The sequence below is a fragment of the Streptomyces sp. KPB2 genome (assembly GCF_003950055.1).
In the GTDB taxonomy this organism is placed as follows: Bacteria; Actinomycetota; Actinomycetes; order Streptomycetales; family Streptomycetaceae; genus Streptomyces; species Streptomyces salinarius.
Genome location: NZ_CP034353.1, coordinates 7,756,864 through 7,814,534, shown reverse-complemented (window position 1 = coordinate 7,814,534; position 57,671 = coordinate 7,756,864). Strand labels below are relative to the sequence as shown.

Genomic DNA, 57,671 nt, shown 5'->3' with positions numbered 1-57,671 from the left:
CGGTGAGCGGGCGGCCCCGTCCGACGCCGTAGACATTGTTCGTGCTGACCTGCACGAACCGCTCCGTGCCCAAGGCCTGCGCGGCGCGGCCCAGGGCCACCGCGGCGTCCCGGTTGACGGCCCACGCCTCCTCGTCCGGCACGCCGCGGAAGGAGGCGGCGACGTTCACGACCGTGTCCACGCCGGCGAGCGCCTCACGGAGTGTCTCCTCGTCGCGCATGTCTCCCACGGCGACCTGGGCGCCCAGGTCGGCGAAGCGCTTGCCGCGGGCCGCGTCCCGCACCAGGACGCGTACCTGCTCGCCCGGCTGCCGCTGGGCCAGCAGCCTGGGCACGAAGCGGCGTCCGATCTGTCCCGTCGCGCCGGTCACCAAAGTCAGCATGATCTGCTCCTCACCTGCCGTGTCATCCGTCGTCGACCACCCTCGTCCGCTGCGGGGCGAGGGGGGAGAGACCTCTCCATCAGGGGACCGCGAGTCCCTGGATAACCCGGTCGGCCTCCCGCACCCTGGAAGGGTGAACCGCGCCCAACTCGCCGACTTCCTGCGCCGCGCCCGCTCCCGCCTGCACCCCTCCGACGTGGGCCTCACGGCCGGAGCACGCCGCCGCACACCGGGGCTGCGCCGCGAGGAGGTCGCCCAGCTGGCCGGCATGTCCGTGGACTACTACACGCGGCTGGAACAGTCCCGGGGTCCGCGCCCGTCCCGCCAGATGCTCACCGCGCTGGCCCGCGCCCTGCGTCTGACGGAGGACGAACACGACCACCTCTTCCACCTCGCCGGTGAGGAGCCGTCGCGCCGGGAGGCGACCGGCGCGCACGTGCGCCCGGGCCTGCTCCTGGTACTGGACCGGCTGCACGACACCCCGGCGATGGTGGCGACCGACTGCGGCGAGGTCCTGGCCCAGAACGCGCTGTCGCGGGCGTTGAGCGGAGACGTCCTCGCCCGCCCGCCCCGAGGACGCAACATGATCCGCCACTTCTTCCTGGATCCGGCGGCCCAGGAGCTGTTCCCGCCCGAGGACCGCCCCCAGCGCGCCCGCGAGCAGGTCGCCGGTCTGCGAGCGGTGGCCGCGTCCCGCCCCGCGGACCCCGAACCCGCCGCCCTCGTCGCCGAACTACGCGCCAGGAGTGCGGAATTCGCCCGTCTCTGGGACGAACACGAGGTCGCCGTACGGCGCGCCGCCACGAAGCGCTTCCGGCACCCCGCGATCGGCATCCTCGAACTGGACTGCGAGGTCCTCGTCAACTCCGACCACAACCAGCAGCTCGTCATCCACACGGCCCGCCCGGGCACGGAGTCGTACGAGCGCCTGCAGTTGCTGCGGGTGGTGGGTCTGCAGAACCTGGCACCGACGGACCCGTGACCGTGGGGGCGCCGGTCGCTCAGCGGCAGCGCTCCTTCCGGCCCCCAGCCGGTGGCCGTCCGTGCCGTCGGCCACGACCGGGGGTGGTGTCTACACGATGTCGAACTCGTTGCCCTCCGGATCCCGCATGGCCGCGGCATAGAGCCCCATGTCCGGCTCGTCCTTGATCCTCAGCACCGTGGCACCGGCCTCGACCAGCCCGTCCACCGCTTCGCCGACCCGCCGCGCGCGGACGTCCAGCGGGACGACGCGGCCGCCGCCGACCTTCAGGTCGAAGTGCCAGCGGTTCTTCGCGGTCCTCTGCTCCGGCACCTGCTGGAACCAGATGCGCGGTCCGCGGCCCGCCGGATCGACTATCGACTCCGGGATGTCGCCCGCCCCGGCCGGCAACTCCTCCGCGGGCACCCCCATCGCCTCCCAGTAGGCACGCCACGTGGGATGCCCGTCCGGCGCGGGCCGAACCATGTTCCTTCCCACGCCCGGTCAGGGGTGGGTGCCGCGTGCCGTCTCGTCGACGCCGAGGGTGAAGACGTCCGGGCGGGCGTAGTGGCCGACGGGGTCGAAGTCGAAGCGTGAGCGTGCGAGGTCACCGAGGTCGAGCTCGACGGTGAGGATGCCCTCGGCGTCCCTCAGCGGGCCCGCCAGCACCTCCCCGAGCGGGGAGACGACGGTGGATCCGCCGCCGATGAGCACGGTGTCCGGGTCGTCCCCCTGGACCGGGTGGACGTCGGCGGGCAGTGCGGACCTCAGCAGGTACTGGTTGGCGCTCAGTACGAAACAGCGGCCTTCCAGCGCGATGTGCCTCATGGTGGCCTGCCAGCTCTCGCGGTCGTCGACCGTGGGCGCGCACCAGACGTCCACGCCCTTGCCGTACAGCGCGGTGCGGAACAGCGGCATGTAGTTCTCCCAGCAGATCGCCGCCGTGAAGGCCGCCCGCCCGGCGTGCAGCACGGGCATGGTCGAGCCGTCGCCGCTCCCCCAGATCGTCCGCTCCGCCGCGGTGGGCATCAGCTTGCGGTGCTTGCCGAGGTATCCCCGCGGGCCGAAGTAGAGGGCCACGCAGTACAGGGTCGCGCCCGCACGCTCGACGGCGCCGACCACGGCGTGCACGCCGAGTTCCCGGGTCACGCCGGCCAGCCGCCGCACCTCGGGGCCGGACACCTCTACGGCCGACTCGAAGTACCGGCGGAACAGCTCGCGGCCTTCGGGGGTGCGGCTGCCGACGGTCACGCCGAAGTCCAGGCCCTTGGGGTAGCCGCCGAGGTACGCCTCGGGCAGCACGACCAGCCGGGCGCCCCGTCCGGCCGCGTCGCGGATCCACCGCTCCGCCGCGGCGAGGTTGGCGGGGGTGTCGAAGAGGCGTGCGCCGGCCTGGACCACGGCGGCGACGAGCGTGCTGGATGACGTGGGGGCGGGCTCGGCCCCGGCCGTGCGGAACACCGTTCCTCCTGGGGAGCAGATGGGCGGCCTGTTCGCCGTCCGTCGACGGTAGCGCCTCGCGGCAGGCCGGCCGGTGCCGGTCCGGACGCGGCGTTCGCGGGCTCCTGTCAGCGCTTGCGGTCGTAGACCAGCGCGAGCGTGCCGTCTTTGCCGGCGGACTGCCCGACGAGCGTCCACCCGCCGGCGGGCAGGCCGTCCTCGAACAGGCGCGGTCCGCCGCCGAGGAGTACGGGGAAGACGGTGAGCGCCAGGCGGTCGACCGCGTCCGCCCGGAGCAGCGCCTTGACGACGCTCGCGCTGGAGAGGACGAGGATGTCGCCGTTCCGGGTGGCCTTGAGGTCTTCGGCGACCTGGGCGGTCGGCTTGTCGACGAGCGTCGTCCGTTCCCACGGTGCCGTGTCCAGGGTCGAGGACAGGACCACCTTCTCCGTGCCGACGAGCCACTCGGCGAAGGCCTCGTCGCGCGGGTCGGCACCCTCCATGCCGATGACGGTGGGCCAGAATCCGAGGAACCCCTCGGCGTTGACCCGGCCGAGCAGGGCCGTCGTGGCCGTCTCCCACAGGCCGGTGAGGTGGTCGCGGGCCACGTCGGACACCGCGTAGGGCATCACCCAGCTCATGTCGAGCGGGTTGTCCGGTGCGGCGTAGCGGCCGTCGAGGGAGAGGGCCATGTTGGTGACGATGCGGGCGCCGGTCTGCTGGTTCATCTCGTGCTCCTCGTCGAGGGGAAGGGCTCAGTGCGGGGACGGAGCCGGACACGGGATCTCGACATCGACGCTACAGGTCGAACTCCAGGTGCTCGATGTCCGTGAAGCGGACCTCTTCCAGGCTTCCGGCGCGACGGCCGCCGTCCTGGAAGTACACCTCCTTGAGGGCTTCCGCCGCGATCTCCCGGAGCCGCTGCTCGCCGGAGCCGGACTCCTGCGCGTCGAAGAGGCGGGCGGCGTACTGCGGGGGCAGGGCGACGGTCAGGTGCCGGACGCGGTCCTGGTCCGTCGAGCCGATCGGCGCGGTGTAGCCCATGCGGGCGCGCGTGTCGATGACGATGCCGTCGGTGGTCGCCGCCCTCGCCCTGGCCCGGGCCCTGATCTGCGGCTGCCAGCGCTTCTTCACCTCGCCCTCCAGACGGGCGGCGAGGTCCGGACGGGGCCTTCTGATCTGGCCCTTCACATAGCGTTCGACGGTGCGCTGGGAGATCCGCAGCAGCTGGGCGACCGCCTTCGTGCCCTTCAACTGCCGGACCAGGTAGCGCATCTGCGCAGGCGCGGTCTTGGGCGCCGGGCGGGTGAACGCCTTCTGTACGGCGGCGTCCAGGCCGTCCGCGAACATGCTCATCGACTGCGTGCTCCCCTACTCGCCGTGGTCGACGTCGGTGACGGTGCCGTCCTTGATGTACCGGGCGAGGTTGAGGTCCGGGGCGTCGAACCGGTCGCGGACCTCTTCGCCCCACAGGACGCTCTGGGTGCCCTCGTGCTTGACCAGGCCGGGGTTGACGCCGAGCTTGAAGCCGCCCGGCAGCGGCTTGCCGTCGCGGTAGGGCAGGAAGTCCAGCGGGCTCTCGCCGCCTGCCGCGTAGACGACGCAGTCCGACAGGACGGCGACGGGGTACTGGCCGGTGAACGCCGCATGCTTGACGATCTTGCGGTGGAGGTTGATCCGGGTGCGGGAGATGACCGCCGCCCGGATGTCCGGCCGCCACGTGGGCCGGGACAGGGCGCGCCAGGGCTGCCCTGGCTTCCAGCCCTCCCCGCGCGGGCGCTCGCGGAGCTTGCCCAGGCCGCCCTTGACGGTCGCCTTGACGGCGGAGGCGACGACGGCGAGTTGAGGGTCGCGGTCCTTGTAGCCGTCCATCGCCCTGAGGAAGTCGGCCGGCGGCATGTCGGGGACAACGCCGAGGTCGGCCATCGTGGCGAGGTAGGCGTCGCGCAGCCGCTGGTACCAGCCGTCCAGGTAACGGCCGCTCTCGTGGCGGACGTAGGCCTCCAGCGGGCGTACCTCGTATCCGAGTTCCACGGCGTAGGCGACGGTGGGCGTGGCGTACCAGGACGGCCCTTCCGGGCGGTCGCCCTTCGGCGTGAACGGGGAGGGCAGGAGGCCGCCGTCCAGCTCCACCCACTCCTTGCCGGCCTTCACCCTCGACAGGTCGACGTGGGACAGGTCCACCAGCCACGAGCCCGGCAGCTTGGGGTCGAACGCGGGCTCCTTGACGCGCGTCGGGGCTCCGAGGCCCACGTTCAGGCCGTTGGCGCCGGCCGCGAAGGCCATGTTCACGTCGATGCCGACCAGGTGGCGCAGGGTGCACTCGTCGTCGGTCATCGGCCGCGCCCAGTCGTACGCCTCCTCGAAGAGTTTCTCTCCCGGGCCGCGGACGTAGAAGCGCGGCAGGTCCTTGAGGAGGGGGTGCCCGTCGGGGGCCTCGCAGGGCGCGCAGTCGACCGGGTCCTTGCCCAGGCTGCCGGGGTTGTGCTCGGAATGCCGCCTGCCTGCCGCGTCGGGTTCGGAGGCGCGGGTCGGCGGGTGCAGTGCGGTCATCAGCTCCAGGCCCGTCACGGCGGTCGATCCGCGCGGCGTCATCACGCGCGAGGCGTACAGGCCCAGCACGCGGGCGAGTTCGGCGGGCGGAAGCTGTGCGGTCGTGCCCCAGTGCCGGGCATCCAGTGCGTGCCACGAGGGAACGCACAACTGCACGCAGGCCCGCTCCGAACCCTGAGCCGGACGGTAGACCCTCGCCCACGGGCCGAAGCCTCGCTTGGTCAGCTTCCACTGCGCGCGGACCAGTTGCTTGACGACCTTGTGGTTCTCCGGGATGCGCCCGGCGAGCCGCTCCTCGTCGTTGAGAGCGGTGGGCAGACCGTAGCGCTCGAGGGCGGACTCGGTGAGCACGAGCAGCGGGTCGGCGTCCTTGCCGGGCCCCGCCAGTCTCGCCTGCCCGAGCCGGGCCTCGCGCAGCGTCCATTCCACCAGGGCCGCGAGGCTCTTGGCAGGCACGTCCAGAATCAGGCCCCCGGTGCAGTACGCCGAAACCCGGCCGTCGGCGTCGGCGTCGACGACCGCCAACGGACCGTTCTCGAACCGCGGTTCGACACCTGCCGGTGCGCCGGCCGGGGCCGCCTTCCGCACGCCCGGACGGTGCGACGTCGATGCCGGCCCGGTCGCACGCGCCGGTCGGGGTGCGGTGGCCGAAGCCGTGGCGCCGGGGGCGGAGACGGAGGGCGGCGTGTTCCCGGTCGCGGGCGTGGCCGCCTCTTCGACGGCCGGGCCGGTGGACGGGGCCTCGGTCCGGCCCGGGACCCGCGTGGCAGCGGGCGTGCCGGGCGCCGGGACGGCAGGCTCCTCCGGTGTGGGGTAGAGCTCGGCGAGCTGCCTCAGCAGCCGGGCGTACGCCTCACGTTCCGGACCGCGCGGCTCGACCGGCTTCTTCACCGACTCCCAGCCGGACACCGTGGCCCGCCGCACCTTCAGCGCGGCGGCGACCTCGTCCAGCGTCAAACCGTGCGCCGTGCGCAACCGCTTGCGCTCCGCCGCCGACGGCAGCGCGGAGCGGGACGCGACGAGTGCGTCGACCGCGTCGAACAGCTCGGACATGGAGCACCTCCTGAGCACAGCACTCTAGCGTTAACCGTACGCATCACGTATGCATGACGTACGGAACGCGTATGCCGTGCTCGCGGGCGAGAAGGACGGCTCGTACCGAAGCGGGGCGTCAACCGAGCGGGACGTGCCCTCCGCCCCGGTTGCCGACGTCCAGATGAGCCGCGATGCGCGCGATCGTCCGGACGTTGTCTTCAAACCGATGCGCCCGCATGCCCGTCGCCCGGGCGGCTTCGACGTTTCCCGCGAGATCGTCGATGAACAGACACTCCTCCGGGCTCGCCCCCAGGCTGGTCCATGCGGCCTCGAAGGCACGCGGGTCCGGTTTCTCGATGCCGATCTCGTGCGAGTACACGATGTGCTCGACGAGTTCGTCGAAGTGGTACCGCGCCGTCTCACGCTCCCGGGCGCCGACGAAACTGTTGCTCAGGATGCCCAGTCCGCAGCTTCCGCGCAGCCCTCGCACATGGGCGATGAGCTCCTCGTTGGGCGTTCCCAGGTACTCCGTCCAGAGGTCGGCCATGAAGGCTTCCGCCTCGGGGGCATCGAGTCCCAAGCGGGCTTCCACCTGCTGGTGAACCTCGCGTTCACTGATGCTCCCGACCCTGCCCGCTTCCCACACGTCGCGCATCCGCTCCCGCACGACGCCCGGCGGAAACCCCAGCCGCTCCTCCCACCGCCGTCCCCATCCGGTGGGCGGCGTGATCTCCAGAACGCCACCGATGTCGAGAATGACGCAGGCCACCAATGCTCCGCCTCCTTGTCGCCCGGTTCACCGGCGAACGCGCACCGCTCGCTCGTGTGATCCACGGAGCCACTGTCGTGCTTCCCCCTGGGCCAAGGTCAAGCGCACGGAGCGGATGCCGGTCTCGCCCGACTGGTGCCGACCCGCGGTCGAGGCCGGTCTCGCCTGCGGCGGTGGGCCGGCGACCTTGCGACTTCGGCGGTACCGAGAGAAGTTGACTTCTTGGCCACCGCGACCTGACGGAAAGAAGGAACAGCCCAGTGAGCACCCGTGACCAGATACCGGCTGCGCACCTGCGCGTCGGCGTGATCGGCATCGGACAGCGCGCGGACATGGCCGCGCTGGTGAACCGGTCCGGCACCGCCCGGATCGTGTCCTGCGCCGACCCGGACCCGCGGGGCCAGGAGGACGCCCGGCGGCTGTTCGGCGCCGACGTCGTGGTGCACGACCGGTACGAGAAGATGCTCGACGACGAGCTGGACGCCGTGTTCGTACTCACCCCCGACCATCTGCACACCGGGCCCGCGCTGTTCTTCCTCGCCGCGGGTGTGGCGGTGTTCGTGGAGAAGCCGCTGACCATCACCGTCGCCGACTGCGACACGCTGCTCGAGGCCGCGTTCCGCTCCCGCACCCGGCTCTACGTGGGCCACAATCTCCGTCACCTTCCCATGCTGCGGCGGATGCGCGAGCTGATCGACGACGGGGCGATCGGCCGCGTGCGCGCGGTGTGGTGCCGCCACTTCGTCGGCCACGGCGGGGACTTCTACTTCAAGGACTGGCACGCCCAGCGGGCGAACACCACAGGTCTGCTGCTGCAGAAGGGCGCCCACGACCTCGACGTCATCCACTGGCTCGCCGGTGGCTACTCCCGCAACGTGGTCGCCCAGGGGGCGCTGGCCGTCTACGGCGACAACCCGCGCCGGGCCACGCAGGAGACCGTGCCGCCCGGCCTGCGCATGCCCGACTGGTTCGACCCGGACGTCTGGCCGCCGTCCGCCCTGCGCGACCTCAATCCCGTCGTCGACGTCGAGGACATCAGCATGATGCTGACCCGCCTGGACAACGGTGTGCTCGCCAGCTACCAGCAGTGCCACTTCACGCCCGACTACTGGCGCAACTACACGGTCATCGGGGACGAGGGCCGGCTGGAGAACTTCGGCGACGGCATCGACGGCGATCCGGCACGGGTCGACGTGTGGAACCGTCGCCGCTCCGGCTACCGCGCCGACGCCGACCTCTCCGTACCCGTCGTGGTGCCGGCCGAGGAGACGCACGGCGGCGCGGACCGTGCGCTCGTCGAGGAGTTCCTGCGGTTCGCCGCCGCCGGGGGTCCCACGGAGACCTCACCGGTGGCCGCCCGCGAGGCAGTCGCCTCCGCGGTCGCCGCGACCACCTCGCTGCGTTCGGGCAGCACACCGGTCGACGTTCCCCCGCTGGACCCGAAGATCGTCCGCTACTTCGAGGAGCACCAGCCCACCGGGGCGTCGGCGGAGCCGGTCTGAGGGACCGGTCACCAAGCCGTTTCACTACCGGCCCGGCCCGGTGCGTACGCGCGCAGTGATCACCAGGGCGGAGGCCGGTCGATCCGGATCGACGACACATATGGACAGCACGTTCATTTCATGGTTATATGAACGTGTCGTTCATTAAAGCGTCGTGTCGTCCCGGAGGAGACCCCCCATGAACACCCCCGCCATCCACCGCGTCGCCCTGGTCACCGGCGGTTCCGGCGGCATCGGCCGCGTCGTCGCCGAGCGTCTGGCCCGGGACGGGTTCGCGGTCGCCGTCCAGTACGCCGGCAACCGGGCGAAGGCCGAGGAGACCGTCGCCGCGATCAACGCCGCCGGCGGCCGGGCCCTCGCCGTCGGTGGCGACGTCGCCGACGAGGACGCGATGAGCACCGCCTTCGACACCGTGCGGTCGGCCTTCGGCGGCATCGACGTGGTCGTCAACACCGCGGGCATCATGATCCTCGCGCCCGTCGAGACCCTGGACCTCGCCGACCTGGACCGGATGCACCGGACCAACATCCGCGGCACCTTCGTCGTCAACCAGCAGGCCGCCCGCACCGTGCGCCCGGGCGGGGCCGTCGTCAATTTCTCCACTTCCGTGGTCCGCACCCAGCTGCCCACCTACGGCGCCTACGTCGCCAGCAAGGCGGCGGTCGAGGCCATCACGCTCGTCCTCGCCCGGGAACTGCGCGGCCGGGACATCACGGTCAACGCCGTCGCCCCCGGCCCCACCGCCACTCCCCTCTTCCTCCAGGGCAAGGACGAGGAGACCGTCGACAGGTTCGCCAAGGCGACTCCGCTGGAGCGCCTCGGCCGCCCCGAGGACATCGCCGAGACCGTCGCCTTCCTCGCCGGCCCCGCCCGCTGGATCAACGGCCAGGTCATCTACGCCAACGGCGGCCTCGCCTGACCACCTCCCGCGCCCGAAGGGCCGCCCCCTCCCCCTTTCCTCATCCACCGAAGGGTCCCGTCCCATGTCCCCCACCGGCACCGTCGTCGTCATCACCGGAGCCTCCAGTGGCTTCGGCGCGCTCACCGCCCGGGCTCTGGCCGACGCCGGCCACACCGTCCACGCCGGGATGCGCCACACCACCGGCCGCAACGCGCCGCAGGTACGGGCGGCCGTCGACTACTCCCGCGAGCACGGTGTCGACCTGCGCCCGGTCGAGCTCGACGTGAGCTCCCAGGCCTCCGTCGACGCCGCCGTCGCGGGCATCGAGGCCGAGCACGGTCACATCGACGTCCTCGTCCACAATGCCGGGCACATGGCGACCGGCCCCGCCGAGGCGTTCACTCCCGAGCAGTTCACCGCGCTCTACGACGTGAACGTGCTGTCCACGCAGCGCGTCAACCGCGCCGCCCTGCCCGCCATGCGCAGGCGCGGCCAGGGGCTGGTGGTCTGGGTGTCCAGCAGCAGCGTCAAGGGCGGCACCCCGCCCTACCTGGCCCCGTACTTCGCCGCGAAGGCCGCGATGGACTCGCTCGCCGTGTCCTACGCCGCCGAGCTCGCCCGCTGGGGCGTGGAGACCTCGATCGTCGTGCCCGGCGCGTTCACCAGCGGCACCAACCACTTCGCCCACTCCGGCCGCCCCGACGACACCGCCGTCGAGGCCGAGTACGAGACCCGGTACGCCGGTCTGATGGAGCAGGTGGCGGACAAGCTCGCCGCGCTCTCGCCCGAGGGAGCGAGCGCGACGCTGGTCTCCGACGAGATCGCCCGCATCGTCGCCCTGCCCGCCGGCCGGCGCCCCTTCCGCGTCCACATCGACCCCGCGGACGACGGCTCCGAGGAGGTCTCGGACACCGCCGACCGCATCCGCAGCACCTTCCTCGACCGGATCGGGCTGGCCGACCTGCTCACGGTCGTGCGCTGACGGCGATCGAGCGCGGTTCCGAGCCCGACACCCGGGTTGGACCACGCCCGTCGCCCACCGCGAGACTGTCACCCGGACCCGTCCCCCATCGATCAGGAGCACGACGTGGCGAACGACGCGAACGGCCGGCCCGCCCCGGCGAGCAGGGGCCGCGGACGCCGCCCCGCCGACGAGGTCCGGGGCGAGGTCCTGCACGCGGTGGGCGAGTTGTTGCTGACCGAGGGCACCGCCCAGCTCACCTTCGAACGCGTCGCCAGGGTCTCGGGGGTCAGCAAGACGACCCTGTACAAGTGGTGGCCCTCGAAGGGAGCTCTGGCCCTGGACGGCTACTTCCACGCCGTCGAGGACACACTCGCCTTCCCCGACACCGGGGACGTCCGCGCCGACCTGCTCGCCCAGCTGCGCGCCTTCACCCACGTGATGACCCGGACCCCGGGCGGACGCATCCTGACCGAGCTGATCGGCGCGGCGCAGACCGACGCGGACCTCGCCGCCGCCTACCGGCAGCTGTACTCCTCGCACCGCCGCGCCCTGGCCGCCGAACGTCTGCGCCGCGCCCAGGACCTGGGCCAGATCCGCGCCGAGGTCGACGTGCAGGTCCTCGTCGACCAGCTCTGGGGCGCCGTCTACCACCGGCTCCTGATCCCCGACGAACCCGTCGACGAGCCCTTCGTCACCGCCCTCGTCACCAACCTCCTGGACGGCGTGCGCCCCCGCCCCGCCTGAACGGGGCGGCCTTCGGGGCCCGCGCGTCAGGACGGGCGCCGGGCCCCGGCACGCGCGTACGCCGTCGCCCATGCCGCCGTCACGAGCAGCGCGGGGAGCAGCGGGGCGGCGGCGGGCAGCAGCCGGTCCAGCAGCGTCGCGGCGGACGCGCCGAGGACGAGGAGCGCCATCGTGACCGGGACGCGCCACCGGACCCGCCGGGCCGTCACCGCGTCGGTGACGGCCCCGGTCAGCAGACCGGTCAGGTACGCGGTCGGTGCCTGCGCGCCCATGGCGACACGCACACCGGCGTTCTGGCAGCCCATCGCGGCCGCCGCTGCGCCCAGCATCGCCGTGCGCTCCGGACCCGGCGGGTGTCCGTCCACGGCGAGCCACCACCCCGCGACGGCCCACAGCAGGAGGAGTTCGAACAGCAGGAAACCGGCCGGGCCCGGGCGACCGCCCAGGCGTGGGTGACCGGCCGCCCAGGCGGCTCCCGCCGCGCCGAGCACGTAGCAGAGCACCGCGACGGCGGCCAGGGCGCCGAGCGTCGGGTCCGCGCCGCCCAGACCGACCCCGACCAGGGCCGAGTTGGCCGTGACCACGCTGGTGAAGACACCGCCCAGGGAGAGGAAGCCCCAGGCGTTGACGGCGCCCGCGGAGAAGGTCAGCAGCCGCGCGGCCCATGCCTCCGCCCGCTGCCGCGAACCCGTCGGGGGTTCCCGGCGTCGCTTGTCCCGCGTGGTCCTCTCCTCGCCTCGCCCGTGTCCCGGACGGAATCCTCGCCGACCGCCGCGGCGCACGCGCCGCGACATGCCGGGAGGGGCGGCCGACCGCGGAGTACGGTCGGCCGCCCCTCCCGGACACGCGCCCTAGACGGTCGACCGGAAGGTCCAGTGGCCGGACCCGACCTCGTACACGGCCTCCCCTCCGCTCAGCCGCAGCAGCCGCGCGCCGTCCGGTGCCTCGGCGGGCCGGCCGGAGACCGGCACGTGCACCTCCGCGGTGCTGCCCGCCGGGACGTCCACGGTGAGGCGGAAGCGGTCGGCCGAGCGTTCCCAGTCGGTGCGCGCCACACCGTACGGAGTGCGGTAGGAGCCGGCGGCGGAGGTCATGCCGCCCTCCACCGCCGGGTCGATCAGGAGCTTCGCGTAGCCGACGGAGTCCTCGGTCTGGGCGATGCCGGCGACGCGGGTGGTGAACCAGGAATCGATGGCGCCGAGCATGAAGTGGTTCTGCGACTGTCCGGGCCCGCCGTCCCAGGACTCGCCCAGCGTGGTGTTGCCGGCCAGCACCTGGTAGCCGTAGCTGGGGCTGGATGTCTGCGTGGCGATGGCGTGCACGACGTCGTCGCGGTCCGCCCCGCTCAGCACCCGGAACGCCGCGGGCAGTGAGATCTCGCCCAGGACCAGGTGGTTGCCGGCGTCCTTGATCGCGCCCGTGAAATGGGTGAGCAGGCTCTCACGCTCCCCTTCCGGATAGGCACCCATGTCGAGCGCGAGTGCCTCGGCGCCGTGCCCGCCGCCGCCGAGGGTGCCGGTGGCGGTGTCGTAGTACTTCGCCGTGAGCGCCGCCACGCTCTCGTCGGCCTTGCGGCGGTACTCGTCGGCCGCGGAGGTGTCGCCGAGGAGCGTGGCGATGCGGCCGAGGGTGTCGACCACCCGCCAGTACCCGTAGGTGCCCGCCACCGCGCGGGGGAAGGTCCGGTCGGGGGTGAACCAGTCGCCCAGGCCGTAGTCGAGGATGCCGTCGGTGACCTGGGCCTCCAGGAAGGCGGCGTAGCGCCGCATGTCCGGGAAGTACGTCTCGAGGGTCTGGCGGTCCCCGTAGGCGAGGTAGAGCTGCCAGGGGACGAGGACGAAGGCGCCGCCCCAGTTGGCATCGTTGCGGTAGCCGCCCGGGAGGCTGGTGTACTCCGGGACGGTGCTCGGGATCAGCCCGTCGGTGGTCTGCGCGTCGGCCATGTCCCGGACGATCTTGCGGAGGTAGGAGCGCATGTCGTAGTTGCCCGCGAGGGCGGGGAAGACGAGCTGGTTCTGTTCGAGCCAGCCGAGCTTCTCCCGGCTCGGGCAGTCGGTGAGCACGCTCATCATGTTGCCCTCGATGGAGCGGCGGATCAGTGAGTGGATGCCGTTGATCAGCGGGTCGGAGCTGGTGAAGTCACCGGCCGAGGTGTTGTCGGTGCGCAGGACGTGTCCTCGGACGCTCACCGTCGCGTTCTCGGGCACGCCGCGCAGTTCCAGGTAGCGGAAGCCGTGGTAGCCGAAGCGGGGATGCCAGGTCTGGGCGCCCCGGCGGCCGGAGGTCGTGTAGGTGTCCCACAGAGGGGCGCCGACGTTGCTGATGGACTGGAAGGCGTGGCCGTCCTTCAGGCTCTCCGCCGGGTAGACGCGGATCGCGGTGCCCTTGGGCGCGCGGACGGTGATCTCGGGCCAGCCCGCGATGTTGCGGCCCAGGTCGAAGACGCGGCTGCCGTCGGCGCCGTCGACCTCCTTGCCGTTCAGTGTCTCCACGACGCGGATCGGTTCGGTCTCCCGGGCGCTGAGCAGGGCGGGTCGGTCGGTGGTGCCGGGGCCCGCCACCGCGACCGCGTGCCGCCAGCCGCGCCGGTCGCCGGAGGGCTCGTCCCACCGGGGGATCTCGCGCCGGGCGTCGTAGTCCTCGCCGCCGTACCAGTTCGAGGCGGTGGTCGGCCCGAGCGTGGTGCGCCAGTCGTCGCCGCTGGTGATCGTGCGCACCCGGCCGTCGGCCAGCGTCACTTCGAGCCGGGCGATCAGCTTGGGGTCGCTGAGGTTGCCGTAGAGCTTGCGGTAGCGGTCGGCGGTGCTGATGACGTTGGACATGCCGTTGCCCAGGGCGACGCCGAGGGTGTTGGCGCCGGTGCGGAGCCGGTCGGTGACGTCGTACGTGGCGTACTGGACGCGTTCGGCGAAGTCCGTGTTGGCCGGCTCCAGGACCGCGTCGCCCACCGGTTCGCCGTTGACGGTCGCCTCGTAGACGCCCAGCCCGGCGATGTGGAGTCGGGCGCTGCGGACGCGCTCGGGCAGGGTGAAGTCGTCGGTGAGCAGGGGCAGTCCGGCGGGCAGGTAGGGGGTGGGCGGGCGCTGCCCGGTGACCTGGGCGAGCCGGGTGGCGGGGCCCTCGGCGCTGTCGGCGGCGGAGACGGTGTAGTCGACGGGGAGACCTGGAATCCGCCCGTCGTCGGTGAGGACGTCGGCGCGGGGGTAGAGCGCCACCTCGTCGAAGGTCTTCGCGGTCTTCAGGTCGAGGGTGAGGGTGATGGGCTCGTCGGAGACGTCCGGTCCGGTGTGCGCGGCGCTGGAGTAGCCCGCCGCGGTCTGGAGGGCGCTGTTGGGCAGACCGTCGACGGCGAGGGCGGGCTCCCAGGTCTTGCGCACGGTGTTGCTCTCGGACACGGTGACCGCGGCACCGCGGGCCAGGCCGGTGGTGGAGGTGCCGGAGTCGCGGACGTCGATCTCACCGAGCTGGAGGCGCCAGGCGCGGTCGGGGAAGGACTCGGCGAGCGGCAGGCCGAGCCGGGTGACGTCCAGCCGTACGTAGCGGGCGGTGGTGCGGGGCAGGTGCACGACGACCGGTTCGATCGTCCGGTCGCTCAGCCGCCAGTCGGGGTGGGTGATCCACTGTGCGTCCCAGTCCGACTGCCGGGTCAGACCGGTCTCGAAGACGGCGGTGCCGCTCCAGCCGCTGTGCCGGTCGCCGTCGCCGGACCAGAGCATGACGCGCCAGTAGACCTTCGCCCGGGACCCCAGCTTCTTGCCCGCGTACGTGGTCCCGGGTACGGAGGACTCGACCTTCCCGGAGTCCCAGAGGTCGGGGCGGGAGGCGCGGAGCCGCTGGAGGGAGGTGGCGGCCTGGACGCGGTAGGCGGCCTGGCGTGCGTTCGGGGCGTCGGCGGCGGTCTGCCAGCTGAGTTCGGGGGTGGTGTCGTCGATGCCGAGGGCCTCGGTGAGGTGCTGGGTGCGCAGCGCGGTGGGGGCGATGGTGGACCTGGTGGCGGCGTCGGCGGTGACCGCGCCGGCCAGCAGGGTGACGAAGGCGGTGACACCGGCCAGGGCGGTGGCGGTTCGGTGTCTGCCGAGCGGGTTCGTTCCGGGCATGGCGACTCCTTGCCGTACGGGCTGGTTCGGGCAGGACGGGATCGGGGCTCAGACGCGGCGCAGTTCGACGGTGCTCCGGCGCCGAAAGCGCAGGGTCACGGGGCCGAGCAGGCCGGACGGCAGTGGCTTCTTGCGCTCGTTGGACAGCGTGTTGGCGACCCGGACCCGCAGCGTGTTGCGCCCGGCCCGGACGTGCCCGGTGACGTCGGCCACGAACGGGGCCCACAGCAGCGGCGGCAGCACGGTGCCGTTGACGGACACCTCCGCGACGTCGCGGACGTCACCGAGGTCCAGCAGGACACGGCGACCGTGCAGCCGAGCGGCCTCGACATCGATGTCGGTGGTGTAGGTGCCGGTGCCGGAGAACAGCTCGTCGTGCTCCGTCCAGCTGCCCAGGGGCCCGGTGACGGGCTCGGCGCCCTCGCGTTCGAAGGTGAGGGTCCAGTCGCCGTCCACCGGGACCGGGGCGAGCGTGTCGTCGATGCGCACGGTGCCGTAAAAGCGGTGACCGCCGTCGGCGCCGACGAGTCGGTGGGTTCCGGCCGCCGGGGCCTCCACCGTGGCGCGGAGCACGTGTCCGTGACGTTCCACGGACTGGACGGGCACGGTCGACTCGACGAGGTGGGGCCGGTCGCGGTGGCCGCCGCGGACCACGACGACGGCGGTCCGGTAGGGCTCCAGGTCGAGCGGCACCCGTACGCCGTCCTTGGTGGCCCGGTACACGGGGGCGGGCCCGCCGGTGCCGGTCGCGGGGTCCCAGGTCTCGGGCACGCCGGTGGCCGGGAGGGCGGCGACGGTGCGCACGTGCGTGCCGCTCTCGTTGTTGATCAGGAAGACGGTGTCGGGGCCCCGGCGCACCCGCAGCACCCGGACGCCGTCCTGGGGCGGGTCCAGGACGGCCGCAGCGGTGCCGGCCTCGACAGCCGCGGCTCCGAGCGCGCCGTCGTCCGCGACCCGCACGGCGTGTCCGCGACCCAGGGAGCGGCGGGCCGGGACCCGGTGGCCGAACAGGTCGGCGAGTGCGTGGGCGAGGGTGCGGTCGCCGCCGTCGGCCTCCTCGGTCTCCAGGGCGCCCACCGCGATCACGGTGCCGCCCGCCCGGACGAACTCGCGCAGCACACCCACGCCGTCGGCGTCCAGGACCGGTGTCCGCGGGATCACGACGAGGTCGTAGGCGGCCGCCCCGACGACGAGGCGTCCCTTGCGCACCTCGGCGTGGGCGAGCAGCGCGGGGTCCCGGGTGAGGGCGCCCTCGTGCAGCAGGTCGAAGTCCACCTGGGCGCGCTCCAGGGCGTAGGCCGCCTCGCTGATCGGCGTGTCCACGTCCCGTTCCCGGCCCGTGCCGGTCGACTGCTCGGCGGCCCGCTGCGGCTGCAGCAGCGCGGTGCGGGCGGCGGAGGTGCCGCGGCCGGCCTCCATCACGCGGCCGATCCACTCGGCGAGCGGGCGCATGGCCCACCACCAGGGCGCACGCGGGCCGAAGGGCGGCGGGAAGTACACGCGGCTCTCGTCGGTCCACAGGGCGTGCAGCACCGTCAGGTTGACACCGCGGGCTGCCTGCGCGCCGACGGTGGCGTGCACGAAGCCGGGGGTGACCTGCCAGCCCATGTTGCCGAACATCTCCAGCAGGGCCCGCTCACGGCCCATCTGGTGGGCCACGGACACCGGGTTGCGCGGGATCATGGTGGGCTCACCGGCCGCGTACTCGGCGGTGATGATGTCGCCGCCGGGCACCTGGGCCCACTGGTTGACCTTGTGCAGATCGCCGGTGGAGGGGATGCGCTTGGCGGGGGCGGTCTCGTCGTACAGCGGGTTGGTGATCAGGGCGACGCCGCGCTTGTCGTACCACTGGGCCTGCTTGCGGAAGGCGGTGGCGAAGCGGTCGGAGACGGCCTTCCAGTAGTTCCCGCGGGCGATGCGGCCGGTGCGTCCGAGGTCGTCGAAGGCGGCGGCGTAGGCGAGGCCGGGGGTGACTCCGACGGTGCGCAGGGCGCGGTCGAGCGTGGGTGACCACGGCAGGCGCTTGAAGTGGGCCTGGGCGGAGGCGAAGAACGGCTCGTCGTCCCAGAAGCCGGGGACGACCGTGCCGAAGTACCGTCCGAACCGGCGGTGATACTCGCCGGGGACGATGTCGAGGAACAGCTCGACGGGCTCGTCGTCCAGCAGGTCGACGTAGCTGCGGCTGTAGCCCTGGCTGTCGTCGGCGAGGAGCACGCCGCCGAAGAGGTCGACCTGCCACTCCCCCGCCGGCACCTGCCAGGTGTGGTCCCCGGTCAGCCGGCCGGTCAGATCCATGACGTCGGAGCCCTCGGTGGACCCGACGGGCCGGGCGGCGGCCGCCGCGACGGTGAAGCCGGCGGCGGGCAGCGGGCGTTCGGGGAAGTCGCCGGCGGCGTCGGCACGGTCGAAGGCTCCGGTGTACAGCGCGGTGCCGTCGGCCGACTCGACGGTGAGGCTCTCCCAGACGGCACGCCGGTCGTCGACGGCGCGCACGCCGACCCCGCCCGTCCGCCGGTCCAGGTCCGCCAAGGCTCCCTTGTCCCTGCCGTCGAGGGTGAGGGAGAGCCCGCCGCCGCGGAGGGTGATCTCCAGGGTGTGGAACTTGGTCTTGTTGAAGCCGTCGGTGCGGGTGCTGCGCAGCAGTTCGGAAGGTTCCGCGTCCGGTGTGATCCGGTCGACGGTGACGACGCCGGTCTGGTCGAAGGTGACGGCGTAGCCGGTGCGGCCGTCGGCCGAGGCCCGTACGAGAAGCCCGGCGGCGCCGTGCTCGGCCTTCGCGCTGCCGGTGACGACGCAGTCGCCCCACCCCGTGCTCTCCCGGAGGACCGCGGTGCCGTCGAGGACCGCGGCGTCCGCGACCAGTCGTCCCGCGTCCACTCCGACGCCGGTGCTGTGCCTGAGGTCGATCGACGCGGGGCCGCGCACCACGGTGGTGGAGCGGGCGAGTGCCTTGAGTCGCAAGTCGGGCCGGGGGGCGTAGACGCGGTTGCCGACCCGGCCGCCCTTGACGATGAACTCGCCGGCCCGGCCGCTGGGGAAGTGGTCGTCGTTGAACAACCAGACGCGCATGCCGGTGCGTTCGGCGGTGCGCAGGACGTGGCCGACGATGCCGAACCACTCCTCGGAGAAGAACACCGGTGTCATCTCGGCGTTGTCGAAGGAGAAGAGGACGACCTCGTACATGCCTTTGGACCTGAGGTCGGCGAGCTGGCGGTCGACCAGCTCGGGCGTGACGGGGCCGTTCCAGTACCAGTAGACGGTGGGGCGGCTGTCGTGGCGCGGGTCGGCGAAGTGCCGCTCGGACCAGGCGTCCCGTTCCGGTCGGCCGGGTCCGGACGGTGAACCGGCCGCGTGGGCGGCGTCGGGAAGGCCGACGGCCACCAGGGCGCCGGTGGTTCCGGCGGCGGCCACGAAACGGCGTCTGGACAAGGGGTGTTCGGGCATGGCTGTGCTCCCGGGTGGTGTGGTGCGGAGGGCGACGGTGGTGGCACCGCGGTGGCGGTGATCGGCGCTTGGCTCCCGATCTGCCGTGTGGTGGGTGATCAGCCCTGGGCGAGGCGCCGTACTCGGTCGGCGGAGAGCGCGCGGTTGTGCAGCCGGAAGTCGCGGACCGCGCCGTGCAGGTACGGGTGGGTGCTGTTCTGGGAGCGGCCCAGGTAGTTCCGGCTGGTCCGGCCGAGCAGCAGAGGGCTCGCGACCATGGCCGTGTTGCGTCCGGCCTCGGTTCCGTCGACGTAGAGCACCCCGGTGCCGTCCGCGAGGGTGAGCGCCACGTGAGCCCAACGGCCGAGGGGCAGCGGGCCGGTGGCGTCGACGAAGTCCTCGTCCTCCATGCCCGCGATCTTCAAGGCGGCGCGGGCCCGTCCGGCCCCCGTGGTCGCCGCGAGGAAGAGGTACGTGTCCTTGCTGTAGCCCAGGTCGAAGACGCGGACGGAGGGGGCGAGGGTGTCGACACGGACGCGGGCGGAAAGGGTCAACTCCGCCAGGCCACTGGGCAGTCCGGCGGGGAGCACGACATGGCCGTCGCGTCCGTCGAGCGTCACCGCCGTCGTGTCGCCGTCGGTGACCCAGGTCGCGCCGCCGGAGAGGGAGCCCGGCCCGAACGTTCCGGTGCGGTCCGCCACCGAGGTGCCGTGCCCTTCGTCGAGGGGGTAGCGAACGACGTCGGCGGCGGGCGCGGGCCGGGGTGCGACGGACCAGTACACGTTGTAGCGCTGGTGGTGGATCTCGTGGAAGGGGCGGAGCGGGACGCGCCGGCCGTCTGCGAGGGCGGTGAAGCCGGTGGGTTCGCCGGGCGTGCGGCTCAGCGTGTCGGGGCGGATGGCGGGCAGTGTCGCCAGGGGCGTGTCGCCGTAGCCGCCCGCCAGGACCAGCGGGCCGTACGACACCGCCCTCACCTGGGGGTTGTCGGGCGCCGGGCGCCAGACGGGGACGCGGGGCAGGACGAGTTCGACCCGGTCCCCGGTCCGCCAGTGGCGGGTCACCGTCGCGTAGGTGCCCGGTTGGAGGCGGCCGCCGGCGCGGCGGCCGTTCACCGTCAGCTCGGCACGGCCGTCGCCCGCCGCCAGCCAGCCGGGGATCCGGATGCGCAGCGCGAACCGTGCGTCTCCCCGGGTGACGGTCAGGCGCGTGCGGTCGCCCGTGGGCATGTCGGTCTCCTGGCGGAGCGTCACTCCCCGTTCGCGCCAGCGCACTTCGGACGGGATGAACAGATTGACGAAGAGCGCGGGCCGGGGGGAGCCGGCTGTGCGGAAGTAGACGGTGTCGGCGAACTTGGTGTGGGTCTCCAGGCCCGTGCCGTGGTCGCAGGAGAAGTTGTCGTAGTCCCCGCTGTAGCTGCCGGGCGCCGAGCCCAGCCCGCCCTTCGGCTCGCGCCGCGAGCCCGCCCACAGCCCGGTGTAGTAGGTGACGAAGCCGTGCGCCGAGTCGGGGTCCTGCTCGGCGAGCATCTGGTTGTACAGCGTCCATTCGTAGTGGTCCAGGTACTCGGTGCGCTCGGGGTCGTGGCGGAAGAGGTCCCGGCCGAGCTTGAGCATGTTGTAGCTGTTGCAGTTCTCGCAGGTGACCTCCGAGAGCCGGCTCGCGATCTCGTCCGGCGGACCGAAGAGCTCCCGGTTCGAGTTGCCGCCGATGGCGTACGAGTGGTGGCGCACGACGGTGGTCCAGAAGGTGTCGGCGATGTCCAGGTAGCGCCGGTCGCCGGTGGCCTCGTAGGCCGGTACGGCGCCGACCACCTTGGCGATTTCCGTATTGGCGTGCCGGCCGGCGAGTTCGTCGCGGCCCGCGGCCAGCGGACCGAACAGCTCGTCGTGGTCGAATCGGCGGGCGGTGCGCAGGTGCACCGGGTCGCCGGTCTCCAGGTGCAACCGGGCGAGGACGTCGTTCATGCCGCCGAACTCGACCTTGAGGACACCCTGCATCCGTTCGCGCGAGAGCGGTGCCGTGCGCGCCTCGGTCCAGGCGGCCATCTCCAGCAGGACCTCGAACGCCTCCCGGTTCCCGCCGAGCCGGTACTGGTCGAGGAGACCGGCCATGATCTTGTGGAGTGTGTAGTACGGCGCCCAGGGCTTCCCTCCGGCTTCCAGTCGGTCGAAGACCGACTCGGGAAACGCGGAGAGGTAGCCGCGGTGGAACCCGGCCGCCGGTGCCGCCCGCTGGCACTCGGCCAGTGCCGAGACGAGCAGTCGGGCCTTGTCCGCGTAGGCACGGTCGCCGGTGGCCGCGTGGGCCTGGGCGAGCGCGCTGAGGAGGTGTCCGGTGGTGTGGCCGCGCAGTTGGACGTCGGGGGCCTCCCAGCCGCCGCAGGGTTCGGCGGAGGAGGGCAGGCCGACGTTGAGCCGGAAGGTGTGCAGCAGCCGGTCGGGGTCCACGAAGAGGAGGTAGGCGCAGGTACGCCGCATGTTGGCGAGGAAAGGGCTGTCGAGGAGGCGGACGTCCGCGAGTGGGAAGGCGGCCACCGCAGGTTCCGGGCGGTGCGCACGGTCCGTCGGCGGGGGCACGGTCGCGGCGGTGACCGCCGGGGCCGCCGCGGTGGCGGCTGCCGGCAGCGCGGCGGTGGCCGCGGTGGCCGACGCGGTGAACAGGACTTGGCGTCGGGAAGGGGTGGATGTGCTGTGCGGTGCGGGCATGGTGCGGGGCTCAGCTCCCTTCGATTGAATCGTTTTATACGATTCGACGGAGACGCTAAGTCGCACCACCAAGGGCGTCAAGAGTTCTCACAGGAACGGAAAAACCGCCTGTTGAGCACATCGGGAGCGCGCACGTTCGCCCGGTTTCGGACATGACTCGGCGCGGACGGGCACGCGACCCGTCCGCGCTTTTTTGAATCGTTCAATGCAGTGGGCTCACACGGTCTTCTGCGCGTACGGGACCAGCCGCACCGGCCCCGTCAGCCCGTACTCCTGTCGGTTGAGCCCGCCGAAGACCTCCGGACGGCTCACCCTGAGGCGGTTGACGAGAGGCGTCGCGACCTCGATCTCGATGGTGTTCGTGCCCCGGCGCAGCAGCGGGCCCACGTCGACGACGGGGTTGAGCCGGTCGCACGGTCCGGCTTCGCCGCCGTTGACGCTCACCCGGAAGGTGTCGCTCACCTGCCCCAGTTCGAGCAGGGCGCCGTGGGACGAGGTCCAGGTGCCGGGGAGGGTGACGGTGGTGCGGTAGCGGCCGATGCCGGCGCTGTCCGCCAGTTCCGGGATACTCGACCAGGGCAGCAGGGTGTCGAGCGTCAGGGTGCGGCGTACCCGTTCGGTCCGGGTCGGGCCGTCTCCGGGACGCCAGTCCTCGACCTCGACCTGCCACCGGTCCGGTTCGATCGGAGCGGGGACCGCGGGGAGGGTGGTGGTGGCGGTCCTGCCCCGGGACAGCCGCGTACGGTAGATGCCGCCCGCGCCGGCCCGTACGGTGAGCCCGCGTTCGGTGAACAGCACCTCGTCGGCCTCCGACGACAGGGCGTGCGGGCGGTTGCCGTGCCGGTCGCCGAAGAGTCCTGGACGCCCCAGGGCGACGACGAGCGTCTGGCCGGGCCGGAGGGCGACGCGGAGGGTCACGTCCTGGCCGTCCCGCGTGTACCGGCCCACCCGGACCGCCTTCCCCGTCCAGGGGTCGAGGAGGTAGGGCACCGCGTCGCGGCCGTGGGTGCGGCGCAGGGTCACGTCGTGGTCGATGGCGGCCACGGGTGGCTTGACGGTCTCGGCGTGCTTGCCGTTGACCAGGTAGTAGTAGTCCGCGTCCGCCGTGACCCGGTGGGCGTTCAGGAGCGTCGAGGCGACGGAGTGCCGCACGTCCGGGGTGACGCCGAGGGCGGCGAGCGCGTCGCCGACCGCGGGCTTCTCCGTGACCCGGACGACGTTGGGCAGGGCGAGCAGACGGGTGAGGACGTCGCGCAGCCGCTCGGTCTCGCCGGACGACGGTACCCCCGGGGTCAGCGCCTGGTCGAAGGCGCCGAGCAGCACCACGGGCAGGCCCGCCCGCGCGAAGCCGAGCAGCTTGCGCGCGTCGGCGAGGGCGAGGGCCGGGGTGGAGCCGTAGAAGAAGTCGCCCTCGACGAAGATCGCCTTGTAGGCCGGTCCGTCCGGGGCGAGCCGCCCGCCGGAGACGGTGGCGTTCGGCAGGTCCAGCAGCGGGCCGCTGAGGAACTGGTGGGTCCATCCGAGCGGGACGCCGGTCGAGGTGAACCAGGAGGCGCCGATGCCCGTGGCCGAGTATCCGGTCTGCCGGAAGACGGCCACGTCCGCGCGGACCCTGCCGGACTGCAGCACCGCGTGCACGCGGCCGAGGTAGCCGGCGACGTCCCCGACGTGCCGCCAGGTCGGCTGGCGCGGCCCCCACGACTCGCCGTATCCCGGCGCGCCGTTGTACGGGCTGAACGCGGCGAAGCCGGGCCACTGGGCCTCCGGGGCGTTCGCGTACGAGAAGCCGTGCATCACCGTCTGGTTGACGCCCGCCGCGTAGGCCCCGCCCATGGTGCGCAGCACGCGGTCCCAGGTGGTGCCGTAGGCCGAGCCGTTGTAGGCGCCGGCCTCGCAGGACAGGACGGTTCGGCCCGCCATGTCCCGGCCGCCGGCCAGGCACCGGTAGTCGTCCAGGTTCTTGAATCCGAGGGACTCCCCCTCGGCGATGTCGAGGATCGCCGCGGTGGCGATGGCGTCGGTCTGCAGGCCGTAGGGCTGGGCGCGCAGGGTCATGCCGAGGGAGTGCGCCCAGTCCCGGAGCGCGCCCACGTGGTGGCGGTTGAACAGGTCGGAGACGGTGGCCCAGAAGTCGTGCCGGATCTGCCGGGTCAGCTGGGCCTCGAAGGCGAACACCTGGTTGCTGTCGTCCAGGACGAGGGCGGGCAGCCAGGGCAGCAGCGGCCGGCCGGTGCGCTGCTCGAACGCTTCGGGCAGGCGCGCCGTCCAGACCAGGCCCTCGGTCTCCAGTTCCACCGAGTCCTCGAAGAAGGCACCGCCCGCGGCCTTCAGCAGGCGGCGCAGTGAGCCGGTGAGGACGTGGCGTTCCCAGTGGTCGGTGACGGCAGTGGTGCCCGCCGCGCTCAGGTGGTCGACGACGAAGGCGGCGGGCGCGGAGTGCGGCCCCGACTCCGGCTGCTGTCCCGAACCCCGCTGCCAGTAGGAGATCAGCAGCCACTCGCCGTCGGCGGGTGCCGTCCAGGTCAGACTGCCGTCGGTGACGGTGTCCGTGAGGTCGCGGATGCTGTCGGGGTCGAGGCCGGTCTCCTTGCGGGTGGAGTGGGCGGGGTCGACGCGGGCGGCCTGGACCGCGAGGAGAAGCTGGGTGCGGACGCCGGGCGCCGCCTCGTGGACGGGGGCGGGTACGGGCCCGCGGTACGTGGTGCCGGCGGCCACCGAGGCCTGTCCGTGGGCGAGTTCCTTGGCGGCCGCGTCGTCGTCGGGGGTGACTCCGGGGACGGCCACGGGCCAGCTCGGGCCCAGAGTGAGGTCGACGGTCAGACCGCGGCGCACGGCCCGGCCGAGGGCGGCCTCCACGCCGTCCCGCCAGGGTCTGCTGCCCCAGCCGTGGTGGGCGGTGTCCAGGAGCGACTTGTCCCGGATGCTGTGGTGGACGGCGGCGATCTCGACCCCGCCGAACCCCGCGTCGGCGATCTGGTCTATCTCGCGGGCCACTTCGTCCGGGTCGACCAGGCCGTCCGGCCACCACCAGCGGAACTTGGGGCGCACGGAGCGGGCGGGGTCGGCGAACCACCGTGCGGACCCGGCGGCCCGGGCGGCGTCCGGGCCCGTGGGGAGGGCTGCCGCACCGGGTGCGGCGGTGACGGCGGTGGCGGTCACCCCCGCGGTCACGGCGGCGGCCAGCATCGTACGTCGGGACATCCCGCCACGCTGCGAGACGAGTTCGTGCATGAGTGCGCCCCAGGGTTCGGAGAAGGGTTGACGGATTGAATCGTTTCAATCCGGTGCAAACGCGGGAACCGTAGTCCGAGGCGATCATGGGGGTCAAGAGATGTCGCACCGGTAACTTCCGGATCGGCCCAGTGGGTGTCGACGCCCTCGCGCGTACGGAGCGGACGCCGAGCGACGGCGTCCCATTAGGCTGAGCGGTGATCGACCGCACGGGCGGGGGAAGCAGAGGACAGCGGGTGCCATGACGAACGCAGAAGGCAGACCCACGACGGGGACCGGACGTCCCACCTCACGGGACGTCGCCCGGCTCGCCGGCGTGTCGCACACCGCCGTCTCCTTCGTCTTCAACGGCCGCGCCGAGGGGAACCTCTCCCCCGCCACACAGGAACGCATCCGGCTGGCCGCCGCTCAGCTCGGCTACCGGCCCGACCCCGTCGCCCGCGGCCTGCGCCGCCGGCGTACGGCAGTGATCGGGCTGGTCACCGACGAGATCGCGTCCTCCCCGTTCGCCGGCCGGCTGCTGCGCGGCGCGATGGAGACGGCCTGGGCGAGCGAGCACCTCGTGCTCACCATCGACTCCGGAGGCGACCCGGCCAAGGAGGACGCGGCCGTCGCCGAACTCCTGGACCGGCGGGTGGATGGCATCATCTACGCCGCCATGTCGTTGCGCCGGGTGCGCGTGCCCGAGGGACTGCACCGTACCCACTCGGTCCTCGCCAACTGCCTGCCCGAGGACGGTTCCCTGTCCGCCGTCGTTCCGGCCGAGCGGGCCGGCGGCCGTACGGCGGCCCGGCTGCTGCTCGACCACGGGCACCGCAGGGTCGCCTACATGGGGGGACTGGACGACATCGCGTCCGTGGAGCGGCTGGGCGGCTTCCGCGACGCGCTGCGCGCCGAGGGGGTCACCGTCCCCAAGGAATGGGTGCTGCGCACCGGTGGAGAAATCACCGGCGGCCACGACGGTGCCGTGCGGCTGTTCGGCGACGCGGAACCGGCCCGCCGGCCCACCGCCGTCTTCTGCTACAACGACCGGGTCGCGGCGGGCGTCCTGCACGCCGCGACCCGGCTCGGCATCGCCGTCCCCGCCGAGCTGTCGGTGATCGGTTACGACGACCAGGAGCACATGGCGGCCTTCCTCACCCCATCCCTCACCACCATGGCCCTCCCGCACCGCCAGATGGGCGAGTCCGCCACCCGTCTTCTCCTCGACGCCATCACCACCGGCCGCACCCCGCCGGCCACGATCCGGCGCCTGGCCTGCCCGGTGGTGCCTCGGTCCTCGGTGGGTCCGGCCCCGACCGTCTGACGCCGCGGCGGCCCGCGCGGGACCGGGAGCCGATGTCGTTCCGGGGAGGAAGGACGGTGCTCACCCGAGGTGGCGGCCGGTGGCGCGCGGGCGGGCGTGAAGTGACGCCGGTGCTCAGTTCAGGGCCGGTCCGACCAGTTCCCACGCCGTGACCGCGGCTCCGGCACCCGTGACGGTCAGTTCGGGCGCGTCGCCGGGGGCGCGGTAGACCCGCTCGGTCACCGCGGCCCGGTCGTCCGCGAACACCTCGTACAGCGAACCGTCCACGAGGACGCGGACGTTCAGCTCCGCTCCGCGCGCCACCCGGACCTCCACGGGATCGGGCCGCCCGGCGCACTGTGCCGTCAGGGTGCCCGCGCCGGGGTCGATCCGGAGCGTCAGCCCCTCCGCCAGGCGGACGGTCGTGGCCGCGCGGGCGGTGACGGTCAGGTCGTACGCGTCCGGGAGCCGTGTGCCGGTGCCCGGCTCGGTGACGAACGGCTCCGACGCCCGCAGCGAGTTCAGCTCCGGCGCCGGCCGGACCCGCAGGGTGCCGTCGGCGTCGACGTCGACGACGCGCGGCGCGCTGAGCACCCCGGACCAGCCGGCCCGCTCGGCCTCGCCGGGCCCGCGTGACTCCCAGGACCAGCCCCACATCAGCGCCCGCTCCGGCTCCTGCAGGACGGCCGGCGCGTAGAAGTCCCGGCCGTGGTCGAGGGCGCCGCCGACGCGCGGAGCGAACCGCAACGCGGGTGCCGACGACGCCTCCAGACGGCCCGTCAGGTATCCGGTCGCGCGCGGGTCGCCGTCCCACAGCGACACCAGCAGCACCCAGTCCCCTCCCGGCGTCACCAGCAGCTGGGGACACTCCCAGCCGACGGCCTTGTCGCCGAAGGCGTCCGCGGCGACCGGGTCGTGGCCGTCCAGGAGCACGCCCGCGAATCTCCAGTCCGTCAGGTCGTCGCAGTCGTACAGCAGGACCGAGGGCGTGCCGTCGGCGTGGCCCGCGCCGACCAGGGCCCAGCGGCGGCGGGCGTAGCGGAAGACGAAGGGGTCGCGGAACATCACCACGTCCAGGTCGGCGGGCGGGCCGGCCACCACGGGAACGGGCAGCGGCCGCCACTCGGTCAGCGCCGGGTCGCCCGGGTCGGCCGCGCGGGCCAGACAGACGGTGCCGAGGCCGGTGTGGTGGTGGCCGATGCCCGTGTACACCGCTGTCGGCACTCCGTCGTCGTCGACCACGCAGCCGGACCAGCAGCCTGCCTCGTCGGGCCCGCCGGGCGTCGGTGCGAGCGCGATCGGATGGTGCCGCCAGCGGGCCAGGTCGGGGCTGGAGGCATGCCCCCAGTGGACGTCGGCGTGCACCGGCGCGTGCGGGTTGTGCTGGTAGAAGAGGTGGTAGCGGCCACCCCAGCGGAACGGGCCGTTCGGGTCGTTGATCCAGTTGGCGGGAGGGCGGACCCGGAAGCGCGGTGCGTTGCGGTCGGGGCTCAACGGTTGACTCCTGCGGAGGTGATGCCCTCGCGGAGAGGGCGCTGGCCGACGACGAACACGGCGACGGCGGGGATCATGGACAGCACCACACCGGCGAGCACCACCGAGATGGACCCGGTGCCGAGGTTGCCCTGGAGGGAGACCAGCCCGAGCGGCAGGGTGTAGTTCTGGCCGGAGGTCTCCAGGATCAGCGGGCGGAAGAACTCGTTCCAGTGGTAGTTGAAGGCCAGTACGCCGACGATCGCGAGACCCGGCGCGGCGAGCGGGGCGTACACGGAACGGAACACCCGCCACGGGCCCGCCCCGTCGAGCATCGCCGCCTCGCCCAGGTCCTTGGGCATGCCCAGGAAGTACTGGCGCATCAGGAAGGTGCCGAACGCGGTCGGGAACGCCGGAACGATCAGGCCGAGCAGGGTGTCGGTCAGGCCCATCGACTTCAGCACCAGGAACACCGGCACGATGGTGACCTGGAGCGGCACCATCATGGTCGCCAGTACCAGGGCGAACAGGGGCTTCTTGAACCGGAACTCAAGGCGGGCGAACGCGTATCCGGCGAGCCCGGCGGTGATCATCTGACCGGCCGCGATCAGCGCCGTCACCAGCGTCGAGTTCAGGGCGAGCAGCCAGACGTCGATCTGCGCGAACACGCCGCGGTACGCCTCGGCGGTCGGCTCCGAGGGAATGATCTGCGGCGGGAGGTCGAAGGACTCCGCGGGGGTGCGCAGCGAGGTGGAGACGGTCCAGATGACCGGACCGAGGGTCAGCAGGGAGCAGACGGCCAGCGCGGCGATCCGCGCCCACGGCGCGAGGGAGTGACGCACCCGGCCGGTGGTCAGGGTCGTGTGGCTCATGGGGGACTCACCCGGCTCACTGGTAGTGGACGAAACGCCGGCTGAGCCGGAACTGGAGGGCGGTCACCGCCATGATCAGCACGAACAGCAGCACGCCCACCGCGGACGCGGTGCCGAAGCGCAGCTGCTCGAAGGCGGTTTCGTAGATGACCATCACGACGGTGCGGGTGGAGTCGCCGGGACCGCCGTTGGTCAGCACGTAGGGCTGTTCGAAGACCTGGAGCGCGTTGATGATGCCGACCACGGACGCCACCAGCAGCGTCGGCGAGAGCAGGGGCAGGGTGATGTGCAGGTGCTTGCGGGGGCCGGTGGCGCCGTCCAGGGCGGCGGCCTCGTGGATCTCCTTCGGGATGTTGTTGAGTCCGCCCACGAACAGCAGGAACGAGAACCCGAACTGCTGCCAGACATAGACCAGGATCACCGTGGCCATCGCCCCGTTCTCCGAGGTCAGCCAGGGCACCGGAGCGATCCCGACCAGCCCGACGAGCCAGTTCACCACCCCGAAGTCCTGGTTGAAGAGGTACTTCATCACCACCGAGATGGACGCCGCGGACAGCACCAGGGGGAAGAAGAACGCCGACCGGAACACGGACCGCAGCCAGCGCGGCATGCGCCCGTTCACCGTGATCGCCAGCACCAGCGCGACGAGCAGTTGCAGCGCGACCGCCAGCACCATGAAGAGCAGCGTGTTGCGGAAGGAGACCAGCACGGTCGAGTCGCCGAAGACCTCGCCGTAGTTGGCCGCCCCCGCGAAGCTCGGGTCGTCGATCACGTTCCAGTGGAAGAGGCTCAGCACCACCGAGCCGACGATGGGGACGACCGTGAAGACGACGATGCCGACGATCGTCGGCGCCAGGAACAGGGCGGCCAGCAGCCGCGTGCCGCGCTCGCGCGCACGGGGACGGACGCCGGCCGCGGGAGGCCGGGGCGCCGGCTCGGACCGAACCGGCGGTACCTGGGTGTTCGTCATACGTCACGCTCCATGGCCTTCTCCAGGTCGCCCTGGAGCCGGCGCAGCGCGGGACGCACCGCGCGCGGGGAGGAGAGGGCGGTGCCGGTGTGCTTCAGCAGGACCTGCTCGACCTCTGCGACCTGCGCCGGAGCCGGGATCGGCCCCGTGTCGGGGAACCGGTCGAGGGTGTCGTAGAAGACCCGCCAGTGGTCGGGGCCGGTCTCCCGGTACCGGTCGGCGGTCAGCATCGAGCGGCGTGCCGGGGTGGTCTGGTTGGTGGTGAACAGCCGGGTCAGGGTGTCCCTTCGGGCGGCGTACTTGATGAACTCCCACGCCTCCTCCTGCCGTTTCGAGGTGCGCAGCAGCGCGTAGCCCGCCGCGCCGAACTGGTGGCGCTGGGTGTGCCGGCGCGGGAAGTACTGCACGTCGTAGCTGTCGGCGGGCATGCCCGCCTGGTGCAGGCCGCCGGCCCAGAAGCCGCCCGCGGGTGTCACCCCGACCCTGCCGGTGGAGAACACGCCGACGAGGTTCTGGCCGTTGCCGCCCTCGGGGCGGGTGCACAGGCCCTCTTCGATGAGGGAGGCCAGGTACTCGTACGCCTCCTCGCAGCGGGCGTCCGTCGCCTGCGGGGTGGTCCAGCGGAAGCCGCCGCCGCGTCCTCGGCGCTGGGCCGGCGGGTAGAAGGCGTCCCACAGCCAGTCGCCGCCGGGCGCCTTGGACTCGGCCAGCAGGTTGGTGCCGTTGGCGAAGAGCCAGGGCACCACCCCGCCCCACAGCCGGTTGGTCCAGAAGTACGGCGTGAAGTGGGAGTCGCTCGACTTCTTCATGCGGCGCAGCAGCGCGGTGAAGTCGTCGCGGGTCCAGTCGGCCGACGGACGGTCCGCGCCGGCCCGTCGCAGCACCTGCCGGTTGAGGTACATGTCGGCGGCGTTGAACTCCACGGGGAGCTGGTAGAGGCTGCCCTCGTACATCATCGACTCCACCAGTGAGGGGTGGACGTCGGCGAAGTACTCCCGCAGCTCGGCGGAGTCCCGCCGGACCCAGTGGTCCAGCGGGACTCCGAGTTGCCGCGCGAACAGCTGCACGCCCTCCGTCGCGACGTAGACCAGGTCGGGGGCCAGGCCCGCGGCGATCTGGGTGAGGATCTTGGCGAAGAAGTCCGACCAGTCGACGGCCTGCACCGCGTTGATCCGGAGCTTGATGTCGGGGTGCTGCTCGGCGAAGCCCTCGGTGAGGGCGCGCACGGCGGCCGGACCGTAGGCGGGGCCCAGGGTGGCGACGACGAGGGAGCCGTCGTCGCGGCCGGGGATGTCGGCGGCGGTGAGCCGCTCCCAGGAGGCGGCGGTGCCGGCCAGCGCCGCTGCCGCGGCACCGTAGGCGCCGTACCGCAGCAGACTGCGGCGGGTGTGCGAGTCGGTCATCGATGTGCCTAACTCGTATTAGGTTCGGATGCCGACGATGATGAGAACCGCGCCGTCGCCCTGTCAAGCCCCGGTAGCCCCTTGACCTTTAACGAGTTAGGTCTACAGTCCTGGTTCCACATGAGCCGCCGTTCCGAGCCACCGCTTGCGGGGCTCGCTCGTACGAGAGGAACGATGTGTGATGCGTGGACTGTCCAGACGAGCGCTCTTCGCGGGGTCCGCCGCGGGCGCCGGTGCCGCACTCCTGCCGACGGCGGGCCCCGCCGCGGCGAAACCCCGGGCCGCCGCCCCCGCCTGCGCCCGCTACCGGGCGGCGTACCACTTCACGGTCCCCGACCAGTGGAAGAACGACCCGCAACGTCCCCTGTGGATCGACGGCGAGTACCACTACTACTACCTGTACAACCCGGACTACTTCGCCGGCGGCACCACGGCGGGCACCGCCTGGCGTCTGGCCACCAGCCCCGACCTGGTCCGCTTCACCGACCGCGGCATCGCGGTCCCGAAGGACACGACGCCGAACGGGGACGTCTGGTCGGGCTCGGCGGTCGTGGACACGTCCGGCACGGCGGGCTTCGGCGCCGGTGCGGTGATCGTGCTGGCGACCATGGAACCGGCGGGCGGTGCGCAGGCCCAGTACCTGTACTACTCCACCGACGGCGGCCGCAGTTTCCGGCCGCACGGCACCGCGCCCGTCCTGCCCAATCCCGGCGTCCGCGACTTCCGCGACCCGAAGGTGATCCGTGACGAGGAGCGCGGCCGGTGGGTGATGGCGCTCGCCGAGAACGACAAGGTGGGGTTCTACCACTCGGCCGACCTGAGGTCATGGACGTATGCGGGTGGCTTCGTCAAGGAGGGCATCGGGGTGCTGGAGTGCCCCGACCTGTTCCGGATCACCGCCGGGGACGGGGCCGCGAAGTGGGTGCTCGGGGTGAGCGCCAACGCCAAGGGCGCCGGGCTGCCCAACACCTACGCCTACTGGACCGGCGCCTTCGACGGCAGCGCCTTCGTCGCCGACGCGCCGGACCCGCAGTGGCTGGACCACGGCTGGGACTGGTACGGCGCCGTCACCTTCGAGAAGCGCGACGCCGACGGCACCCTCGACGAGCGCGCCCGCTACGCCGTCGGCTGGCTCAACAACTGGGACTACGCCGGCACCACGCCCACCATCGATACCGACGGCTTCAACGGCACCGACTCCATCGTTCGCGAGGTGACCCTCGAACGCACCGCCACCGGCGCCCACCACCTCGCCTCCCGCCCGATCGCCGCCCTGGACCGCTATGTCTCGCGCACGGTGCGACTGGGTGATGTCGAGGTCGAGGGCACGCGGGTACTCGACTACCGGGGCACCGCGTACGAGGTGAGCTGCGAGATCACCTGGGACCGGCTCGCCGGCGCCGGTCTCCAGCTGCGCCGCTCCAACGACGGGGGCCGCCACGTCGACGCGGGGGTGTACGGCGACTACGCCTTCCTCAACCGGAGGTCCACCGTCAACCCGGACGCCTCGGGACGCCGGCAGGAGAGCAAGAGCCCGTTCGACCCGTCGGCGCGGCGGGTGCGGCTGCGGATTCTGGTGGACCGCACGTCGGTGGAGCTGTTCGTGGACGACGGCCGGTACGTGCACACCTCGGAGGTGTTCCCGTACCTCATCGACGACCGGCTCGCGCTGTTCACCGTGGACGGCCGGGCGGTGTTCCGGGACACGGTGATACGGGAGTTCACCGTGTGAAGCGGCGGTTCGGGGCCGCCCGGCCGACCGCGCACGCCGCGCCCGCCCGGCCCGGAAGGGCGGGCACCGGGCGCCTCATGTGCGGGAGGGCGAGGTCCCGTAACCGTTCAGGATCTCGACGACCCGGTCGTCGCCGACCTGGTCGAAGTCGTCGTACCAGAGGCCGACCGCCCGAAAGTCCGGCGGCTGCCGGAGGCAGACGACGGCGTCCGCTTCCGAGCGCATCTCGGCGACGGTCTCGGGAGCGCCGACGGGGACGGCGAGGACCAGCCGTGCGGGTCGCGCCCGCCGGAGATGGCGCAGGGCGGCGCGTGCGGTGGCGCCGGTGGCCAGGCCGTCGTCGACGAGGACCACGGTGCGGTTCCCGACGTGCGGTGTGGAAGGGTCACCGCGGTAGAGCATGGCCCGGCGTTTCAGTTCCGCGCGTTCCCGGGCCACGTCCTGGGCGAGCCGGTCCTCGCTCAGCCCGGCCATGGCGAGGGCGCGCGGGTCGAACAGGGGCGGGTCGTCGTCCACGACCGCGCCGATGCCCGTCTCCGGCCGGCCGGGAAGACCGACCTTCCGGGCCACCAGCACGTCCAGGGGCGCGTCCAGGGCCCGGGCGACTTCGACGGCCACCGGTACGCCGCCGCGCGGCAGCGCGAGAACGAGGGGGTGGGGCAGTCCGCCGTCGGACGCCCACTCCATGAGCCGCAGGCCGAGCTCCTGGCCCGCGGTCCGTCGGTCGTGGAATCGCATGGCGTCTCTCCTCCTCGTGAGCGGGGTTCCGCGTCACTTTCCCGCGTGCCGTGTCGCCTGGGCCGCCGTGGGTCCGGGCGAGCCGGCGGTGTCGTCCGTTCCTCCGCCCAGGTGGGCACGGAACCAGTCGGCGGCGGTCTCGGCGACTTCCGCCAGGGCGCCGGGTTCGGGGAAGAGGTGCGTGGCGCCCGGTACGACATGGATCCGGTGGTGGGCGGTGAGCCGTTGCTCGGCCTCCCGATTGAGGCCGAGTACCGCGTCGTCGGCGCCTCCGACGACGAGCAGGACCGGTGCGTGGACCGTCGGGAGCGCGTCGCCGGCCAGGTCCGGCCGGCCACCTCGGGACACCACCGCGAACACCCGTTCGGGCCGCTGCCCCGCGGCGATCAAGGCGGCAGCGGCTCCGGTGCTCGCCCCGAACAGCCCCACCGGCAGCCCCGCGACGCCGGGCCGCCCAGCCAGCCAGTCCACGGCGTCCACCAGCCGCCGGGCCAGCAGGACGACGTCGAAGCGATGCCTCCCCGTGGCGGCGTCCTCGCGTTCCTCGTCTTCGGTCAGCAGGTCCAGCAGCAGGGTGCCGAGCCCGGCCCGGCGCAGACCGGCGGCGACCGCACGGTTGCGGTGACTGAGACGCGAGCTGCCGCTGCCGTGCGCGAACAGGATCACGCCGCGCGGCCTGTCGGGGACGACCAGGTCGCCGGTCAGGGCCACGTCCCCCGAGGGAACACGTACGGTTTCGGAGATCATGCGCGCTCACATCCTGGAACCCCGTTCAGCGCCCTGGCACCGGGTACCCGCCGGTCCGCCCCTGCACGCCTCGCAGAAGGAGGCGCCGGAGACCGGGCCGGGCCGAGGCGCTCCGCTCATATTTCCGAGACACCCCAGCCGGTGACCGCCACCGGGTCACCGACGGACACGGTTCCCGGGCGGACGACGGCGAACTTCGTGCCGAAGGCCAGTCCCCCCTCCGTCCGGCGATAGCCGGCCAGCGTGCGCAGCGGTTCCGGCCCGGCCCTGCGCCCCGAACGCTGGTCGACCGTGGTGACCACGCACCGCAGAGCGAGTTTCGCGTAGCCCAGTCGGCAGTCGCCGATCGTCACGCCGCGGAGACGGTCCTCCGTGTGGGCGTGCTCCCAACCGTCGACGACGATGTTCGGCCGGAATCTCTCCATCGGGACCATCGGTTGCCCGGCCGACCGCAGCTTCTCGTTGAGCAGCGCCAGGGACGACAGGGACAGGATGTGGACAGCGCTGCTGTCGGCGTAGTTGGAGGTGCCCGGGGTGTGTCCGTCGGTGACGCGTCGGTGGTCCGGCGGCACTCTCACCAGCCGGCTGTCCGCTCCGATCGCCTGCGACAGCCACTCCCCCACGACGGGTCCCTGATCGATGCCTCCGAAGGACTTGCCGAACAGGTCCACGGAGCGGCGAGGTCCGCTGTGGACGACGGCGAAGGACAACGGGGGCAGATCCGGGTGGTGCAAGGACATCCGGCAACCGTCGTCACTCACCACCGGTGTGATGGCGGCGAGCCGCGGATGGCGGCGCTGGGTGCGGTAGACGCCTTTTCCGTCGACGACGAGAAAGGCCCGGTCGTGCGTGATCCCGGCCGGCGTGATCGCCGCGGTGGCGGGGCGGACGGCGGCGCAGCCCTTCACCGGGTAGTAGGCGAGTTCCGCGATCCGTGGCGCGGAGCCCGTCACCGCTTCGGCCCTCTGCCGGTCCGGGTCGTTCGCCTCACCGCGGGTCTCCTTCGGTCGTCCGAGCCGTTGTGCGAATCGGCATTTTATGGCCTCCTCGTGGGGTCAGTACGGTCGGACGCATGGGGTACGAACTTCAGTCTGCGGAAGGCCTCGTGACGGCGTTGCGTGCCGGTGAGGTGACATCGGTGGAGCTGACCGACGAGGCGATCGCCCGCATCGAGCGGGACGACAAGGTGATCAACGCGATCTGCGTGCCGGACTTCGACCGTGCGCGCGTCGCCGCGCGCGACGCCGACCGGGCGCGCGCCCGGGGCGAGGACCGGCCACTGCTCGGTGTTCCGGTGACGGTCAAGGAGTCCTACAACGTCGCCGGGCTGCCCACGACATGGGGCATGCCCCAGCACCGGGACCACGTGCCGGCCGAGGACGCGGTACAGGTGTCGCGGCTCCGGCGGGCCGGCGCGGTGATGCTCGGGAAGACCAATGTGCCTTTGGGGCTGCAGGATCTGCAGAGCTTCAACGACATCTACGGCACCACCAACAACCCGTGGGACCACGCGCGCACGTCGGGCGGATCGTCCGGTGGCTCGGCGGCGGCCCTGGCGTGCGGTTTCGGCGCGCTGTCCATCGGCTCCGACATAGGCGGTTCGTTGCGTACGCCCGCGCACTTCTGCGGTGTCTACGCGCACAAGCCGACACTGGGGCTGGTGGCGAACCGTGGCATGGTCCCGCCCCTCGCACCGGCCTTGCCGGTCGATCTCGACCTCGCGGTCGTCGGCCCCATGGCGCGCACCGCCCGCGACCTCGCGCTCCTGCTCGACGTCATGGCCGGGCCGGACCCGCTGACGCTCGGCGTGGCGCACGACCTGAAGCTACCGGTCGCACGCCACCAGCGGCTGAGCGACTTCCGGGTCCTGGTCCTCGACGAGCACCCGTTGATCGCGACCGGGTCCGCCGTACGGGCCGGCGTCAACCGGGTGGCCGACGCACTCGCCGACGGCGGCGCCCGCGTCGAACGGCACACTCCGCTGCTGCCCGACCTGGCCGAAGCCGCGACGCTCTACACGCAGTTGCTGTTCTCCGGCTCCGTGGCGCGCTTTCCCGTCGACGCTTACGAGCAGCTTCGTGCTCGCGCCGCCGGGCTGAGCGCGGAGGACCGGAGTCTCGACGCGGCTCGGCTGCGCGGGATGGTGTTCAGCCACCGCGACTGGCTCGCGGCGAACGACCGCCGTGAGCTCCACCGTCACGGCTGGCGGCGGTTCTTCGCCGAGTTCGACGCCGTGGTGTGCCCGATCACGCCGACTCCGGCGTTCCCGCACGACCACGACCCCGATCTGCTGGGACGCCGGATCGACATCGACGGCGTCGAGTATCCGTTCTTCGACCAGCTCGTCTGGGCCGGGCTGGCCACGATGCCGGGCCTGCCGGCCACCGCGATCCCGGCGGGCCCGTCCCCCGACGGCCTGCCGGTGGGCGTACAGCTCGTCGGTCCGATGTACGAGGACCGTACGCCGCTGCGGCTGGCCGAACTGCTCGAGCAGCGGATCGGAGGTTTCCGGCCACCGCATCGTGGCGTGCTGCCGGAGTGAGGCGACCGGCGCCGGTCGTCCGGGACCATGAGGCATGCTCTCGGACGACTGGCACCTCACCGAAGACGTCGACGACTTCCTCGCCCGAGCCGGGGACTTCCTGTGCTCGCGCGCCGCACTGCACAACACGCCGCTGACGGACCTGGAGAAGCTGCGGGTACGCAAGGCGGCCGATCACGAAGCCGCATCCGGCGTCTTCGGGCGGCTGGAGTCGGCGGGTGAGGTCCGCGCCGTCTTCTATCTCACCGCTCGTGGACGCCTGGGCCTCACTCCCCTCCCGGCCGGGCAGACCGAGGTCCTCGCTGCCCGCCTGGCCGCCCTCGGCCACTGCCCCGCCCATGTCGTCGCGGACCATGACACCGCCGGCGCCTTCGCCGAGTCGTGGCAGCGGTACACGGGTGCGGCGTCGGTGCTCTTCTGGCGGACGCATCTCTACCGCCTCGGCACACTCACGCCGCCGCAACGGTCCCCGGTCGGCCGGGGGCGGCTCACCGGGGGCAGGGACCGTGAGCAAGTCGTGCGGTGGTGCCGTGAGTTCTGCGTCGACGTCGGAGAGCGGTCCTCCCTCGACATGATCGACGCCGGCTCCTGGGAGGAATCGCGTTTCGGCGACCGGCGGTTCACCTTCTGGGAGACCCCCGAGGGCATCCCCGTCTCCATGGCGGCCTCGACCCCGGTCGTCGGGGGCATGGTCCGGGTGGACCCCGTCTACACCCCGGCCCACCTCCGCGGCCGCGGTTACGCGGGGGCCGTGACGGCCGAGGCGAGCAGGGCCGCCCAGGCCGCGGGGGCGACGAACGTGGTCCTGTTCACCGACCCGGGCAACCCCACCAGCAACGCGCTCTACCAGCGCCTCGGGTACGTCCGCGTCACCGACTTCGCCGGGTACAGGTTCTCCTACGACGCACCATGAGGGCGCCGCGTCGGTGCGGCTGCGTGGCGTGCGGGGCGGTCACGCCGGAACCCGCCGAGTCCGTAGACGCGCAAGGCGTTGTCGTGGAACAGCGCGTCCTTCTCCCTCGGACCGAGTCCCGTCGTGAGGGCATCGGCGATCCGCGCGACGGACGTGTAGTCCGTCCGAAGCGTGCACACGGGCCAGTCCGACCCGAACATCAGCCGCTGCGGGCCGAAGGCGTCCAGGGCGGTGTCGGCGTACGGCTGGAGGTCCCCGGTCCGCCAGGTGCCGGGGGCGGCCTCGGTGACCAGGCCGGAGAGTTTGCAGACGGTGTTGGGCAACGCGCCCAGGCGGCGCAGATCCGCGGCCCAGGGTTCGAGCAGGCGGTCGGCGATCCGGGGTTTGCCGAGGTGGTCCAGGACGAAGGTCAGGGTGGGCAACCGCGCCGCGGCGTCGGCCGCCGCGGCCAACCCGTCCGGCGTGACGACGAGGTCGTAGACCAGCCCGGCGGCGGCCACCGCGGCCAGGCCGCGCTGTACGTCGGGGCGCAGCAGCCAGTGCGGGTCCGGTTCTTCCTGGACCTGGTGGCGGATGCCGACCAGCCGCTCGCCGCCGGGCCGTTCGCGCAGGGCGGCGAGCGCGTCGGCGACGTCCGGCGCGGTCAGGTCGGTCCACCCGACGACCCCGGTGATCAGGTCGTTCCCGGCGGCGAGCGTCAGGAGTTCGGGGGTCTCCTGCGGCACGCACACCGTCTGGACGACCACGGTGGCGACCACGCCGGCCGCCCGCGCCTCGGCGGCGAGATCCTCGGCCGAGAAGGAGCGGGCGAGCGGGGCGAGGGCGTCGCCCGTGATCCATGGCTGCGGGCGCACCGTGAGGTCCCAGACGTGGTGGTGCGCGTCGATGATCCGCCGGGTCACGAGGGCCACACCACCGGGAGGGCGGGGTTCTCGCCCACGCGGGTGTGCGGGACGCGCATCAGGCCTCCCGGGTTGGGGTCGGGACGTGCGGCGCGAGCAGCCCGCGTTCCTTGAGCTCCGCCCACAGTGCGTCCGGAACGCGGTGGTGGAATAGGGCGGCGGCGTCCTTGGCCTCGGCGGCGCTGCGGGCGCCGACCAGGACGCTCGCGACGGCCGGGTGCCCGAACGGGAAGCGCAGGGCGGCGGCACGCAGGGGTACGGCGTGCCGCTCGCAGACGGCCCGGAGGTCAAGGGCGCGAGTCAGGCGTTCGTGCGGGGCGGGGGCGTAGTCGAAGCGGGCGCCGGGGTGGGGGTCGGCGAGGAGGCCGGAGTTGAAGACGCCGCCGACGACGACCGCGACGCCCCGGCGGGCGGCGAGCGGCAGCAGGTCGGTGAGTGCGCGCTGGTCCAGCAGGCTGTAGCGGCCGGCCACGAGGACGGCGTCGACGTCGGTGTCGCGGACGTAGCGGGTCAGCGGACCGGCCTGGTTCATGCCGACGCCGATCGCGCCGAGGACGCCTTCGCCGCGCAGCCGTTCCAGCGCGGGGTAGGCCTCGTGCAGGGCCTGCCCGGCGTGGTCGTCGGGGTCGTGCAGGTAGGCGATGTCGACGCGGTCGAGGCCGAGGCGTTCGAGGCTCTCGGTCAGGCAGCGGCGGATGCCGTCGGCGCTGAAGTCCCACACCCGGCGGTGGGTGGCCGGCACGGCGAAGCCCGCCGCGAGGTCGGTACCGTCCCCGGCCGCGGGTTCGAGCAGCCGGCCGACCTTGGTGGACAGGGTGTACGCGTCCCTGGGCCGCTCGCGCAGGGCTGCGCCGAGGCGCCGTTCGGACAGACCGAGACCGTAGTGCGGGGCGGTGTCGAAGTACCGCACGCCCGCGTCCCATGCCGCGGTGACGGCCTGTTCGGCCTGATCGTCGGTGACCTGGGTGTAGAGGTTGCCGATCCCCGCCGCGCCGAAGGAGAGTTCGCCGACGCGTACCGCGCTGCGGCCGAGCCGGTTCTGACGGAGCGTCACGCTTGCCGTCGCGGGCGCAGGCCGGCCATGCCGCCGTCGACCGCGAGGGCGGTGCCGGTGGTGCTGCCGGCCGCCGGGGAGGCGAGGTAGCCGATGGCCTCGGCCACCTCCTCGGCGGTGACGAGGCGTCCGGTGGGCTGACGTCCGCACAGTGCGGCGCGTTCGGCTGCCGGGTCGTCGGCGGCGTCCAGCAGCCGCCCGACCCACGGGGTGTCGACGGTGCCCGGGGTGACGCAGTTGACCCGGATTCCCTCCCGGACGTGGTCGGCGGCCATCGCCAGGGTCAGGGAGAGCACGGCGCCCTTGCTCGCCGAGTAGAGGGCGCGCTGGGGCAGGCCGGCGGTGGCGGCGATGGAGCAGGTGTTCACCACGGAGGCCCGGTCGGACACCCGCAGGTGGGGAAGGGCCGCGCGGGTGGTGCGGACGATGCCGAGGACGTTGACGTCCAGGACCCGGTGCCACTGCTCGTCGGGGTTGTCGGCGACCGTTCCGGCGGCGCCGATGCCGGCGTTGTTGACCAGGATGTCGATGCCGCCGAACTCTCCGGCCGCCCGTTCGACGGCCGCGCGGACCGAGTGGTCGTCGGTGACGTCGGCGGTGAGACCGAGCAGGGGGGCCGGCACGGCACCCGGGTCGAGGTCGAGGACGGCGACGTGCGCACCGCGTGTGCTCAACAGGCGGGCGGTGGCCAGTCCTATGCCGGAGGCTCCTCCCGTGACCAGGGCGGTCAGCCCGTCGAGGTCGGTCGTCATGCGTGGCCCTCCTTGTCCGTACCGGGCTCGCCCGGGGTGGCGTCGGCCGTCCAGAACTGTCCGTCGGGGTAGCGGTAGGTGTCGATGCCGGCCCGGTGCATCTCGGCCGAGAAGCCGGGCGAGGTGGGCGCCCGGTAGTGGCCGTCGCTGATCGTGACGGGGTCGACGAAGTGCTGGTGGAGGTGGTCGACGTACTCGATGGCACGGTCCTCGGTGGTGCCGGTGAGGGCGACGTAGTCGAACATCGACAGGTGCTGGACCAGTTCGCACAGGCCCACGCCGCCGGCGTGCGGACAGACCGGCACGCCGAACTTCGCGGCCAGCAGCAGGACGGCGAGGTTCTCGTTGACCCCGGCCACGCGGGCGGCGTCCAGTTGGAGGACGTCGAGGGCGCCGGCCTGGAGGAGCTGTTTGAAGACGACGCGGTTGTGCACATGCTCGCCGGTGGCGACCTTGACGGGATGCACGCCGCGCCGGATCGTGGCGTGCCCGAGGACGTCGTCGGGACTCGTGGGCTCCTCGATCCAGTACGGGTCGAACTCGGCGAGGGCCTTGGTCCATTCGACGGCCTCGGCCACGTTCCAGCGCTGGTTGGCGTCCAGGGCCATGCGGATGTCCGGCCCGACCGCGAGGCGGGCGGCGCGGCAGCGCCGGACGTCGTCCGCGAGGTCGGCGCCGACCTTGAGCTTGATCTGGGTGAAGCCCTCGGCGACGGCCTTCCTGGCGAGGCGGGTGAGTTTCTCGTCGGAGTAACCGAGCCAGCCCGGCGAGGTGGTGTACGCGGGATATCCGCGGCGCAGCAGGTCGGCGGCCCGGCCGTCGGCGCCCTGCTTTCCCTCGCGCAGGAGGGCCAGGGCCTCGTCCGGGGTCAGGGCGTCGGTGAGGTAGCGGAAGTCGACCTGGGAGACCAGCCACGCCGGGTCGGCGTCCGCGAGGAACCGCCACAGCGGCTTGCCCGCCCGTTTGGCCGCCAGGTCCCAGGCCGCGTTGACGACCGCACCGACGGCCATGTGCATCACGCCCTTCTCGGGTCCGAGCCAGCGCAGCTGGCTGTCGCCGATCAGGTCGCGGTACAGGGTGCCGGGATCGGCGCACAGTTCGGCGACCGGGCGTCCCACGACGTGCTGGGACAGCGCGTCGACGGCGGCGACCTGGACGTCGTTGCCGCGGCCGATGGTGAAGGTGAAGCCGTGGCCCTCGTGGCCGCCCGCGGACGTCCGCAGGACGACGTAGGCCGCGGAGTAGTCGGGGTCGGGATTCATGGCGTCGGACCCGTCCAGCTCCCGCGAGGTCGGGAAGCGGATGTCGTAGGTGTCGACGGCGGTGATCCGCGCCTGGGTTGCGGACAACTCGGTGCCTTTCACGCATGGGTGACCGCCTGCGGCCGCCGGAGGTCTCCGCGGAGCCTCGACGATAGGGGCGGTCGCCGCACCCTCGCAAGAAGTCATCCGACCTCTTGTGGTGCCGACGTCCCGCCGGCGCTTCACGTCACGCGTGGGGGGGGCGCCACGTCAGGGCGCGAATCCGCCGGCCGTGAGGGTGGTCCGCAGCCACTGCTCGACGCCGGCCACGTGCACCGTCATCCAGGAACGGGCCAGTTCGGCGTTTCCGTCCGCGATGGCCGCCCAGATCGCCCGGTGCTGGTCCCGGGTGCGCTCCACCGCTCCTTCCTCGGTCAGCCCGCGCCAGATGCGCGCCCGAGCGGTCGGGGCGGAGACGCCCTCGATCAACGAGCAGAGCACCGGATTGCCGGCGCCGGAGGCGACCCGGCGGTGGAACTCCAGGTCGTTGGCGATGAGTTCGTCCAGGGACGGTTCCTTCGGCAGGCCGTCCAGGACGCCCTTGAGCGCGGTGACGTCCTCTCGCGACATGGCCCGGGCCGCCTTGGCGGCGGCCGCGGGTTCCAGAATCCCGCGGACGTCGAGGAAGTCCAGTACGGAGTCGTCCTGGTGGAAGTCGACGACGAAGCCCAGGGCGTCCAGCAGCAGCCCCGGCTCCAGGCTGGTCACGTACGTTCCGTCGCCCTGCCGCACGTCGAGCACCCGGATGAGCGAGAGGGCCTTGACCGCCTCTCTCAGGGAGTTGCGGGACAGCCCCAGCCGCTCGGCCAGGACGGCCTCCTTTGGCAGCCGTTGCCCCGGGCGCAGTTCGCCGTCGACGATCATGGCCTTGATCTTCTCGATCGCCTCGTCGGTGACCGGCACGGTGACACCTCCTTGTCCGGGCGGCGGCGCCACCATACATCGGATGAATACGGCCGCGACGTCTGCCCGGCCGCCGCACTCGTCCCCGCAGCCGGGACCGTGCGGGGGCCGACGCGGCGTCAGCCGGTGCGGCCGGCGCCGTTCAGGGCTGCCGTGCCGCGGAGCTCTCGATCGCCGCCGTGCTGGCCCGCACGACCAGCACGGGCTCGACCGAGGCGGGTTCCGGTGTCGCCGCCGGGTCCGCGATGTACCGCATCAGGTGGGCGACCGCGAGGGCGCCCATCTCGGCGAACGGCTGGGCCACCGTGGTCAGCGAGGGCGAGCAGTACTCCGCGAGCGCGATGTCGTCCACCCCGACGACGGAGATGTCCTGCGGCACCCTGCGGCCGAGTTCGTGCAGCGCCCGGATCACTCCGAAGGCCATCTCGTCGCTGGCCACGAACACCGCGGTGACGTCGGGGATCTTGCCGAGGACCAGTCCGTTGCGATACCCGGAGGCGGGGGTCCAGTCTCCCTCCAGCACAGGTGGCACGGACAGTCCGGCCTTCTCGAGAGTGTCCCGCCAGCCGGCGCTACGGCTGGCGGCGTCGAGCCACTCCTTCGGCCCCGACACGTGCCAGACGGTCTCGTGGCCCAATTCGATCAGGTGGCGGGTCGCCAGGCGTGCGACCAGCGTCTGGTCCACGGCGACCACCTCGGTCGCCGGGGTCCTCGATCCGTCGACGGTGACGGTCGGAACCGAGCGCGTGAGCTGCTCGATCCTCGGGCTCACGTGGACCAGCGGCACGGAGAGGATCACTCCCTCGACGTCCTGCTCCGCGAGCCGGGACAGCGCGCTCTCGATGGCCGCGGTGTCCAGTGACGCCGTGGTCGCGGTAGTGACCGAGTACCCGGCCTCGTGCGCCGCGGTCTCGATGCCGAAGATCAGGTTCGCGCGGGAGTAGAAGGTGGTCTGCAGCGTGACGACACCGATCGTCCGGCTGCGCCCGGACGACAGCATCCGCGCCGCGTTGTTCTTGCGGTAGCCGAGCTGCTCCACCGCGGCCAGCACCTTGGCGCGGGTCTCGTGCTGAACGTTGGGATGGCCGGACAGGGTCCGTGACACCGTCTGGGCGGAGACTCCGGCGAGCCGGGCCACGTCGGTCATGCCGGGCTGCCGTGCGACGCCGTCGTCGACCGTCCGCTTGTGCGCGGGTACTCCGTCGGCTCCTGGCGTTTCCGATGACATCGCTCGCCTCTCCGTTCACACCGTGGCCCCGAGCCGTCGGCGCAGGTGATGGTCCGCCTCGGAGTCTAGCCAGGTGAACCCTATTGGCATCGATAACAACCTCTGCCATAGTTCCCGCCAGCACCCACCTCGGGTGAGCGGGTCTCCCTCTCAAGTGCCACCTAAGCCACCCGGCAGCCGAAGTGACGACTGGATGGCAGCGATAACACCGCGGTGGGCACCCGGCGAGAACCGCGCGCCGAGACCGAAGGCCGACCCCGTATCCCGTCCGACCGAGGAGGAAGTCAGCCAGTGGACACCAAGGCACCCTCGTCACCTCGCCCACCCGGACGCAGACGGGTGCCGCGGTCCGGCGCCGTCGTCGCGGCGCTCGGCCTCACCCTCGGCATGCTGTCGGCCGCCGCCGTCCCCGCGGGCGCGGCCCCGACCCGGGCCGCCTCCGCCCCGGCGCCGGCGGCGACGCCGGTGGAACTGAGCGAAGGCGGCCTGACCGTCACCGTGGCGAAGGAGTTCCCGCAGGTCATCTCCTACCGGCTGGGACGGCGCACGCTCGGCGGGCAGCCGACGGCGCTGGACGGCTTCACCATCAACGGCGAGGCCCACCGTGCCACCACCGGCATGACGGCGGACGGCAACAGGGCGACCTACACCTCCGTGTTCGAAGACCTGCCCGGTCTCACGATCACCTCCACGATCACGGTCACCGAGGACACGACGGTCGTCTTCGCCGTCGAGGAGATCTCCGGCAAGGCCGCTTCGACCGTGCGCACCCTCGCGATCCCCGGTCAGTCCCTGGTGTCCGTGGACTCCTCCGACCCGGGCGCGAACCTCGCGCGGACGAGGATCTCGACGGATTCGACGACGACCGCCGACCGCTTCATCCCCGTCACGGCCGACACGCCCCCGGACAAGGGCCCGGTCGGCACCCCGTACGCGTTCGTCGGCAACGCGCAGCTCTCGGCGGGCGTCATCACCAACGCGACCGAGGACTCGCCGCAGGACGACAACACCAACTGGAACAGCCGCCTGCAGTCCCGCATCGTCGACGCGGGCGAGGGCCGGCGCCGGGCGGAGCTGTCGGTCGGCACCTACACCTACCATCCCGACGGCGCCACCGACCCCCGCGTCGACACCTACGAGCTGCCCCGGACGACGGTGGTCCTCGCCGCCGACGCCAACGGGGACGGCACGGTCGACTGGCAGGACGGCGCCATCGCCCACCGCGCGCACATGCGCAGCCCGCTCGGCGCGGAGCGGGTGCCCGAGCGCGTGGTCCAGCGGATCCCGTTCAACTTCGCCAGTCAGGCCACCAACCCGTTCCTCAAGACGCTGGACAACACCAAGCGCATCTCCATGGCCACCGACAACCTCGGTCAGTGGGTGCTGGAGAAGGGGTACGCGAGCGAGGGCCACGACTCCGCCCACCCCGACTACGGCGGCAACGAGAACGTCCGCGCGGGCGGCTGGAAGGACCTGAACCGGCTCACCCGCACCGGCGCCGACTACAACGCGGACTTCGCCGTGCACGTCAACGCCACCGAGGCCTACGCACAGGCGAGGACCTTCACCGAGGACATGGTCGAGGGCCAGGCCAACGGGTGGGACTGGCTCAACCAGGCCTACCACATCGACCAGCGCGAGGACCTGGGCACCGGCGCCGTCCTCGACCGCTTCAGGCAACTCCGAAAAGACGCGCCGGGCATCAGGACCGTCTACATCGACGCCTACTACTCCAGCGGCTGGCTGGCCGACGGCCTCGCCGCCGAGCTGCGCAAGATGGGCTTCGAGGTCGCCACCGAGTGGGCGTACAAGTTCGAGGGCTCCTCGGTGTGGTCGCACTGGGCCGCCGACAAGAACTACGGCGGCGCCACCAACAAGGGCATCAACTCGAACATCGTCCGGTTCATCGCCAACGCCGACCGCGACGTGTGGAACGTCGACCCGCTGCTCGGCGGGGCCAGCGTCGTCGAGTTCGAGGGGTGGACCGGTCACGACGACTGGAACGCCTTCTACCGCAACATCTGGACCGACAATCTGCCGACCAAGTTCCTCCAGCACTACGAGGTGGTGGACTGGGACCTCGGCAAGTCCGCGCGGCTCACCGGTGGGGTGAGCGTGGAGTCCGTCGACGGCGAGCGGCGGATCTCCATGGGCGACGCCGAAGTCCTGCGGGGCGACACCTATCTGCTCCCCTGGGGCAGCCCGAAGAAGGGCGACGGCGTCTCCTCGCCCGGCGACGCCGACAAGATGTACTTCTACAGCGCCTCCGGCGGAGAGCACACCTTCGAACTGACCGAACAGTTCGCGGGCAACAAGAACTTCACTCTCTACGAACTCACCGACCAGGGCCGGGTGGAGAAGGCCCGGGTGAAGGCCCACGACGGCCGGGTGACCGTCACCGCCGAGAAGGGCCGGCCGCACGTCCTCGTGCCGAACGGCGGCAAGGCACCGCACCGCAGCGCCCACTACGGCGAGCACACCGGGCTGTCCGACCCCGGTTTCAACGGCGGGGACCTGGACGACTGGAACGCACGCGGCGGCGCGCGGATCGTCCGGGCCGACAACGGCGACAACGTGGTGCGACTGGGGGACGGTGCCTCCGGCGTCTCTCAGCGGGTCCGCGGTCTGACCCCGGGCAAGCGGTACACGCTCGGCGCGGACGTCGAGATCGGCCCCGGCGCACGCCGGGCCACGACGCTGCGGGTGGACGGCGGAACGGACACGGAGTCCCGGACCTTCGACATCACCCCGGCGCGGAACCAGATGGCCTCCGACGAGAAGCGGGACACATACTCCCAGCGAGCCTCCGTCTCGTTCACCGCGCCGCGCGGCGGCACGGTCACCGTGGACCTCGGGGCCGTCCCGGGCAGTGCCCCGGTCGTACTGGACGACGTACGCGTCATGGCGGACACCACCGCGCCCCTCCCCACCGGCAAGGACGGCACCGTCATCGCCCACGACGACTTCGAGGGCAACCAGCCCGGCTGGGGTCCGTTCGTCAAGGGCGACGCCGGGGGCGTCACCGACCCCCGCACGAGCATCAGCGAGCTGCACGAGCCCTACAGCCAGAAGGAGTGGAAGAACACCTACTCCCCCTACGACTCCGGGACCCTGAAGGGCAAGGCGGTCGACGACGTACTGGCCGGCCGGCACTCGCTGAAGTCCCACTCGGAGAACACCGGGCTGGTCCACCGCACGACCCCCGCCACGGTGCCCTTCGAGGAGGGCCACACCTACCGGGTCTCCTTCTCGTACCAGACCAACATCGAGGGGCAGTGGGCCTGGGTGACGGGCGCCGACCGGGTCGCGGACGGCAGGACCACCTCCCGGGACATCACCCGCGACGTCCTGGAGCCGGCCCTGGACACGGCGGCCTACTCCCGTGAGATCGTCGCCGGCTGCGGGGACACCTGGGTCGGCCTGCACAAGCTCGGCAGCGCCCGCGGCACCGACCTGGTCATCGACGACTTCACCGTGACCGACCTGGGCAAGGCGGAGACCGGGGCCGCCTGCGCCGCGGTCACGGCACCGAACGGCGTCGAGCTCAGCCCCGGCGTACCCGGTGAGTACGTCACGACCTTCACCAACCACGAGTCCGCCGACGCGGTGAACGTCGGCATCGCGCTCCCCGGCCTGCCCGAGGGCTGGAAGGCCCGGGTGAAGGAGAAGGACGGCAACCTCTTCGAGAGCGTGCGGCCGGGCGCGACCGTGCGCACCGCCTGGCTGCTGACCCCACCGGCCGGCACGACGGACGCCTCCCCCACGTGGAAGGTGACCGCCACCTACGCCCACGGCGGGGACACCAGGACCGTCTCGGCCGACGCACGGGCCGCGGTGAGCGACGAACCCGTCCTCTCACCGGGCTCGATGACCGCGACCGCCGACTCGGAGAACACCTCCTCGGGGACCGGCGAGGGACCGGTGTCCAACGTCCTCGACGGTGACGCCGGCACCATCTGGCACACCGACTACACGGCCTCCCGGGCGCCGTATCCGCACTGGGTGACGCTGAGGCTCGGCGGCGCCGCCGACGTCGACGGGTTCGGATACCTGGGCCGGCAGAGCGGCGGCCCGAACGGGCGCGTCGCCGACTACGAGGTCGCCGTGTCGGACGACGGAAAGGACTGGACGACGGTGGCCGGTGGCACCCTGAAGGACGTCCCGCAGGCGCAGCGGGTCTCCTTCGACCGGGTCCGCGCCTCCTACGTCCGGTTCACCGCGCTCAACGCCCTCAACAAGCAGCCCTTCGCGGCCGCCGCGGAGATGCGCGTGTACGGCGTGCCCGTGGACCTGCCGACGGGCTACCCGCCGGGCGAACGCCCCGCCGACACCCGCTGAGTCAACGACCGTGTGCGGCCCGCCCCGAGGGGTGGGCCGCACCTCGCCGTGCGCGCGGACGTCAGTCGAAGGTCTCCACGTATTCCTCCGGCGGCCCGAGGTCGGGGCGGTCGTGCAGGGTGACGCGGTCGCCGAGGCGTTCGAGTTCCAGCACGGTCAGCGTGTTGTCACCGGGGTGCAGGAGCGGGCCGGGCAGGTAGAGGGTGGTCTGCGGGCCGATCTCCCAGTAGCGGCCCAGCAGCGCGTCGTTGACCCAGAGGAAGCCCTTGCCGAAGCCGGGCAGGGCGACCCAGGTGTCCGCGGGCTCGGCCACGGCCAGGACCGCGGTGGCGAAACCGGCCCGGCCGTCCGACGGGGCCGCCGCCGCGAGGCGGGCGAGGTCCTGCGGCGTCCACCGGTCGAGCGGCAGCGGACGCATCGTCCAGCCGTGCACCAGCCGCCGCTCCACCCTTACGCCGCCGAGGATGCCCTTGCGCAGGCCCAGCAGCGGGCCGTAGTTGATCCGTCCCTGGTTCTCCACCAGCAGCGCCAGCCGGACGCGTGCTCCGTTTCCGGGGACGGTGAAGGTGGCCGTCTCCCGGTCCAGTACGGCGACCGGTGCGTCGTCGACGTACACCTGGGCGCGGTCGTGCAGGCCGGTGACGGTCAGTTCGTGGTTGCCCGGTGGCAGCAGCGGCTGGGCTTCGTAGAGCACCAGGCCGGAGTCCAGGGCGAGTTCCTCGAAGCTCAGGGGCAGTGGTGCGTGCACCGGTTCCGCGCTCGCGCGCAGCGCGCCGAGCAGGGCCGCGTGCCGGGTCACCGGGAGTTCGCGGGGTGTCAGCACGGGTGGTTCGGCCGGCAGCGGGCGCGGGGGTCCCGAGCCGTCCAGCGCGGTCAGTTTCTCCCGCAGGGCGAAGAACTTGGGCGTCAGCGCGCCGTTCTCGGCGATGGGGGCGTCCGAATCGTAGCTGGTCACGGTCGGCCGGATGCGGTCGCCGTCGTGGTTGGCGCCCGCCCACAGGCCGAAGTTGGTGCCGCCGTGCGCCATGTAGAGGCTCACCGAGCCGCCCTCGTCGAGGATGTCGCCGACGGTCTGAGCCGCGCCGGCCGCCGGCCGGACGTGGTGCTTCTCGCCCCAGTGGTCGAACCAGCCGTTCCAGAACTCCGCGCAGAGGAAGGGTTCTGCCGGACGGCGGGAGCGCAGCAGTTCCGCGGCCTGGCGGGGGTGTGAGCCGAAGGTCGCCGCCGCCAGGTGGCCGGGCAGGGCGCCGCCGTCCTGCATCAGCGGGGTGGGTCCGTCGGCCGTGTAGAGCAGTTCGGTGACGCCCCGGGCGACGAGGGCGTCCCGCACGTGGCGGACATAGGCGTGGTCGTCGCCGTAGCTGCCGTACTCGTTCTCGATCTGCACGGCCACGACCGGTCCGCCCCGGCCGGCCTGGAGGTCCGCGATCCGCGGGATCAGTTCGTCGAACCAGCGGTCGACCGCCTCCAGGAACGGGCCGTGGGAGGTGCGCAGCCGCATCCCCGGGGTCCCGGTCAGCCAGGCGGGCAGGCCGCCGTTGTCCCACTCGGCGCAGATGTAGGGGCCCGGACGCACTACGACGTCCAGCCCCTCCTCCTGGGCCAGCCGGACGAACCCGGTCAGGTCGCGCGGGCCGTCGAAGCGGATGTCGCCCTCGGTGCGCTCGTGGAAGTTCCACGGGACGTAGGTGTCGACGGTGTTCAGACCGAGGGCGGCCAGCCGCCGGAGCCGGTCGGCCCAGTGGCCGGGATGGACCCGGAAGTAGTGCAGCGAGCCCGCCAGGAGGCGGTGCGGGCGCCCGTTCCGCAGCAGGGTGCCGTCGGCGTGGGTCAGGGTGGCCGACGGGGAGGCAGCCGGAGAGGAGGTGGTCACGTGACGGCTCCAGCGGTCATGCCCGCGCGCCGGAAACTCCGGCGCGCGAGGAAGGTGATCACTGAGTACAGACTCTGGGAATGTTATCGATGCTTGCAGGGCTTCTCGCCCGTGCGTAGCTGGAAATATGGCAGAGAATGTTATCGATGCCAACACTTGCCGAGCCCGCGCGCACCTCGACCGAGGGGCCGGAAGGGCCGGGTGCACGCCGGCGGCCGCCGGATGCGCCGCTGGCCCGTTCGAGTGCAAAGAGCGCGCGTCGTCCCGCGTGTCCATTGCCTTCGGCGTCACGCTGCGCTTCGCGCGACGAGAATGCCCTCGTAATCTGACGCAGAGTTTCTGGAGGCATGCTCGCTGTGACCACCGTCGAAGGGCCTCACAGCCCCGCAGCTGGCGAAAATTACGCGGACGAACTGCCTCTTGCGCGCAAGACGCCCGGCAACGTAGTGATCAAGTGGTTGACGACCACGGACCACAAGACGATCGGCACCCTGTACCTGGCGACGTCGTTCGCGTTCTTCCTGATCGGCGGAGTGATGGCGCTGTTCATGCGCGCCGAACTGGCCCGGCCGGGTCTGCAGATCCTCTCCAACGAGCAGTTCAACCAGGCGTTCACGATGCACGGCACGATCATGCTGCTGATGTTCGCGACGCCGCTGTTCGCGGGCTTCACCAACTGGATCATGCCGCTGCAGATCGGCGCGCCGGACGTCGCCTTCCCCCGGCTGAACATGTTCGCCTACTGGCTGTACCTGTTCGGCTCGCTCATCGCGGTGGCCGGGTTCCTGACACCGCAGGGCGCGGCGGACTTCGGCTGGTTCGCCTACAACCCGCTGTCCAACGCGGAGCACTCGCCCGGGATCGGCGGTGACCTGTGGATCATGGGCCTGGCCTTCTCCGGCTTCGGCACCATTCTCGGCTCGGTCAACTTCATCACCACGATCGTCTGCATGCGCGCGCCGGGCATGACCATGTTCCGTATGCCGATCTTCACCTGGAACGTGCTGCTGACCGCTGTGCTGGTCCTGTTCGCTTTCCCGGTGCTGGCCGCGGCCCTGTTCGCGCTGGAGGCCGACCGCAAGTTCGGTGCCCACATCTTCGACTCGTCCAACGGCGGCGCGTTGCTGTGGCAGCACCTGTTCTGGTTCTTCGGGCATCCAGAGGTGTACATCATCGCGCTGCCGTTCTTCGGCATCGTCACGGAGATCATCCCGGTCTTCTCCCGCAAGCCGATCTTCGGCTACATGGGCCTCGTGGGGGCGACCATCGCCATCGCAGGTCTGTCGGTGACGGTGTGGGCCCACCACATGTTCGTGACCGGGGGCGTGCTGCTGCCGTTCTTCTCCTTCATGTCCTTCCTGATCGCGGTCCCGACCGGTGTGAAGTTCTTCAACTGGGCCGGGACGATGCTGAAGGGGTCACTCAGTTTCGAGACGCCCATGCTGTGGGCCACCGGCTTCCTGGTCACCTTCCTCTTCGGCGGGCTGACCGGCGTACTGCTGGCCTCGCCTCCCATCGACTTCCACGTGTCCGACTCCTATTTCGTGGTGGCGCACTTCCACTACGTGGTGTTCGGGACCGTGGTGTTCGCGATGTTCGCCGGCTTCCACTTCTGGTGGCCGAAGTTCACCGGCAAGATGCTCGACGAGCGCCTCGGCAAGATGACGTTCTGGACGCTGTTCGTCGGCTTCCACGGCACCTTCCTCGTCCAGCACTGGCTGGGCGCCGAGGGCATGCCGCGCCGTTACGCGGACTACCTTGCCTCCGACGGCTTCACCGCCCTCAACACGGTCTCGAGCATCGCTTCGTTCCTGCTGGGACTGTCCATGCTCCCGTTCCTGTACAACGTGTGGAAGACGGCCAAGTACGGCAAGCCGGTCGGCGTGGACGACCCGTGGGGCTTCGGCCGTTCGCTGGAGTGGGCGACCTCCTGCCCGCCGCCCCGGCACAACTTCTGCACCATGCCCCGCATCCGCTCCGAATCGCCCGCCTTCGACCTGCACCACTTCGACCTCACGTCACTGGACCAGAAGGAGAACACCGGCCAGCGTGACGTCATCGACGCGGCAGGCCACGAAGGCGAACGGTCATGACCGGCGGTCGGCGCCCGCGCCCGCCCGTGGGCGACGCCGCGACCATCGCCACGCAGGCGGAGGGATTCCTGCGGGCGCAGGCCTACTACGAGGAAGCCCGCGCCGAGGCACGGACGCTGTGCGACCGGATGCCGTGGATGACCACGGCCCAGGCCGAAGACTTCACACGGCACTATGTCGACCATCGGATCACTTTGGTGCGCGCCATGCTCAGCGCGACCGTGACCCGGACCGGGGAGCTGCGCCAGGAGTACGAGGGACGCTATCTCCAACTGCGCCGTGCCCTGCTCAGGCGGCACGCTGGCTGGGTGACGGTCGCGCTGGCGTCCACCACGGGACTGCACGCCCTGGCCTGGATCTGGCTGCGGTAACCGCGGCGGTGCGGCCCGAACCGGTCCGCCCCGTGCCCCGGTGCTCTCGACGTCTGCCTCGCCGTCTACGGCGACCGGGACGACGAGCGCCTGTTCTTCCTCATGGGCGGCGCACCCGGGCTCTTTGGGCCAAGGGCGGGTTTCCGCTCCTGCGTCCGTTGGGCCTGCGGGGGCGAGCGACGGTCTCCGGCAGTTCCAGGTGCTCGCCCCGGAAGCGGGCCCGTAGCGCGCGATCGTGCGTGACCAGTACGACCGCGCCCGGGAACTCGGTCAACGCCTCCTCCAGTTGCTCGACCAGCGCCGGTGACAGGTGGTTCGTCGGCTCGTCGAGCAGCAGGAGATCGGCGGGCTCCGAGACCAGCCGCGCCAGATCCACGCGGCGGCGCTGGCCGTACGACAACTCGCCCATGCGCAGGTGCAGTTCCGCCGGGCGGAACAGGCCCAGGGCGAGCAGGGCGGCGCTGTGCTCGTCGGCACCGCCCACCCGGCCGCTCCCGAACGCCTCGACCACCCTCGGGTCCGGCGGCCACGGTGTCTCCTCCTGGCGCAGATGACCCACCCGGCCCGGCACCCGTACCGAGCCCTCGTCCGGCCGTACTTCACCGGCGAGCAGCTTCAGCAGCGTCGTCTTGCCGGCGCCGTTGGGGCCGGTGACGAGAAGGCGGCCCCGGCGGCCGAGGACGAGGGAACCCACGCGCAGGCGGTCACCCACGCGTACACCCGACAGCCGTACGGCGGGCAGCTCCGCGGAGGCGGTCCCGGGGTCCGTCGCGACGTCTTCCGCCGTCCGCACACGCGCCGTGAAGGCGAGCGGATCGGGCGGCGGCGCCACCGGGTTGACGGTCAGTCGCTCGACCCGCTCGCGCGCGTTGCGGATGCGGGCCATCGCTCCGTGTGCGCGGCCCCGGGCCCGGAAGCCGCCGTGGCCGAAGTTGGCCAGGGACGCCTTGCGCGGGATGGCGTTGAGCCGGACGGCGTGGCCGACGGCCAGGTCCTCGTTGCGAGCCAGTTCGGAGCGCCACTCCTCGTACTCCTGGAGCCGTCGGCGGCGCTCCGCCGCCTTCGCCGTACGGTAGCCCGGGTACCCGTCGCCGTAGCGGGTGACGTTCCCCGCCTCGGCCTCCAGCACCGTGGTGGTCAGGCGCTCCAGGAAGACACGGTCGTGGGTGACCGCGAGCACCGTGCCGGGGTGCGCCCGCAGTTGCGCCTCCAGCCATTCCACGGCGTGGTCGTCCAGGTCGTTGGTCGGCTCGTCCAGGAGCAGGGTCTCCGGGCGGCCGGCGAGGACGCCGGCCAGCGCCAGACGGGAGCGTTCGCCCCCGGAGAGGGTGCCGAGCCGGCGCTCACGGCAAAGCGCCGGTAGGCCGAGGTGGTGCAGCGCGATGTCCACGCGGCAGTCGGCGTCGTAGCCGCCCCGTGCCTCGTAGCGCGCGAGGAGCACGGCGTACGCCGCGAGTGCCGCCGGGTCCTCGCCCTCGCCGAGCGTCTGCTCGGCCCGGCGCAGTTCGGCCTCCAGGGCCCGCAGGTCCGCGAGGGCCAGGTCGACGGCGTTCTGGACGGTGGCCGTCGGGGGCAGCGGGAGGGTCTGCGGCAGGTAGCCGATTCCGCCGGCGGCGGTCACCGTCGCCTCACCGCTGTCGGGGCGCTCCCGGCCTGCGAGGATCCTGAGGAGGGTGGATTTGCCGGCGCCGTTGTCACCGATCAGTCCGGCCTTCTCACCCGGTTTCAGGGAGAAGGAGACCTGGTCCAGAACGGTTCGGCCCGGGTAGCGCTTGGTGACGTGGCTGAGGGTGAGTTGTGAGGTGTGCAAGGTCGGGTCCCTCCTGGCCGCGCCCGTGATGGCCCGGCCGGATCGGGGTGGATGGCTGCACGGCGAGGCGCCGCGACGGCGGAGCGGTGCTCTACGCCGTCGGCGCCGGTGATCTCACAGGGAACCCATGGGGAGGACGGTACGCCAGGGCGACGACATTGGCAAGACGATACGTCTCGCCTTGCCTGTCGGTCGGGGCGGCGGCGGCTCGGTGGCCCGCACCGGGACGGTCGTGCCCCTACGGCCGTTTCCGCGGCCGGGTGGTGGACGGGCGGCGCCCGCTCGCCTGCGTACCGGGGCGGCCGGTGGCCGGAGACCCGGGAAGGGGCGTCGGAGTGAGGGCCACCGCGAGGACCGTGGCTGCCATCACCGCGGACATGAGGGCGAAGCCCATGGAGAAGGTGGCCGCCTGCGCCGCCAGGCCCAGCGCGAGGGAGCCGAGCCCGGTGCCGGCGTCGTAGCCGATGTTCCACGCGACCGACGTCGTGTGGCGGTTCTCCGCGCCCGCGAGGTCGAAGGCCTGTACCAGCGTGAGGCTCTGCAGCCCTCCGTACGCGGCTCCCAGCAGGAGCAGCCCGGTGAGCAGGGGGAGGACGGGCGCGCCGTCCGGGCCGACGGCCAGGGCGATCAGCGCCAGTCCCGCACAGGCGGTCGAGGCCAGGACGGCGATGATCGGCCGCAGGGCGATCCTGTCGGCGAGTTCTCCGCAGCCCCAGCGGGCCACCGCGGCGGTGGCGGTGAGGGCGAGCAGCCCCGCGGCGGCTAGCGTGGGAGTGTTCGTGAACTGCGGGGCGAACGTGAGGACCGCTCCCCCGGCCGCGGTGACCAGGAGCAGGACGGCGAGCGGGAGCAGGATGCGCCGGAGCACCGTGGCCACGCGGGCGGGACGTTCCACACGGCCGCCCTGTGCGGCCGGCTCCTTGGTACGGGCTTCGACGGCACGGCCGAGGGCGCGGGTCCAGGGCAGCGCGAGAACCGGGAGCACCCCACAGGCGATGATCACGGGGAGGGCGAACGTCGCCGTCAGCCAGGGCGCCGCCGGGGTCAGCACGACCTGGGGCAGCGCGACGGCGAGTCCGTAGAGGCCGATGGCCGCCCCCTGGCGACCGCGCGGGGCCAGGGCGGCCGCGGCGGTGGAGCCGCAGACGGTGACGATGCCGAAGCCCGCACCGCGCAGGGCGGTCGTCAGCAGGATGGGCAGCAGATGGTCACTGAGGCTCTGCAGGACGGCGGGCACGCCGAGCAGGCAAGCGCCGAGGGCGAGGGTGCGGGTCCACCCGAGGGTGCGCAGTGCCGTTCGGACGCACATCTGGGCCAGGACGGTGGCTGCCATGAGGACGGCCGTGACGAGCCCGGCCCCGAACTCGTCGGCGCCGCCGTCGACGGCCCAGGCCGGTGAGACGGGGAGCAGGAGGGCGAATCCGGCGAAGCAGAAGAGCATCACGGTCAGCAGGTGGGGTATCCCCGGGGACCGCAGGACGGATTCCGTCGCTCGTTCAGACATGATCTCGACTGTCCTTGATCTTCGATGCGGTTGGCTGTGCAGCAATGGTGTGCTCCCTCCGTCGCGGGTGCGACGGAGGGACCGCGCGCCGCCGGACACTCATCGGTGGTCGTCGAGCATCCGCTCCAGCCGGTCGAAACGCTCGTGCAGCGCCCGGGTCGCCTCCGTGTACACCTCCTCGGCGGCCCGCTCGGTGTGCCGCACCAGATGGCCCCGGCGCTCCTGTTCCCTTCCGACGAACCAGGTGGCCAGCGCGGCGGTGACCAGACCGAAGGCGGTGATCCCGGCGACCATCACCACCACGGCCACGAGCCGTCCCCACAGGGTCACGGGATACAGATCGCCGTAGCCGACGGTCGTCGCGGTCTCCACGGACCACCACAGGGCCCTCGGATACGTGGTCAGCTGCGCCCCCGGCGCGCCGCGCTCGGCGAGGACGGCGCCGTACGAACCCGCCAGGAGCACGACCGACAGGACGACCGTCGCGGCGGCCGCGGCCCTCCAGTGGAGCGCACTGCCGTGGCGCCCGAGCAGCAGTTTGACCAATCGGGCCAGGAGACCGGACAGCATGGGTGACATGCTCCGCCACCGGCCGGGACGACGTTGCGGCAACGCGCCGGTGCGCGTCGTAAATCGGTCGCGTCGGGCGGCTCTCCCCAACAGACTGTGGCTCGTGGATCGCTTGGTGGAGATCGCGAATCGACTCGTCGGCGTCGAGGGCGTCGTCGCGGTGTGCCTGGGAGGCAGCCGGGCGACGGGGACGCACGGCCCCGGCTCCGACTACGACCTGGGCCTGTACTACCGGCCGCCGCTGGACACCGCCGCGCTGCGTCTGCTGGCGGCCGAGCTGACCGGCGAGGCGGTGGAGGTCACCGAGCCGGGCGGCTGGGGGCCGTGGGTCGACGGTGGTGGCTGGCTGACCGTCGACGGGCATCGCGTCGACTGGATCTACCGCGACATGGACCGGGTGCACCGCGTCTGGCGGCAGTGCCGGGCCGGGCGGTTCGAGGTCGGCGCCCAGCCGGGCCATCCTCTGGGGGTGTACTCCCACGCCTACGCCGGTGAGGTCGCGCTGGGACGCGTTCTCGCCGATCCCAGTGGCGAGCTTCGAGCCCTGCGGGAGCAGACCCGCGTCTATCCGGAGCCGCTGCGCCGGGCGCTCATCCACAACGCCCGGTGGGAGGCTCCGTTCATCCTGGCCGGCGCGCGCAAGGGGGCCGCCCGCGGTGACACCTTCTACGTCGCCGGCTGCCTCTTCCGTGCGGTCGGGCTCCTCGTGCACGCACTCCACGCGCATGCCGGGCGCTGGGTGCTCAACGAGAAGGGCGCGGTGCGGGCCGCGGCGGAGCTTGCCGGTGCCCCCGCGGACTTCGCCGGGCGGGCGCACGCGTTGTTCTCCGTGCTCGGTACGGAGCCGGACACGCTCGCTGCCGCACTGGACGACGCCGACGGGCTGGTCGCCGAGGTGTGCGGCGACTTGGCCGGGTGACCACGGCACGGTCGAGGCCGCGCCGGAGCCGACGGCCACCCGCTGGTGGCCGTCGGCGCTTCGGCCCGGGGCGCCGGCGCCCCCGGGGATCGAATCAGTTCGCGTTCACCAGGTCGTGGGCCGGTACGGTCACCGTCCGGGCGTCCGGCTTGCCTCCGAGCACGATCTTCCGCAGCGCGCTGTTGTTGTCGAGGTTGGTCTCCTTGAGCCGCTTCTCCGGGTTGGCCAGCACCTGGATGTAGTACGTGCCGTTGGGGACGTCCGTGATGTCGAAGGACTGGCCCGGCAGGTCCTGTGAGTACGTGTCGCCGGAGCCGACGTCGAGCACCTCGCGGACGGAGATGGAGTTCTCCTCACCGCACGCGGTGGACAGATCGGTGTTGTACGGGTGCCAGTTGGCGTTCTTCACCGTGTAGTCGATCGCGTCGGTGTTGGCCAGGCAGAAGGCCTCCTTGCCGCTGCGCACGGCCTCCTTCTGGTCCGCCTTCAGCAGCCGGTAGCTGGCGAAGTCGGTGAAGTGCCAGTGCATGTGCCCCGGACGCGGGTCCCACTCCATGGTGCCGGTCGGGGTGTAGCCGACCTGCTTGCCCTTGGCGTCGTAGAAGTACTGGTACGCGTCCATCTTGGCCTTGCCGGGCGACCGGAAGCCGTCGACCACCAGTTGCGCCGGA

43 protein-coding genes (2 of these 43 only partly in view) are annotated in these 57,671 nt (G+C 72.2%); 13 read left to right on the top strand and 30 right to left on the bottom strand.

Features of this window, described 5'->3' with window-relative positions; translation table 11 throughout:
• Positions 1-382 carry the 5' end (the start) of an NAD-dependent epimerase/dehydratase family protein gene (locus tag D1J63_RS35370; protein WP_125634702.1) on the bottom strand. The gene continues 473 nt to the left of window position 1, outside the view, so the window shows 382 of its 855 coding nt (coding positions 1-382); the start codon lies at positions 380-382; its stop codon lies beyond the left edge, outside the window.
• Positions 383-515: 133 nt separating this feature from the next.
• Here D1J63_RS35370 and D1J63_RS35365 point away from each other — a divergent pair, with 133 nt between their 5' ends.
• A complete protein-coding gene (locus D1J63_RS35365) occupies positions 516-1,364 on the top strand; it encodes a helix-turn-helix transcriptional regulator (protein ID WP_125634700.1) in 849 nt (282 codons plus the stop codon).
• A gap of 90 nt (positions 1,365-1,454) precedes the next feature.
• Here D1J63_RS35365 and D1J63_RS35360 read toward each other — a convergent pair whose 3' ends face one another.
• The 6 genes from D1J63_RS35360 to D1J63_RS35335 form a co-directional block, all read right to left on the bottom strand.
• Positions 1,455-1,829: a VOC family protein gene (locus tag D1J63_RS35360; protein WP_164713119.1), complete on the bottom strand. Its 375-nt coding sequence runs from the start codon at positions 1,827-1,829 to the stop codon at positions 1,455-1,457.
• A gap of 18 nt (positions 1,830-1,847) precedes the next feature.
• Positions 1,848-2,804, bottom strand: a complete 957-nt coding sequence (locus D1J63_RS35355) for a nitrilase-related carbon-nitrogen hydrolase (RefSeq protein WP_125634698.1) — start codon at positions 2,802-2,804, stop codon at positions 1,848-1,850.
• A 107-nt stretch (positions 2,805-2,911) separates the two neighbouring features.
• Complete coding sequence (locus tag D1J63_RS35350) at positions 2,912-3,511, bottom strand: dihydrofolate reductase family protein (protein ID WP_125634696.1); 600 nt, start codon at positions 3,509-3,511, stop codon at positions 2,912-2,914.
• A 70-nt stretch (positions 3,512-3,581) separates the two neighbouring features.
• Complete coding sequence (locus tag D1J63_RS35345; protein WP_125634693.1) at positions 3,582-4,139, bottom strand: XRE family transcriptional regulator; 558 nt, start codon at positions 4,137-4,139, stop codon at positions 3,582-3,584.
• 15 nt (positions 4,140-4,154) lie between these two features.
• Positions 4,155-6,389, bottom strand: a complete 2,235-nt coding sequence (locus tag D1J63_RS35340; protein ID WP_125634691.1) for a helix-turn-helix domain-containing protein — start codon at positions 6,387-6,389, stop codon at positions 4,155-4,157.
• A gap of 118 nt (positions 6,390-6,507) precedes the next feature.
• Complete coding sequence (locus D1J63_RS35335; RefSeq protein ID WP_197923948.1) at positions 6,508-7,140, bottom strand: HAD family phosphatase; 633 nt, start codon at positions 7,138-7,140, stop codon at positions 6,508-6,510.
• Between the two features lie 260 nt (positions 7,141-7,400).
• Here D1J63_RS35335 and D1J63_RS35330 point away from each other — a divergent pair, with 260 nt between their 5' ends.
• The 4 genes from D1J63_RS35330 (at position 7,401) to D1J63_RS35315 (ending at position 11,251) form a co-directional block, all read left to right on the top strand.
• On the top strand, positions 7,401-8,642 hold the full coding sequence (locus D1J63_RS35330; protein ID WP_125634687.1) for a Gfo/Idh/MocA family oxidoreductase: 1,242 nt from the start codon (positions 7,401-7,403) through the stop codon (positions 8,640-8,642).
• 178 nt (positions 8,643-8,820) lie between these two features.
• Positions 8,821-9,561, top strand: a complete 741-nt coding sequence (locus D1J63_RS35325; protein WP_125634685.1) for an SDR family oxidoreductase — start codon at positions 8,821-8,823, stop codon at positions 9,559-9,561.
• A 64-nt stretch (positions 9,562-9,625) separates the two neighbouring features.
• Positions 9,626-10,525 (top strand): SDR family oxidoreductase, encoded by a 900-nt coding sequence (locus D1J63_RS35320; protein WP_125634683.1) that lies wholly within the window; start codon positions 9,626-9,628, stop codon positions 10,523-10,525.
• Positions 10,526-10,630: 105 nt separating this feature from the next.
• Positions 10,631-11,251, top strand: coding sequence for a TetR/AcrR family transcriptional regulator (locus tag D1J63_RS35315; RefSeq protein WP_125634682.1), 621 nt, complete (start codon positions 10,631-10,633; stop codon positions 11,249-11,251).
• Positions 11,252-11,277: 26 nt separating this feature from the next.
• Here D1J63_RS35315 and D1J63_RS35310 read toward each other — a convergent pair whose 3' ends face one another.
• From D1J63_RS35310 to D1J63_RS35290, 5 genes are all read right to left on the bottom strand, one after another.
• Positions 11,278-12,045 (bottom strand): DUF1275 family protein, encoded by a 768-nt coding sequence (locus D1J63_RS35310; RefSeq protein ID WP_125634680.1) that lies wholly within the window; start codon positions 12,043-12,045, stop codon positions 11,278-11,280.
• Positions 12,046-12,102: 57 nt separating this feature from the next.
• A complete protein-coding gene (locus D1J63_RS35305; RefSeq protein WP_125634678.1) occupies positions 12,103-15,348 on the bottom strand; it encodes a family 78 glycoside hydrolase catalytic domain in 3,246 nt (1,081 codons plus the stop codon).
• Positions 15,349-15,396: 48 nt separating this feature from the next.
• Complete coding sequence (locus D1J63_RS35300; RefSeq protein WP_125634676.1) at positions 15,397-18,792, bottom strand: glycosylhydrolase-like jelly roll fold domain-containing protein; 3,396 nt, start codon at positions 18,790-18,792, stop codon at positions 15,397-15,399.
• A 98-nt stretch (positions 18,793-18,890) separates the two neighbouring features.
• Positions 18,891-21,476 carry a beta-L-arabinofuranosidase domain-containing protein gene (locus tag D1J63_RS35295; RefSeq protein ID WP_125634674.1) on the bottom strand — a complete coding sequence of 862 codons (2,586 nt, stop codon included), beginning with the start codon at positions 21,474-21,476 and terminating at the stop codon, positions 18,891-18,893.
• Between the two features lie 216 nt (positions 21,477-21,692).
• Positions 21,693-24,707, bottom strand: a complete 3,015-nt coding sequence (locus D1J63_RS35290; RefSeq protein WP_125634672.1) for a glycosyl hydrolase — start codon at positions 24,705-24,707, stop codon at positions 21,693-21,695.
• A 241-nt stretch (positions 24,708-24,948) separates the two neighbouring features.
• Between D1J63_RS35290 and D1J63_RS35285 the strand changes: the two genes are divergently transcribed.
• Entirely contained in the window at positions 24,949-26,013 is a 1,065-nt protein-coding gene (locus D1J63_RS35285; protein ID WP_125634670.1) for a LacI family DNA-binding transcriptional regulator, read from the top strand.
• 114 nt (positions 26,014-26,127) lie between these two features.
• On the opposite strand, the gene D1J63_RS35280 is transcribed toward D1J63_RS35285, so the two are convergent.
• Genes D1J63_RS35280 through D1J63_RS35265 form a run of 4 tightly spaced genes read right to left on the bottom strand, consistent with a single transcriptional unit; the run spans position 26,128 to position 30,710 of the window.
• Complete coding sequence (locus tag D1J63_RS35280; protein ID WP_125634668.1) at positions 26,128-27,486, bottom strand: glycoside hydrolase family 32 protein; 1,359 nt, start codon at positions 27,484-27,486, stop codon at positions 26,128-26,130.
• Complete coding sequence (locus D1J63_RS35275; RefSeq protein ID WP_125634666.1) at positions 27,483-28,337, bottom strand: carbohydrate ABC transporter permease; 855 nt, start codon at positions 28,335-28,337, stop codon at positions 27,483-27,485. The genes D1J63_RS35280 and D1J63_RS35275 overlap by 4 nt, the downstream gene beginning before the upstream one ends.
• A gap of 16 nt (positions 28,338-28,353) precedes the next feature.
• Complete coding sequence (locus D1J63_RS35270; protein WP_125634664.1) at positions 28,354-29,307, bottom strand: sugar ABC transporter permease; 954 nt, start codon at positions 29,305-29,307, stop codon at positions 28,354-28,356.
• Entirely contained in the window at positions 29,304-30,710 is a 1,407-nt protein-coding gene (locus D1J63_RS35265) for an extracellular solute-binding protein (protein WP_125634661.1), read from the bottom strand. The genes D1J63_RS35270 and D1J63_RS35265 overlap by 4 nt, the downstream gene beginning before the upstream one ends.
• A gap of 181 nt (positions 30,711-30,891) precedes the next feature.
• Between D1J63_RS35265 and D1J63_RS35260 the strand changes: the two genes are divergently transcribed.
• Positions 30,892-32,442, top strand: a complete 1,551-nt coding sequence (locus D1J63_RS35260; protein WP_125634660.1) for a glycoside hydrolase family 32 protein — start codon at positions 30,892-30,894, stop codon at positions 32,440-32,442.
• 75 nt (positions 32,443-32,517) lie between these two features.
• Here D1J63_RS35260 and D1J63_RS35255 read toward each other — a convergent pair whose 3' ends face one another.
• The 3 genes from D1J63_RS35255 to D1J63_RS35245 all read right to left on the bottom strand — a co-directional run bounded on the left by D1J63_RS35255 (position 32,518) and on the right by D1J63_RS35245 (position 34,880).
• The gene (locus D1J63_RS35255; RefSeq protein WP_125634658.1) at positions 32,518-33,180 is read right to left on the bottom strand and encodes a phosphoribosyltransferase family protein; all 663 of its coding nucleotides are present in this window, start codon (positions 33,178-33,180) and stop codon (positions 32,518-32,520) included.
• A gap of 33 nt (positions 33,181-33,213) precedes the next feature.
• Complete coding sequence (locus D1J63_RS35250; RefSeq protein WP_125634656.1) at positions 33,214-33,927, bottom strand: dienelactone hydrolase family protein; 714 nt, start codon at positions 33,925-33,927, stop codon at positions 33,214-33,216.
• Between the two features lie 116 nt (positions 33,928-34,043).
• A complete protein-coding gene (locus tag D1J63_RS35245) occupies positions 34,044-34,880 on the bottom strand; it encodes an MOSC N-terminal beta barrel domain-containing protein (protein ID WP_125634654.1) in 837 nt (278 codons plus the stop codon).
• Positions 34,881-34,999: 119 nt separating this feature from the next.
• Here D1J63_RS35245 and D1J63_RS35240 point away from each other — a divergent pair, with 119 nt between their 5' ends.
• Together D1J63_RS35240 and D1J63_RS35235 are read left to right on the top strand one after the other, a co-directional pair.
• Entirely contained in the window at positions 35,000-36,469 is a 1,470-nt protein-coding gene (locus tag D1J63_RS35240; protein ID WP_125634652.1) for an amidase, read from the top strand.
• A gap of 34 nt (positions 36,470-36,503) precedes the next feature.
• The gene (locus tag D1J63_RS35235; RefSeq protein WP_125634650.1) at positions 36,504-37,382 is read left to right on the top strand and encodes a GNAT family N-acetyltransferase; all 879 of its coding nucleotides are present in this window, start codon (positions 36,504-36,506) and stop codon (positions 37,380-37,382) included.
• On the opposite strand, the gene D1J63_RS35230 is transcribed toward D1J63_RS35235, so the two are convergent.
• The 6 genes from D1J63_RS35230 to D1J63_RS35205 all read right to left on the bottom strand — a co-directional run bounded on the left by D1J63_RS35230 (position 37,367) and on the right by D1J63_RS35205 (position 43,522).
• Positions 37,367-38,284, bottom strand: coding sequence for an amidohydrolase family protein (locus tag D1J63_RS35230; RefSeq protein WP_241235647.1), 918 nt, complete (start codon positions 38,282-38,284; stop codon positions 37,367-37,369). The two genes, D1J63_RS35235 and D1J63_RS35230, sit on opposite strands and share 16 nt — an antisense overlap.
• Positions 38,285-38,342: 58 nt before the next feature.
• The gene (locus tag D1J63_RS35225) at positions 38,343-39,338 is read right to left on the bottom strand and encodes an aldo/keto reductase (protein WP_125634648.1); all 996 of its coding nucleotides are present in this window, start codon (positions 39,336-39,338) and stop codon (positions 38,343-38,345) included.
• The gene (locus D1J63_RS35220; RefSeq protein WP_125634646.1) at positions 39,335-40,090 is read right to left on the bottom strand and encodes an SDR family oxidoreductase; all 756 of its coding nucleotides are present in this window, start codon (positions 40,088-40,090) and stop codon (positions 39,335-39,337) included. The genes D1J63_RS35225 and D1J63_RS35220 overlap by 4 nt, the downstream gene beginning before the upstream one ends.
• Positions 40,087-41,439, bottom strand: a complete 1,353-nt coding sequence (locus D1J63_RS35215; RefSeq protein ID WP_125634644.1) for an L-fuconate dehydratase — start codon at positions 41,437-41,439, stop codon at positions 40,087-40,089. Before D1J63_RS35215 ends, D1J63_RS35220 begins: the two co-directional genes overlap by 4 nt.
• Positions 41,440-41,601: 162 nt before the next feature.
• Positions 41,602-42,294: a FadR/GntR family transcriptional regulator gene (locus tag D1J63_RS35210; RefSeq protein ID WP_125634642.1), complete on the bottom strand. Its 693-nt coding sequence runs from the start codon at positions 42,292-42,294 to the stop codon at positions 41,602-41,604.
• Between the two features lie 142 nt (positions 42,295-42,436).
• Complete coding sequence (locus D1J63_RS35205) at positions 42,437-43,522, bottom strand: LacI family DNA-binding transcriptional regulator (RefSeq protein WP_125634640.1); 1,086 nt, start codon at positions 43,520-43,522, stop codon at positions 42,437-42,439.
• 339 nt (positions 43,523-43,861) lie between these two features.
• Here D1J63_RS35205 and D1J63_RS35200 point away from each other — a divergent pair, with 339 nt between their 5' ends.
• Complete coding sequence (locus D1J63_RS35200; RefSeq protein WP_241235646.1) at positions 43,862-47,860, top strand: endo-alpha-N-acetylgalactosaminidase family protein; 3,999 nt, start codon at positions 43,862-43,864, stop codon at positions 47,858-47,860.
• A 61-nt stretch (positions 47,861-47,921) separates the two neighbouring features.
• On the opposite strand, the gene D1J63_RS35195 is transcribed toward D1J63_RS35200, so the two are convergent.
• A complete protein-coding gene (locus D1J63_RS35195; protein WP_125634636.1) occupies positions 47,922-49,733 on the bottom strand; it encodes a glycoside hydrolase family 35 protein in 1,812 nt (603 codons plus the stop codon).
• A gap of 347 nt (positions 49,734-50,080) precedes the next feature.
• On the opposite strand from D1J63_RS35195, the gene ctaD reads away from it, so the two are divergent.
• The gene (gene ctaD, locus D1J63_RS35190) at positions 50,081-51,826 is read left to right on the top strand and encodes a cytochrome c oxidase subunit I (RefSeq protein ID WP_125634634.1); all 1,746 of its coding nucleotides are present in this window, start codon (positions 50,081-50,083) and stop codon (positions 51,824-51,826) included.
• Positions 51,823-52,197 carry a hypothetical protein gene (locus tag D1J63_RS35185; protein WP_125634632.1) on the top strand — a complete coding sequence of 125 codons (375 nt, stop codon included), beginning with the start codon at positions 51,823-51,825 and terminating at the stop codon, positions 52,195-52,197. The genes ctaD and D1J63_RS35185 overlap by 4 nt, the downstream gene beginning before the upstream one ends.
• Before the next feature lie 100 nt (positions 52,198-52,297).
• On the opposite strand, the gene D1J63_RS35180 is transcribed toward D1J63_RS35185, so the two are convergent.
• The 3 genes from D1J63_RS35180 to D1J63_RS35165 all read right to left on the bottom strand — a co-directional run bounded on the left by D1J63_RS35180 (position 52,298) and on the right by D1J63_RS35165 (position 56,090).
• The gene (locus D1J63_RS35180; protein ID WP_125634630.1) at positions 52,298-54,007 is read right to left on the bottom strand and encodes a TlrC/CarA/OleB/SrmB family ABC-F type ribosomal protection protein; all 1,710 of its coding nucleotides are present in this window, start codon (positions 54,005-54,007) and stop codon (positions 52,298-52,300) included.
• A gap of 238 nt (positions 54,008-54,245) precedes the next feature.
• Positions 54,246-55,511, bottom strand: a complete 1,266-nt coding sequence (locus D1J63_RS35170) for an MFS transporter (protein ID WP_125634628.1) — start codon at positions 55,509-55,511, stop codon at positions 54,246-54,248.
• 99 nt (positions 55,512-55,610) lie between these two features.
• Positions 55,611-56,090 carry a potassium channel family protein gene (locus D1J63_RS35165; RefSeq protein ID WP_125634626.1) on the bottom strand — a complete coding sequence of 160 codons (480 nt, stop codon included), beginning with the start codon at positions 56,088-56,090 and terminating at the stop codon, positions 55,611-55,613.
• Between the two features lie 94 nt (positions 56,091-56,184).
• Here D1J63_RS35165 and D1J63_RS35160 point away from each other — a divergent pair, with 94 nt between their 5' ends.
• Entirely contained in the window at positions 56,185-57,000 is an 816-nt protein-coding gene (locus D1J63_RS35160) for a nucleotidyltransferase domain-containing protein (protein ID WP_241235645.1), read from the top strand.
• A gap of 94 nt (positions 57,001-57,094) precedes the next feature.
• Here the strand turns inward: D1J63_RS35160 and D1J63_RS35155 are convergent, their stop codons facing one another.
• A protein-coding gene (locus D1J63_RS35155; protein WP_125634624.1) for a lysyl oxidase family protein crosses the window boundary here: on the bottom strand, positions 57,095-57,671 show its 3' portion. Its footprint extends 1,178 nt past the window's final position; 577 of the gene's 1,755 nt are visible here — the last part of the coding sequence; its start codon lies off the right edge, out of view — the gene reads right to left on this strand; the stop codon is at positions 57,095-57,097.

What these genes read in the sequence shown, in the direction of transcription:
- D1J63_RS35360 (WP_164713119.1), bottom strand. Translation starts at nt 1,829, where the DNA reads ATGGTTCGGCCCGCGCCGGACGGGCATCCCACGTGGCGTGCCTACTGG.
- D1J63_RS35350 (WP_125634696.1), bottom strand. Translation starts at nt 3,511, where the DNA reads ATGAACCAGCAGACCGGCGCCCGCATCGTCACCAACATGGCCCTCTCC.
- D1J63_RS35345 (WP_125634693.1), bottom strand. Translation starts at nt 4,139, where the DNA reads ATGAGCATGTTCGCGGACGGCCTGGACGCCGCCGTACAGAAGGCGTTC.
- D1J63_RS35340 (WP_125634691.1), bottom strand. Translation starts at nt 6,389, where the DNA reads ATGTCCGAGCTGTTCGACGCGGTCGACGCACTCGTCGCGTCCCGCTCC.
- D1J63_RS35325 (WP_125634685.1), top strand. Translation starts at nt 8,821, where the DNA reads ATGAACACCCCCGCCATCCACCGCGTCGCCCTGGTCACCGGCGGTTCC.
- D1J63_RS35320 (WP_125634683.1), top strand. Translation starts at nt 9,626, where the DNA reads ATGTCCCCCACCGGCACCGTCGTCGTCATCACCGGAGCCTCCAGTGGC.
- D1J63_RS35310 (WP_125634680.1), bottom strand. Translation starts at nt 12,045, where the DNA reads ATGTCGCGGCGCGTGCGCCGCGGCGGTCGGCGAGGATTCCGTCCGGGA.
- D1J63_RS35305 (WP_125634678.1), bottom strand. Translation starts at nt 15,348, where the DNA reads ATGCCCGGAACGAACCCGCTCGGCAGACACCGAACCGCCACCGCCCTG.
- D1J63_RS35300 (WP_125634676.1), bottom strand. Translation starts at nt 18,792, where the DNA reads ATGCCCGAACACCCCTTGTCCAGACGCCGTTTCGTGGCCGCCGCCGGA.
- D1J63_RS35295 (WP_125634674.1), bottom strand. Translation starts at nt 21,476, where the DNA reads ATGCCCGCACCGCACAGCACATCCACCCCTTCCCGACGCCAAGTCCTG.
- D1J63_RS35290 (WP_125634672.1), bottom strand. Translation starts at nt 24,707, where the DNA reads ATGCACGAACTCGTCTCGCAGCGTGGCGGGATGTCCCGACGTACGATG.
- D1J63_RS35285 (WP_125634670.1), top strand. Translation starts at nt 24,949, where the DNA reads ATGACGAACGCAGAAGGCAGACCCACGACGGGGACCGGACGTCCCACC.
- D1J63_RS35275 (WP_125634666.1), bottom strand. Translation starts at nt 28,337, where the DNA reads ATGAGCCACACGACCCTGACCACCGGCCGGGTGCGTCACTCCCTCGCG.
- D1J63_RS35270 (WP_125634664.1), bottom strand. Translation starts at nt 29,307, where the DNA reads ATGACGAACACCCAGGTACCGCCGGTTCGGTCCGAGCCGGCGCCCCGG.
- D1J63_RS35265 (WP_125634661.1), bottom strand. Translation starts at nt 30,710, where the DNA reads ATGACCGACTCGCACACCCGCCGCAGTCTGCTGCGGTACGGCGCCTAC.
- D1J63_RS35260 (WP_125634660.1), top strand. Translation starts at nt 30,892, where the DNA reads ATGCGTGGACTGTCCAGACGAGCGCTCTTCGCGGGGTCCGCCGCGGGC.
- D1J63_RS35255 (WP_125634658.1), bottom strand. Translation starts at nt 33,180, where the DNA reads ATGCGATTCCACGACCGACGGACCGCGGGCCAGGAGCTCGGCCTGCGG.
- D1J63_RS35250 (WP_125634656.1), bottom strand. Translation starts at nt 33,927, where the DNA reads ATGATCTCCGAAACCGTACGTGTTCCCTCGGGGGACGTGGCCCTGACC.
- D1J63_RS35240 (WP_125634652.1), top strand. Translation starts at nt 35,000, where the DNA reads ATGGGGTACGAACTTCAGTCTGCGGAAGGCCTCGTGACGGCGTTGCGT.
- D1J63_RS35235 (WP_125634650.1), top strand. Translation starts at nt 36,504, where the DNA reads ATGCTCTCGGACGACTGGCACCTCACCGAAGACGTCGACGACTTCCTC.
- D1J63_RS35220 (WP_125634646.1), bottom strand. Translation starts at nt 40,090, where the DNA reads ATGACGACCGACCTCGACGGGCTGACCGCCCTGGTCACGGGAGGAGCC.
- D1J63_RS35205 (WP_125634640.1), bottom strand. Translation starts at nt 43,522, where the DNA reads ATGTCATCGGAAACGCCAGGAGCCGACGGAGTACCCGCGCACAAGCGG.
- ctaD (WP_125634634.1), top strand. Translation starts at nt 50,081, where the DNA reads ATGCTCGCTGTGACCACCGTCGAAGGGCCTCACAGCCCCGCAGCTGGC.
- D1J63_RS35185 (WP_125634632.1), top strand. Translation starts at nt 51,823, where the DNA reads ATGACCGGCGGTCGGCGCCCGCGCCCGCCCGTGGGCGACGCCGCGACC.
- D1J63_RS35170 (WP_125634628.1), bottom strand. Translation starts at nt 55,511, where the DNA reads ATGTCTGAACGAGCGACGGAATCCGTCCTGCGGTCCCCGGGGATACCC.
- D1J63_RS35165 (WP_125634626.1), bottom strand. Translation starts at nt 56,090, where the DNA reads ATGTCACCCATGCTGTCCGGTCTCCTGGCCCGATTGGTCAAACTGCTG.